This window comes from Vibrio sp. HS-50-1, from assembly GCF_024747315.1.
GTDB classification, from domain to species: Bacteria; Pseudomonadota; Gammaproteobacteria; order Enterobacterales; family Vibrionaceae; genus Vibrio; species Vibrio diabolicus.
The window spans coordinates 807,400-864,098 of record NZ_JAMPZF010000048.1 but is presented as its reverse complement, the minus strand read 5'-3'; the positions used below and the strand labels follow the sequence as shown (position 1 = coordinate 864,098).

The following is a 56,699-nucleotide window of genomic DNA, read 5'->3' as shown; positions in this document are numbered from 1 at the left end:
ATCGAATTCCACCATCACTTCACCGGAACCGTCGCTAAAGACAAACTTATCCGCGCGAACTTGACGTAATAAGTTACCTTCAACGACTACATCTTTTTCAGTAAACATATTGGAGTCGTTTAGCAAGGCGTCCAATTTTTCCACAGTGACAGGACCATTAAACTGCAAGTTTGATTGGTTTTTAGCGTGATCTTTCGCGAATGCGATAGAAGGAGCAATAACTAAGGCGGCGATTGTTGCGATAATTGTATTCTTTTTCATGTTACATCCTCATCGGTTTGTTTTGATGGGTTCATTAAAACAGAGCTTGTTTGAACCAATGATGATTTCAACATTCATATTCTATTCATTTGCTTGAGTAAGTGGGGACGATGACGTTATGATTGTTCATCTTCCTCAATTCCTTACAAATGTTCATGAAATCAGCGATCCCATCTTTAATGGTTCAAGGCACCACTTCGGATGCCGGAAAAAGTGTCCTTGTGGCAGGTTTATGCCGTGTATTAGCGAGAAAAGGGATAAACGTTGCCCCATTTAAGCCACAAAACATGGCACTAAATAGTGCGGTAACCAAAGATGGCGGTGAAATAGGTCGAGCTCAGGCAGTTCAGGCACAGGCGTGTAATATTGAGCCAACCGTGCACATGAATCCGGTTTTGATTAAACCCAATAGTGATACAGGTGCTCAGATCATTTTGCAGGGCAAGGCAATTTCCAATATGAATGCGGCTGGCTTTCATGATTACAAGAAAGTTGCGATGGATACGGTGTTAGATTCCTTCTCTCGTCTGACTCAAGAATTTGATTCGATCATGATCGAGGGTGCAGGGAGTCCTGCTGAAATCAATTTACGTGAAGGCGATATCGCGAACATGGGTTTTGCGGAGGCCGCTGATGTTCCGGTGATCATTGTTGCTGATATTGATCGTGGTGGTGTATTTGCGCATTTGTACGGAACACTCGCGTTACTTTCTGAATCTGAACAAGCGCGAGTAAAAGGATTTGTTATCAACCGTTTTCGAGGTGATATTCGTTTATTGCAATCGGGCCTCGACTGGCTAGAAGAAAAAACAGGCAAACCTGTACTCGGCGTGCTTCCTTTTCTTCATGGTTTGAATTTAGAAGCAGAAGACGCGCTCACCGCGCAGCAAGAGTTGCACTCTGAGGTAAAACTGAATGTCGTTGTGCCTGTTTTAACCCGGATTAGTAATCATACTGATTTTGATGTGTTGCGATTGAATCCCGACATCAATCTACGTTATGTAGGCAAAGGCGAGAAAATAGATAAAGCCGACCTTGTTATTTTGCCTGGGACCAAATCAGTTAGAGACGACTTAGAGTATCTAAGAAGCCAAGGGTGGGATAAAGATATCTTACGCCATATTCGTCTTGGTGGAAAAGTGATTGGTATCTGCGGTGGCTACCAGATGCTTGGAAACTTGATTGATGACCCAAATGGCGTCGAAGGCCAGCCGGGTCAAAGCGAAGGGCTTGGCTTACTAGACATCACCACGACGCTAACTAACAGCAAACAGCTTACAAATACACAAGCGCAGCTTTCTCTTAATGGCAAAACAGCCAATGTAAAGGGTTATGAAATCCACGTAGGACAAAGTGAAGTGCAGGGCGTTCAACCTCTTACATTGAGTTCCGGTGAAGCTGAGGGGGCTATCAGCGAGTGTGGCCAAATCATGGGAACCTACCTTCACGGGTTCTTTGATGAGGCAGATGTCTTAAGCCTGGTGTCAGAATGGGTAAACGGCACTCAAATCAAACAACAAGACTTTGAAGAGTTAAAGGAGCAAGGAATTAATCGTATTGCAGATGCGATAGAACAACATATGAACCTTGATTTTTTGTTTAAATAGCACATTAACTGATTGAACTTTCTACCCAAATAACCAGTTCTTTCGCTTGCCTTGTATTGGAGTTTCTCTATGAAAGCATGGAAAACGCATGCTTGCCTCGCGGCAATATTAAGCATTTCATTTTCAGCTAACGCAGCTACGAACCTCAAAGTGTATGCGGCGTCTTCGATGACGAATGCGATCGACGAAATCGCACAAAACTTTGAAGAAAAGTATGACGTTTCTATCACTCCCGTTTATGGTGGTTCTTCTTCTATCGCTCGACAAATTATCAACGGCGCACCAGCGGACATATTTATTTCTGCGAATACAAAATGGATGGATTATTTGGTCGATAAAGACGTTATTTCTCGTGACAATGTCACAAGCTTGGTGCGCAATAGCTTAGTGTTGATTGCGCCTCAGTCTTCAGAATTAACCTCATTTAACTTCTCTGATGCAACAGCTTGGGAAAAGGCATTGCATGGAAATCGCCTTGCGTTAGGCAATCCGACGTCAGTGCCTGCTGGTATGTACGCGAAAGAATCACTGACTACACTGGGTGTATGGAAAGAGATTCAAACTCAAATCGCACCAGCAAAGAATGTGCGCCTAGCTTTGGCGTTGGTTGAACGTGGGGAAGCACCTTTAGGCGTGGTCTACAAAACCGATGCGCAGTTAACCGACAAAGTCAAAATTGTTGGTGAATTCGCGAGTGATACGCATGCGGCTATTGTTTATCCGGCTGCGGTTGTGAATGATTCTACTGAGTCCGATCAGTTCTTCCAGTACCTAAAATCGGACGAAGCCGCACGCGTTTTTGCTCAATATGGCTTTCAGCAATAAACCGGCTTTCAATTATAGGAACGAAGCGTGACAGAACTGGAATACCAAGCCTTAATGTTAAGCCTCAAAGTGGGCGCGTACGCAGTACTTTGGCTCATTCCTCTCGGCGTTTTTCTTGCTTGGCTACTTTCTCGAAAAACGTTCTTCGGTAAATCGATTCTAGATAGCTTAATTCATTTACCACTGGTATTGCCGCCAGTGGTTATCGGCTATTTGTTGTTGGTTTCTCTTGGGCGGCAAGGATTTCTTGGCAAGTGGCTCTATGAACATGTAGGGCTAGTCTTTAGCTTTAATTGGAAAGGAGCAGTAGTCGCTTGTATTGTGGTGGCCTTGCCTTTGATGGTTCGGTCTGTGCGGTTAAGTTTAGAGAACGTCGACCCAAAACTGGAACATGCCGCTTCAACGTTAGGCGCTTCTCCTTTAAAAGTTTTTCTCACCATTACGTTACCACTGACCATTCCCGGAATTATTACTGGGACGATGCTGTCCTTTGCTCGTAGTCTTGGTGAATTCGGGGCGACGATCAGTTTCGTCTCTAACATTCCGGGAGAGACCCAAACGATTCCACTGGCAATGTACAACTTTATTGAAACGCCAGGCGCGGAAATGCAGGCGGCTCGCCTATGTATCATTTCTATCGCGTTAGCTTTGTCTACATTAATGATCTCTGAATGGTTAAATCGTAAAGCGGCAAGTCGATTGGGTGCGAAGTGATGACGATTAAAGTTCAATTTAAACAAATGCTTGGTGATACTGACTTCGATATTAAGCTTGAGTTACCGTGTAACGGAATTAGCGCTTTGTTTGGGCGATCTGGTGCGGGAAAAACCACGTTAATTAATATCATCAGCGGATTAGTTGCACCAAAGCAGGGACATGTTGCGATTGGTGATCACGTTTTGTTTGATAGTGAACAGGGGGTCAACTTACCAACACACAAGCGCGGTATTGGTTACGTGTTTCAGGATTCGCGTTTATTTCCTCACTATTCGGTTCAAGGCAACTTATTGTATGGCGTCAAAGAAAAAGATGACGAGTACTTTGATGCAGTCGCCGAACTCTTGTCTATCAAACCGTTACTAAAGCGCTTCCCGAACTCACTGTCTGGCGGTGAAAAGCAACGTGTTGCGATTGCGCGCGCATTACTATCTAAGCCCAACTTGCTTTTGATGGATGAACCACTTGCGTCGCTTGATATGCCGAGAAAACGTGAGGTGATGCCATTTCTGGAGGAATTATCGGAGAAGGTAAATATCCCTATTATCTATGTCACGCACAGTCTCCAAGAAATTTTAAGGCTTGCTCAGCACCTTGCAATTATTGACCAAGGTAAAATTACGAGTTCAGGTAAGCTTGAAGACGTGTGGGCTTCTCATGCGATGCGTCCATGGCAGTCTTTCTCGGATCAAAGCAGCTTATTTGAAGGCCGAATTGCTGAACATCATGAGCGTTATGCGCTGACTTGTGTCAGCCTTGCACCTAATGCATCACTATGGGTGCAAAAGATTGATGGTGAACCAGAGACGCCAATTCGCTTACAAGTGCGTGCCAACGACGTTTCTATTACGCTAGAGCAACCTAAGGCGACTTCTATTCGAAATATCCTGCCTGCGACTGTCGATTCAATCGAGGTGTTTAACGCGGCTGATGATAAACAGAGTATTAATGTATCGCTAAAGCTAGATGAGGGATGTTATTTGTGGGCAACGATAACACCTTGGGCGCTTGATGATCTCGACTTAAAGGCAGGTGATAGTGTATTCGCACAAATTAAAGGGGTCAGTGTCACGCAGAAAGACGTGGCATTAGCGCCGCATTAATCATTTAAAGCTACGCACGCTTAATGATCAAAAAAGGCCGCAAACGTGGCCTTTATTTTGTCGGAAAAACGTTATTTTGCGAACACTTCTTTGAATTCGCGTTTAAGAAGTGGGTCGCGACGTGCTTTCTTAAGTTGCTTAACCATGTCTTTCACGCAGTTGTGAAGCACATTATCAAGTAATTGAGCGCGGTATTCTTCTTTATCTTCATCTGTCATGTTTTCTGGCAGATTAAGAGTAGGGAATTCTTCCATCACGTTGATACCAGCAAATGCTTGGCCAACAGAAACTAGAGCATGAAATTGCTCGAAGTTATCTAGAATGTTCTGAGCACTTGCAGGCATTTCGTCCCAAGACTCACGCACTGCTTCTTCAGACACTTCATGGATAGAGGTAACCATTTCGAACATTTGCTCTGGAACTTCGTCAAACTCAATAACTTTACGTAGTTCAGGAGAAATGGTTGCTAGATCGATTTTTTTGCTTTCGCTGTTAGTTGCTTCTGACATGGTGTGTCTCTCATTACAAAAAGGCGGGAATATTAATACCAAATGCATCAAATAGCTATACCCATGTGTCCGCAAGATGACCAGAACACGTGAGTTTGTTGAACTAACGTTCGTTGGTCATGTTTTGGTAGGGCAATTCTCAGTGTAATCGTTATAGACAATTGATTCCGTGATATTTAAACAAAAATATAGCACTTAATTATGAGTCGAATGCAACAACTCTATGAGTATGGTATATGTTTAATAAAGACAAAATAAGAAATGGAACGCGTTATGCAACCGACAGGGACATCAATGCGAATCCTCCTGGTTGACGATGTTCAGCTAGATAGGATGCAGTTGGCTATTCGTCTTAAGCAACTTGGACATATTGTAAAAGCGGTGGGTAGTGGGCTAGAAGCACTAAACACCTACGAGAGTTTTGATCCTGAACTGGTATTACTCGATATATCGATGCCAGATATGAACGGTTTTGAAGTCTCTCTTCATATCAGAGAAACCTTTCCCGATTGGATCCCAATAATTTTCCTGAGTAGTCACGAAGAGCCAGAAATGATTGCAAAAGCCATAGAGGCCGGCGGTGATGATTATTTAATTAAACCTGTAGATAAACTCGTACTGAACTCTAAGCTTATCGCAATGCAGCGTATTGCTCATATGAGACGAGAGCTTAAACAAGCGACAGCTCAATTGGAGAAAGTGAACCAACTTTTGACCCAGCAAGCGAATGAAGATGGCTTAACCAAGCTCTATAACCGTCGTTATATCGATCATAAGTTAGAATCGATGGTTGCATGGCATGGCCGTCACAACATGCCAATGGCTTTGATTTTATTAGACGTCGATTTTTTCAAACCGTTTAATGATAATTACGGTCATATAGAAGGAGATCGTTGCTTGCAAGCCATTGCGAACCAACTTAAAGCAACATTTTGTCGCTCTGGTGAATACGTAGGGCGTTATGGCGGAGAAGAGTTTGTGGTGTTACTGGGTTGCACAGACGCCCAAACCGCAGAGAGAGAAGCAGAACGTATACAAGAGGCCATGTACTTTCTGGATTACCCACATGAGTATTCTAGTGTGTCCAGTAGGGTGACAGTGTCACAAGGTGTTTTTGTTTTTCAACCGACGGGAAAAGAGCAGCAGTCTGATTTGTATGCGACGGTGGATAGAGCGCTGTATACCTCAAAATCTTTAGGAAGAAATACACATACGGTGGTAAATGCAAGTTGAAACAAGCTATTATCAATAGTTATGCCTTAGCTACACTGTCACTTTTTTCATTATGTTCTAAGGCTAATTCGATTCAAGATCAGATACAAAAAGAGTATGAAAGGAACTTTGCTATTGGGATCGTTCTGTCAGATAGCGATGTCTTTACGGTAGGATTTCATGATTTTGATCCGAACGAATACTTCAACATAGATAACGAAGACATTGGTACTCAAGATTCGGTTGATCTCAGAAAGAAGATCGCTGTATCAACGCTACCATTTAGTTTTGATTTGTTTGAACAAGAGGGAATACAAACTCACTATCTATTAAATGGCCGAGTTTATGCCTTAAGTACAGAGCAAGATGTGTATGTAGACCAACAAGGACAGATTCCAGATAAAAGTAAAGAGTTAGTCATGGGCGGATATATTGAGTTTGCTGGAGAAAAACACCTCACTGATAAGCTAACGCTTAGTGGCGCAATCGGTTCACACTTAATGTACTATCAAAACGATTATAGTTATCGTGGTAATGCACTGAATGACCTAAAACCATTTCTAGAAGGTGTATACCTAAACACCAGTGCTTGGGCCGTTGTCGGAGAAGTCAACACAAAGCTCAAATACCTAGAGCATGAATCGTGGGGGAAATGGTACCTCTGGTCGGCTCCTCACTATTTTTATGGCACTGGCTGGGGTAAAGCAAATAATGGTGATATTGGCAATCCGGAAGGCTGGTATTGGGTCAATGGAATAAAGGTGTTTTATGATTTTACCCACATTGGAGATACTGTGCAGTCAGTGTATTCGAGCTTCAATCGAGTTGATATTGGTGGTGATACAAGAAAACCCATGAATACTGTGCACTACTACGAAGCCAGTGTTGGATGGTTAATGACACCACCATTTGACTCCGATTGGATAGATAATATCGGGATCGGATTAACGATCAATTATGGCAGTGCGTTAAAAGGAGGAAGCTTAGTCTTGTTCTTTAATCAAGATTAGTCAGCTAACTTTCGCTCTGGGGTATTAATGAAGCCTCACGCAATTGCGTCCAGCTTTTTTCGCTTTGTAAAGCGCTTCGTCCGCTAACTTAATCACGTCCTGAGGTGCTTGCCCATTTCTGCTGTCGGCCGCTCCGAAACTTGCGGTAACAAAGACCGACTTTCTCCTCGAACTGTCGTTACCACGCTTTTTTTGGCCTTGTTTATGGTTATCTGGGCGGGATTCTTCATCACGCAAAATCATCTCATACTCGGCGATGGATTTACGTGCTTCTTCTAAAAACTCTTTACACTCATCTGCGTACTTGCCTTTAAAGACGATGGTAAATTCTTCTCCGCCAAACCGGTATACTTTTGCGCCACCGGGAGTTTTAGTTAGACGCGAAGCGACCATTTTTAATACGTCATCACCCGTATCGTGACCGTAGGTATCGTTAAACTTTTTAAAGTGGTCAACATCAAGCATTGCGATCGTGAACTTTTTGCCCATGTGTTTTAAGTCAAGGTCGAGTGCGCGCCTACTCGGGATCCGCGTTAAGCTATCTGTGAAAGCCAATTGATGGCTGGCAGAGGCAGCATAAATAATGATAAGCAACCCCGTTAGCGTAAACATGGTGCTAGATATGTATTGCACATCAAAGAAAATGAACGTCGCGGACGCCAGCACCATTGCAGAGTAGGTCATCGCATGGATGATTTCATTCTTCTTTAAAACAAGAATTCCGAGGAAGCAGACAATACCCACACAATATAAAACTAGAATAAAAGGCAGTTTAGAAACCGTAGGTACGATAAATAAAATGCCGCTTGTCCATTGTTCAAACCCACCTTCAACGTAATACGCTAACGTAAGGTAAGACCAAAGAACGAACATCGTTAACATCAAGAGGTAAGTAAACATGGCTCTTGAGTCGAAACCGTCTTTACTAAACAAAAATACCGCAAGAAAAGAAACAGGAAGTAGCGTGGCTAAAATGGTCAACTCAAGTAAGGCTGTACCACTTTGAAGTGGAACTTGTAGCCTGTGCTGTATCACGAAATAGGCCAGTAACATCGCTAAGCACACCATTGACTCCCTACCTTGCTTAAATGAATAGCAAAGGAGCAGTGCACAGCCTAACAGTATGTACGGCAAATTTGCGGCAATACCCCAGTTTGACTGAGTCATCTGAATGATGTTGTTCATGCTCGAACTCACTAATCCCAGCAACATAAATGGGAAAAGGAATCGAAAGCCTGATGAAGTCATTGATGATGAGGACATCTATTACAAATTGCCTGAAAATAGTTGATTATATAATTGGTTAGGTTAAGCGTTTCATCAATATAGATATTAATCTGCTATCGATTTTCATGCTTCGAGAACTAGCAAGAATACGTCTATTTGCTCATTTTCCCAAGTATTTTGGGAGACATTACGACAAAAAGAGAGAGATTGATTAAATTAAGAGCAATCAATAAGTTGTTATAAACAAGTCGTTGCTATACTTGTTTTCATAGAACAAGGGAGATTTGCCAATGCAGATAAGTTCAGATGTGCATAACTACATGGAAACACTTGTTGGACAAGTGCTCAGTTTGCCTCAGTTTGTAGAGCAGTATGACAACGAGCAGCTCGCAGATATCGCGTGCCTTGCACTTATTCAGCTCAAACCCGTCTATATTCGTCATGATATTGATTTTTTATCTTCGCTTCCGGAACAAAAGCTCACCCAATTTAAGCAAAGTGCAGATATCGCGGTGAAAAACGCGGCAGAAATGGTGAAAGAAGACCAGCGTAAAAACCGAGATCATGATGTACCTGTAATTTTTACCCATACCAGTTATGATGAAGACAAAGAATTGGACTGGTATGAAAAACCAATCCTCAATGTCAATATTAAGTGATCAAGCTTAATCTATCGATGAGCTTACCCAAGGAGGAGCCGTGGGATTTTTTTCGCGTTTGTTTGGTGGTAGTGAAAAGACTGCTAAAGTAAAAACTGTGGAACCAGTTGAGTACAAAGGTTTCCTTATTTACCAAGAGAGCCTTTCAGAGGGTGGGCAATACCGCATTGCTGGTCGAATAGAAAAGCAATACGACGATGAAGTGAAAACGCATCGATTTATTCGTTCAGATTTGCTCGGCTCGGAACAAGATGCCAATGAACTTATGTTGAAGAAATCTCAAATGTTTATCGATCAAATGGGCGATAAAATCTTCGACTAACAATTCACCGCAACTTGATTCCAATCATCTTAAAAAGAGCCATTAGTGTATATGCTGATGGCTCTTTCTTTTTTAGAGCTTAAATGTTTGTTAAGTCAGCATTTAATATGATCTGGTTAGACCTCAGTCTAGTAAGTCATGGCGTTGTTATTTTTCGTGCTCAGAGCGACAATCATTCATTACTTAGCGTTATATGTAATGAAATTTAGTATTTAAATTACAAAACACTTGAAGTAATGAGACGCGTTCGATACAAACAGAATAATAACAGGGCTGTTAGTCAAGGTGTTATTGTGCAAATGGGTGGCCCCAAACACCATCTTTCGTTTGCAATTGTCTTGCGTGGTAAACAGATAGAAATAAAAAAGAGTTAGAGTAGAGCGACGCTCTGTTTTGGGACTAATTTATTGATATGTATACAAGGAGTATGCGTTTTGCAAATCGGTGTACCTAAAGAGATACTTGCGGGTGAATCGCGAGTAGCTGCATCGCCGAAGTCGGTTGAGCAGTTAATAAAGTTGGGATTCGATATCGCGATTGAATCCCAAGCGGGGGTGCTTGCGAGTTTCGATGATGCTGCTTATGAAGCTGCTGGTGCGAAAATCGTTTCTAGTGAAGAAGTTTGGGCATCTGGTCTTATTCTAAAAGTTAATGCGCCAATCGTAGATGAAGAACAAGGCATTGACGAAATCGCACTACTACAAGATGGTGCAACACTTGTTAGCTTTATTTGGCCTGCTCAAAACGCAGAGTTGATGGAACAACTTTCAAGTAAGAACATTAACGTTCTTGCCATGGATTCCGTTCCTCGTATCTCTCGTGCACAAGCCTTAGACGCGCTCTCTTCGATGGCTAACATCGCTGGGTATCGTGCGGTTGTTGAAGCAGCTCATGAGTTTGGTCGTTTCTTTACAGGTCAAATCACGGCTGCCGGTAAAGTACCACCAGCGAAAGTATTGGTCGCGGGTGCGGGTGTGGCTGGTTTGGCTGCGATCGGTGCTGCGGGTAGCCTAGGGGCTATTGTTCGTGCATTTGACGTTCGCCCAGAAGTAAAAGAACAAGTTGAGTCCATGGGAGCAGAGTTCCTGACCTTGGATTTCCAAGAAGACTCTGGTTCTGGTGACGGCTACGCAAAAGAAATGTCCGATGACTTCAACAGAAAAGCGGCAGAGTTATATGCAGAGCAAGCTAAAGATGTTGATATCATTATTACAACGGCACTAATCCCTGGCAAACCTGCTCCGAAGCTGATCACCAAGGAAATGGTCGACAGCATGAAAGCGGGCAGTGTCATTGTTGACTTGGCAGCTGCTAATGGCGGTAACTGTGAATACACAGTTAAAGACCAAGTTATCATGACAGATAATGGCGTAAAAATTGTTGGTTACACTGACATGGTCGGCCGTTTGCCAACGCAATCTTCTCAACTTTACGCGACAAACCTTGTTAACCTTCTAAAACTGCTGTGTAAAGAAAAAGACGGTAACATCAATATTGATTTCGAAGATGTTGTTATCCGTGGTGTCACCGTGGTTAAAGAAGGTGAAATTACATGGCCTGCGCCACCAATCCAGGTTTCAGCGCAGCCGCAAGTGAAACAAGAGCAACCTGCGAAACCAGAGCCTAAAGTAGAAGAACCTACCTCTCCAACGAAGAAAATTATTGGTGTAGCCGCGGCAGTAGGTGCTTTTGCTTGGATTGCATCGGTTGCGCCGGCAGCGTTCCTTTCTCACTTTACTGTATTTGTTTTAGCTTGTGTTGTCGGCTACTACGTGGTTTGGAATGTTACCCATGCACTTCATACTCCGCTTATGTCGGTAACGAATGCTATCTCCGGCATTATTGTGGTTGGTGCATTACTGCAAATTGGGCAAGGTAATGGGGTCGTTTCATTCCTATCCTTTATTGCTGTATTGATCGCCAGCATCAATATCTTCGGTGGTTTCACCGTCACCAAGCGTATGCTTGAAATGTTCCGCAAAGATAAATAGGAGTTACAATGTCTGCAGGATTAGTACAAGCAGCTTACATTGTTGCTGCATTATTTTTCATCATGAGTTTGGCGGGGCTTTCAAAGCAAGAGTCCGCTCGTAATGGTAACTACTATGGTATCGCAGGTATGACGATCGCGCTGATCGCGACGATCTTGAGCCCTGATGCTCAAGGCTTTGGGTGGATCATTATTGCGATGGCGATAGGTGGGGCGATCGGTATTTTCTATGCGAAGAAAGTAGAAATGACCGAAATGCCAGAACTGGTTGCGATACTGCACAGCTTTGTAGGTTTAGCTGCGGTTTTAGTTGGCTACAACAGTTACCTTGATGCGCCAGAAGCAGCAACTCATGCTGAACATGTTATCCACCTTGTAGAAGTATTCTTGGGTGTCTTCATTGGTGCCGTAACCTTCACGGGTTCAATTGTTGCATTTGGTAAGTTACGTGGTGTGATTTCTTCTTCGCCGCTTAACCTTCGCCACAAGCACAAAATGAACCTTGCAGCGGTTGTGATTTCTACGCTTCTTATGATCTACTTCGTAAAAGCAGATGGCAGCATGTTCGCTCTGATTGTGATGACACTGATTGCGTTCGCGTTCGGTTACCACTTAGTTGCTTCAATTGGTGGTGCTGATATGCCAGTTGTAGTTTCAATGCTGAACTCATATTCAGGTTGGGCAGCAGCAGCAGCAGGTTTCATGCTCGCAAATGACCTATTAATCGTAACAGGTGCGTTGGTTGGTTCTTCAGGTGCGATTCTTTCTTACATCATGTGTAAAGCCATGAACCGTTCGTTTATCAGTGTTATTGCTGGTGGCTTTGGTCAAGAGATTGTAATTTCAGGTGACGAAGAGCAGGGCGAACACCGCGAAACAACGGCAGAAGAAGTCGCTGAAATGCTGAAGAACTCAAAATCAGTAATCATCACCCCAGGGTATGGTATGGCTGTAGCGCAAGCGCAGTATCCAGTGCATGAAATTACTGACGTACTTCGTTCAAAAGGTATTGAGGTTCGCTTTGGTATTCACCCAGTAGCAGGTCGTCTTCCGGGACATATGAACGTGTTACTTGCTGAAGCGAAAGTACCGTATGATATCGTTCTTGAAATGGATGAAATCAATGATGACTTCGCTGAAACAGATACAGTACTGGTTATCGGCGCTAACGATACGGTAAACCCAGCAGCTCTGGAAGATCCGAACAGCCCGATTGCTGGTATGCCTGTACTGGAGGTTTGGAACGCGAAAAATGTAGTGGTATTCAAGCGTTCAATGAATACTGGTTACGCAGGTGTACAGAACCCACTGTTCTTCAAAGAAAATACATCAATGCTATTTGGTGATGCGAAGGAAAGCGTTGAGTCTATTTTTAAAGCACTCTAACCATTCTTGATTTAAAACTATACAGGGTCAGCAATCGCTGGCCCTTTTTTGTTCCGTTTCAATGTTATAGTAATGCAAATCCTTCTGTTAGCAGATGTCAATTGCTTGTAGATTGATGTATAGTTTTGGCTAATGTAACAAGTGACGGTAACAGTTTGATTAAAAAGTTTTTGCTCGGTTTTGCAACTGTATTGCCGCTTTTTTCGGCACCTGCATTTTCCGATTCACTACCAGAAAGAATAGATACGTTTACAGAGCTATTTAATTATGAAGTAGCTCTTAAATCGTATGATATTCGTATTCTGCAATCAAATTATCCTACCAAGTTACTTGCGCCAGATTCGCTTCTGCCGCAAACGTCTGACTATCCGTTAAAAGATATACAACAGCTTTACAGCTTAGCGAATACTTGTCGTGGTAAATTGCCACTAAGTCCTTTAATTACTGAGCCGTTAGTATTTACAAGAGCTATCTGTAAAGGGACGCAACTGACACCACGTTGGTTTTCGCGTAGTGGCCTCATTCACCCTGGTGGTGGGACTTATGCTGCACGCTATGTGGATAAGTATCCAGAACTCAAACCCAAGCTTGCTCAATACATGCATATTAAAGAGCGTGACAATGAGGAAGGGGATGAGTTGCTAGAAAGCTTGAAAAACATGGACGACGACGCCATTAATGCTTTGATTGCAGGCGCGAGCATGTTTATCGAAGGTAACGAACTTTGGTTACGACGTGGTGACCGTTACTTTGTTTTCGAGAAAGATATCTGGGAAGAAAACGTCGCTAATGCGGGTCTGTCGTACGCTCTAGCGTCTCAAAGCAAAAGTTGCTTTGTTAAACGAGGCAATATTTGTTGGGATGTAGAAGATCACTCACAAGTTTTGCGGATCAGTATGATCATACTGGTAATCGCAAATATTCTTCTAGTGATTGGTTGGGCTGTATACCGCTGGAATAGTAAGCGAGAAGAGCTCCGTAGTAGAATGCTTGTGTTGCAAATTTTAACGCATGAGCTCAGAACACCGATTGCATCTCTATCACTGACGGTTGAGGGCTTTCGCCGAGAATTCGAGCATCTACCTGAAAGCGTATATGACGAGTTCCGCAGATTGTGTGAAGATACACGTCGTTTGCGTCAATTGGCAGAAGCGAGTAAAGATTATTTGCAATCTGATAACCAAATGCTTGCAACAGATTGGGTTCCGTCTGTCGCAGACTGGTTAGAATTTAAGATCGAAGAAGAATTTGATAGTGCCGTGCTTTTCAACATCAATGAAGATGTGGCTGCTAAAGTTAATGTGTACTGGTTAGGAACTTGTATCGATAACTTGCTTCGTAATGCGCTTAAGTACGGTATTGCACCAGTTGAATTGGATGTTTCAACTAGTGAAGAAAAAATAGTATTCCAAGTCCGAGATGCTGGTGGCCTAACGGCTAAAGATTGGGCAAATTTGAAGAAACCGTTCGTCAGTAAGAGCGGGTTAGGACTTGGGTTAACAATCGTTGAATCTATGGTAGGCCGCATGGGCGGAAAAATGTCCCTGATGGGACCACCTACAACTTTTATATTGGAGATACCTTGTGAAACAGACACTGCTTCTCGTTGAGGACGATAAAAACTTGGCTGATGGCCTGTTAGTAAGCCTGGAACAAGCAGGATATGAGTGTTTACATGTGGAACGTATTGCAGACGTAGAACCACAATGGAAAAAAGCTGACTTGGTTATTCTCGATCGCCAACTCCCAGATGGTGACTCTGTACAATGTCTCCCAGAATGGAAACAGATTAAAGACGTACCAGTTATCTTGCTAACGGCACTTGTTACCGTAAAAGATAAAGTTGCAGGCCTTGATTCCGGCGCGAACGACTACTTAACGAAGCCTTTTGCTGAAGCGGAACTCTTTGCGAGAATCCGTGCACAGCTACGAGCACCGGATTCAGCAGAGCAAAGCAGCGCTGATAAAGTGATCACAAAAGACTTAGAAATTGATCGTTCAACTCGTGAAGTTACCTATAAAGATGAGCTAATTACGTTAACTCGTACAGAGTTTGATCTACTGCTATTTTTAGCGTCGAACTTAGGTCGCGTGTTTACTCGTGATGAGCTACTTGACCACGTTTGGGGTTACAATCACTTCCCAACGACACGTACTGTGGATACGCACGTATTGCAGCTTCGTCAAAAACTGCCAGGACTGGAAATTGAAACACTTCGCGGTGTTGGCTACAAGATGAAAGCATAAGTCATAATGAAAACACTACTCCCCGTAGTTCTCTCATTAGCGTTAGTGAAACCAGTCCATGCAATGGACTGGTTTCAAACCAACACGCCTTTAACGCAGGCACATCAACACTTACTTGAAGATGATCTTGCCGGTATGTTCAACTCTCTTGTTGAACTGTGGCAAACGGAACCAAGTAAAGATTTGACTCCTCATCTCAATGACCTTCTTGGTCAGTCACTATCTAAAAACTGTGGCAAGTCTCTCACTGGTGTAACGCTGCCTGAATGGATAAGTGGCGTGAACGTTATTCGTCAGACTATCCAAAGCCCTGGGCGAGATACATTTAGGTTAGTGATCAAGCTAAGAGCTACAACTGACATCGAAAATATTTCATTTAATCGATGGGTGGATGATTCTATATCCGCAGACAGTTCATTCAGTTATGAAGAACAGCCGAGCGGTACGGAATTAGCCAATGAGCGTAGTTATTCGAAACGCTATAACCTCACGGGTAAGCTTGAAGCAGGCTTGTATCACTTAACTATTGTTTCTAAAGATAAACAAGAGTATCGAACTTGGGTAATATTAGGAGATTCCAATTCTTCGCAATATGTTCGTTGGACATCTAAAGAGAATTGGAAAGTAGAAAAGAGCGCACTTCGTAATCCCCATTGTCCATTACCGCAACTTGAGGTTGGTTTATATGACTACATTGATGGTCAATACGAGCAAATGTGGAAAAAGACGTACGAGTCTAACTATCCCAATTCACTAGAGCTTGCGGGCGTCCCAAATGATAGATACGTGCTAGCAGTGAGTATCAACAGTCGTCGTTGGCAGGGCGATATAATTGTTGAGCAAGCTCAAACTATTAGCCGAACCTATGATCTTTCCCAAGAAGAATAGTTAAAGAAATACCATTTGTGCCGATAAAGTTTCAGGAAGAACCAAAATCACAAGTGTAGTATGAAAACCAAATATAAAATTCTAGCCACCTCTGTTGCCACCACACTTTTCGCAAACGTTGCTTCGGCTGCCACTTATGCGATAGAAGCTCGTAGCGATGCGATGGGTGGTGTTGGTACGGTATCAGCAACTTATCTGACTGCTCCTTTTTTCAACCCCGCACTTACTGCAATTTATCGCCGAAACGACGATGCAGGAATGATCGTGCCAAGTTTTGGTGGTAACTACGATGATCAATATGATCTTGTCGATGAAATCGAACGCATCAGCAAATTGACCGATGTCGATGAAATCAAAAAATCGATGAATGCCATAGATGGAAAAAAAACTGACTTTGATCTTGGTGGCGTTGTCGCTATAGGTATTCCTAATAAATTTTTATCTGCAACTGCTTACGGTAAGTTATACACTGAATCATTCGTACAACCAAAAGTAGATACGTCAGGTACTAATCCGTTAGACGATAGCTACGTACAAGGTGTTTCTATTGGTGTTGCTGAAGCAGGTGTATCACTTGCTAAATACACCAACTTTATGAATCAACACCTTTCATTTGGTGTTACGCCTAAACTTCAGCGTATTTATACGTACTCTTACGCCACGAGTTTTCAGAATTTCGATACCAAAGACTTACGTGAACATGAGACAGCGGAAACGATGTTTAACTTGGATGCGGGCGCGCTTTGGTTCTTTGGCCCATATCGTGTCGGTATTTCAGCAAAAAATTTGATCGGAAGAGACGTTAAAACAAAATCGTTCATGTATGGCAGTGATACGATTAAATCATACGAATACAGCATGCGTCCCGTATATACGGTCGGTGCAGGGATTGTTGCCGATTACTTTACTATGAGTGTCGACTACGATCTTAATGAAGAAAAACGTTTTTCATCCTTCGATGATAATACACAAATGATTCGAGCTGGTATTGAATTTGATATCTTGCGTCAAATGGCGTTGCGAGCGGGTTATATGAAAAACTTAGCTCGAAGTAGCGACGAAGGTACCATTACTGCGGGTATTGGACTGTCTCCACTTAAGTTGATCGAATTAGATATTGCTGCTCAGTACACGAACGAGAACGCAATGGGGGCATCAATTAATTTCCTTGCGACCTATTAATTGAATCGTTATAGTCTGCTCCTCAAAATGAGGAGCTTTTTTATGTTTGACGATTTACCCCCTCTATCTCACCAAGAGCAACAACAAGCTGTAGAGAAAATTCAAGAATTGATGGCGAAGGGCACAAGTACAGCAGAAGCCATCAAAATTGTTGCCGAACAGATTCGATCTGAGTACGCAGAAAAACAACAGCAACAAAACTAATTAATTCATATCAGGGCTTTGGCCCTGTTTTTTTGGTCTCATATAATCTTCAAATATCTTCACACCTTAACGTAGTTACGTCGTAACGTTATTTCTATACCTTTCAATTTATTCAACTTCCTCTATTCTGTACTAAGCAATTGGTAAAATTTTACTTGTTTAAGTTAACCTTGATGCGTTCTGGCTTGAACGAATATGGGTGAAATGCTATTTTTTAAATTAAAATTAATAAATTCAGTGGCTTGTGTTGGTTTTTTGTCTTGTGGTTATGTTTTGAACATCTTTTTGTGTAATTAAATTACAAGATGATGATTGGGTATGTTTTGAAGTAGAGGATTATGCTGTAAAGATAAAAAAGACACGTTGTAACAGAAAAATAAAATCTGAATATAGTTATATAGTTGACGTTATATAGACAGTAAGTGCTCGCAGACGTATGTCGGTTTTAGGTTGAACATAGGAGTGTTGGACTCTGTTTTAACTCTAAATCTTGTCTTTAATTCAGTGTTGTCTATGAAATAACTCTTAATCTTGATCGATGGATTACACGAAAAAATTACTTATTGCCAAGTGGTTTTACTAAACTAGGCGACGTTGTAATTAGGAATATAAAACAAGCTGCAATAGAAATTGACAGGGTTTAGAAGCGTAGTGACGGCGTAACGTGGGTTTGTTTGCGTTAGTTACATAGTTATGTACATCTTAAGGAGGGAGAACAAAATGGGCCACATATCAATAACCGGTTCCTAAGTCACTAGTTGACTTCACGAGCCTTCAAGGCTATTAGATAGCTGATCGCTCGGCTGTTTCCACATTCTTATATCAAACTCCAATATTTTCATGAAATATGAGTTTAGACATTGCATTCGCTCTTAGTGAACTAGACTTACTATAAGCACATGAAAACTAACTAGGAGAGAAAGAATGAGTTACAAGCACGTTTTAGTCGCTGTTGATTTATCTCAATCTAGCCAAGTCGTTATCGAAAAAGCAATAACTCAAGCAAAGAACTCGAACGCCAAACTTTCATTCGTTTATGTGGATGTTGATCGTGTGATCATGGAGCCGAAAGAAGAACAAAAGTTGCAAAAGGAGCTACAAGAACTCGCTGATAAATGCCTATATCCAGTACACGAGACGATGGCAGTTATCGGTGACCTTCATATCAAATTGTCGGGAATCGTAAAAAAAGAGGGAATAGACCTAGTTGTCTGCGGTCATCATCATAATTTATTGAGCCGTTTCTTTTCATCGGTACCAAGGGTAGCGAATGAGGTTGAAGCGGATTTATTGATTGTTTACTTGGATGAGTGACAGTAACGCAGGTTTGTGCCGCATCTTTTGTAATCCCGTTTTTCGCATATTAAAAAGCCGAACGTTTGCGTTCGGCTTTGCGTATGATTGACAACAAAATAACTAACCAGGAATGGCAGATGCCTCTTGGGATAAAATAGATGCAGACTCTGCGTTTGACTGTAAATCAAAATGCACGTTAACTTGCACACCTTCTCGCTCAAAAGTGACATCATCAAAATCGGTCATAGCAATTTTGAATCCATTTCTAGCAAAAAAGCCAGTCACCATAGTTCGCTGCTTAATTTCTAGTGCAGACGCGAGTAGCTTATCCATGGCATTCTCCTTGGTTATTGTGGGGATATGGGTAGAAGATACACGCAGAACGGTATGAAATCAATTTAATATAAAGCTGCTTTCGATTAAATTTTTAATGTAAGTCAATCTATCGTTTAACCCGCGTGATTTATTCCACGCAAAGCCTTGATAATGAAACGGTATAGCATCTCATGTTGTGATAACAAGCATAAAGTTGGGGATTTTCATAAATGCTTGCCGAGGCTCTTTGAAACAATACGTTACAAAGCTTCTCGCTAGACCTCATGAGTTATCAAAGGAAAATTATAAACCTGAAAAGCCATCCTAAAGTGATTCATTTTTCAATATTTTTGATAACTCAGACCTAATAAAAGTAGATATTTCAGCTAGCTTTCTTGGTAAAGGGTTTTGATAAGGGTAGGCGATATACATGGAGCGTTCTATATCAAAATTTTGTGAAATTTGGATATTTTTGTCTATATGGTTACCTTTTACAAGGTAATTTGGAATGACGCCAACCCCAACCCCCTCAGAGACAAAGTTTATTAAAATAGAGGTGTTATCAACTTCGATAACGTCAGTGTACTGCCTTTTAATCGATTCCTTATTCGAGTGATTCTTGTAGATTAATAGCGTGTTATTATTGGCATTGTTAAATGTAGATATTAAAACATCGTTATAATCACCGATTTTATGTGCAATCAGAGTGTCATCAATAATATTATTAAGCCTAATCGCTAAATCTACATTGCTTTCTAATAAATTCTCAACATTGTTACTTGATGATATTTCAAAGTTCACTGCTGGATATCGTTCTTGTAAGCCTTTAAGTACAGAACCAAAAATAGAAGAGGCTATAGAATTGGGCATTGTAATTTTAAACTTTCCATTAATGCATTCACTCAACGAGCTAGCTCTGTAATTTAACTCCTGCAAGCTCTCTAACGTTTTGATGGCAAGCTCTCTAATGCTTTCGCCATGATCAGTTAAAACGAGTTTTCTTGTTGTCCTGTGGACGAGTGTTACACCAAGTTGCTTTTCTAATGCCGCTAACTGCCTGCTGACTTGAGCTTTCGACTTTCTAAGTTCTTTTGATGCCTCTGTAAGAGAGAGGTGTTTACAAATGGCTGCAAAGCAGATCAGCTCATTGTTCATCAATTCCATGATTGTTACCTTTTTGCAACTCTGAGTCACGTTGTCTTTTAACGGGAGGGAAAGTATAACTTGCATCAACGGAGGGGGACAATGATATTTAAAAGCCGTCATGAAATAATGGCAGACTACTATCTTAATAAAACCATATTGGATATTAAGTTAAACAAATATCCTGAAGAAATTAACTCAATCGACTTAAATAACGAAACGGAAAATTTAAAAATAAAAATTCTCTCTCGTGAAATTACTAAGTTGGATTCAGATAATTTAATTGTCGATTGCGCATCATTGATAATGACTCATTCAAAATTGACAAAAGCAATAATAAATATCGAACTTGAAAATAATTCTTTAATTTATAAAGTTAAAAATGTGAGAATATTTAAATATGAAGACTGCAATACGAAATTCGAAAAGATCCGTTTATCAGAAAGGTACATTGTATAGAATAATAAATAATATTAGTGCTTTGTATACAAAATCATTAGTAAAATTATTTGGTGAAGAGTTGAGAATCCATCATTGCAAACATAAAATTAATGTAAGAACCACTAGCGAGTTGAGTGAACATATGAAGAAAGATCTAGGTATAGATTGAAAAGTAGAGAGTTTACGTTCCTATAAAGCTAATGTAATAATTACACTTTATGGGATGGACAATACGTGCCCATAAGTGAGAACATTGAATTTTCTCATCCTTTCGATAACTTAAAACATAAGTTATCGAAAGGATATAATGAGCAGTAAATTTGCAGACAAAGGCTTTAAGCAATCGTTAGGTTGCTTATCTGATATAACTTAAACACTAGCTCATACCCAGCAGAGTTAGTATCAGAACTTCAAGAACGCCAGCCAAAGATCTTGTTAACTCAGAAAGTTGGAGAGAAATAATGGAATATCCGATCCAGTTGTTCGGTTACTTGAATGAGCAAGATGCAGAACAAACGCGTATAGTGTCGAACGTAATCAAAGATACAGTGCAGGACCTTAATCGGCTACTGCAGTCTATAAAGCAAAAAGCCAAATACGGCGTCACCAAGCTATCATCACCAATGCTAATCTTCTAATTCACAAGTTCGTATTATGGGCGCTTGTGTTGAATACTGTTGTCACATACCAGAGACAAGCTCTACTCTTCGTAAATCCTCAATTGTGTGGCTTCTATGAGCATCACATCTACCTGTACCAGCTAGGGTTACAGACTTTCCTGCCATATGGGCAGCCAGTAGCATTGAATACATGGACTTTGCTTGTTCACTGTCCAGCTTTAAAACGAAAGACCAAACGGAATCCTGGCAGTCAGCTTTTGAGCCGCTATCATGCTGTTTACTGGTTTTAATATACACTTGATGAGAATATTGTTTATCGAACATGAGGCTTGTAATTTTAGTATCGATTATTTCGCCTGCATTGCTTGCGTGTGTTGTGAAAAGAAGCACAACCAAAATCATTTTTTTTAACACTGGGGTACCTAGTTGATTAATATTAAAGTTCATAATAAATGGCTTTTATCGTTGATTTAAAAGAGTTTATCTTTGATTCTTGATAAAAACAAGGCAATTGATTTCGGTGCCTTCTCTTCGTATTGTGGGCGCTTATGTTGAATGCGATTGCATATTCGTATCCTATCAAATGTCTCTCTTTTGAGGGACAATTCAATGAAGTATCACGAAATGACTAAAAACTATATTTTTCGTGAATTTGAATGTGGTTTAACAGTCGAAGAAGCTGCCAAACTTTGTTTAAAAAGTGTGAGGACGGTCAAACAGTGGGACAAGGGAAAAGCCATTCCGCCGGAGTGTAAAAGGCTGATGCGCATGAACAAGGGTAGAGAGCTGAGCATCTGCGATGGGTGGGAAAACTTCGTAATGAGGCATGACCGCTTAGAGTTGCCGACTGGTCAACGAGTGACGCCTCAGCAAGTATTGATTGGCGTAGCGTTATTAGAATTGGGGGCTTCAAATGATAGAGAAGTCGCTCACCGAATCCTGAAGTATGCGAGAGTGTTGAAGAATATGGTGTAATAAAAAAGGCTCCGAGTGGAGCCTGTATGATTTAGCAAAATATTTAATGCCAACAACCTTGTCCATTAAAATAAGACGGGTCACGAGGCAGTTTGCGCAGCGTGCTTTCATCTTGTAAGTAACGCTTCTCGAAGTTTGCTCGTTTAGCTCCCCAGGCGGGTAATTCTCTAAGTACACTAATTACTCCTTGAACCTCTGGAGTGTCAAAACCATATCCACGAGACAAAAGATCTTCTAAAACTGGATACAAATCCTTATAAATTCGGTTTGCATCAGCTTTTGAATCTAGTTGACCTTTCATCTTCATTAAAAGAGAACCTAGAGGGGATGCTTTTCCTAACTGTTCAAGAATTGCGTTCATGAGCTATTACCTTCGCTATGTATACATTAAGTATTAACTGAATAAAGAATACAAAATAGTAATCATCAGGGAGAGTCTGGTTACTATAAAGTATCATCGGACAAACATTTTCAACGATGGTCATGAGCACAAAACTGATGCCAATGTAGGTTCGAATTTTAGAGTCGATTACATCAGCGCCCATGAAAACTGAAAATAAAGTCACAATGACGGCATATGTAATCAATGTTGAAAAGAAAGAAATTACTTGTTCTAAGACACTAGCTACCATGCCATAAGCATTTAGAAACGCAGAACCGACAGTTAAAAATGCGAATAGTACGATCGCTTTCTTTTGATTATTAATATTAAGCACGACTTATACCTAATGTTGAAATGACGAATAATTATATTAAAAAGCTCGAGCATTTTTAATCTCAATGACCACAAATAGTTATTTTTCCTACAAAAAACATCACCCTAACTACACAACTACACTCGTTCATCTCATTTGATATTCACCAAGGTGCGCATGGGTGGGTGGAATTTTTCCTGATACTAATATGTAGAAAGATACCAAATGTATTGGAACAATATTGGACAATGAAACTTGGTGATTAATAACCAATTCTACGGCGTATTATGGGCGCTCATATTGAATGTGATTGCATATGCGTGTCATATAAAATGTCTCTCTTTTGAGGGACAATTCAATGAAGTATCACGAAATGACTAAAAACTATATTTTTCGTGAATTTGAATGTGGTTTAACCGTCGAAGAAGCTGCCAAACTTTGTTTGAAAACTGTGAGAACGGTCAAAGAATGGGATAAGGGGAAATCCATTCCGCCAGAGTGTAAACGCTTAATGAGGATGAATAAGGGTAGGGAATTGAGCTCTTGTGAAGATTGGGAAAACTTCGTAATGAGGCATGATCGATTAGAGCTTCCAACTGGCCAACTAGTTACTGCACAACAAGTGCTGCTTGGTGTGGCTCTGTTAGAGTTAGGTGCTTCAAATGATATTAAGATTGCTCACCAACTATTGAAGTATGCAAGAGCATTAAAGAAAATAGTTTAATTGAAGGCTCCGGTTGGAGCCTTAATGGAAACTAAGCCGGATTATCTAAGTATGGTTTGTCTTGCTTAACATATGGCTTAAACTCAGCATGTGTTAAGAATGTCTTATCTAACTCTTCTTTAGCTCTTGGACCAGTATGTTCTCTTAGATACGCTCGGTTCTTAATAGACTTAGACTTTCCTACCAATTCAAGATGACGATCTAGCTCATAATCTTCTGAAAAATTTACATATTCTGAATCTTTCATAATAAATCCTATAAATATAATGCAGTGCAACATTGCACCTATTTGGATATGTGGATAAAAATATACATTTCAAGGTGTTCATTATGACCATTAGCGCAAATCAGTTAGTTAACTCACAAAAATGTCCAGCTTTGAGTCAGGGTTCCAACGGAACGTCTCTAGGATTTGATCATAAACTAATCATCAAAGCTGTGAGGTCGAGTACGATCTAATACACCTTATTTTTCTATTCCACTTCTAATGATTCTGGCCAAATAAAGTAAGGACCAAAACGCTTACTGTACTTGAACTCACCACCTAACGATTTTCCTTCTTCGGTTAAAGAATGTTTTCCATCATCGAAAGATAAGTAGCCCTTGCTTACACACATCTGAAGGAAATCATCTGTTTTAATCTTGAGCTTCTTGGCTAGTTTGGATGAAGTAAGCTTGGCTTGTTCTGGTTCTTCACTTTTAGCAGGGTCATTGACAGATGATGTAATCTTCTCTAACGAAATACGAACTTCATCGCTAATACGAATAATGCGTTGCGCTTCCTCATAAGAATCTTTGTAGACATCGGGGTCTTGGTCACGATCAATGAAGATGCCCATTTCGTTATTGTTTACTTGGCTGAACTCATAAAGGTTTAAACTTGTAATGATACAAGCACTTTCGTTCATGTAGCACTTTGCATGGAGATTTTTGCAAAAACTCGTACGTACAAAGGAGAGACCTTTAAGCCAGTTGATCTCATCAGGTTGTAGTTCGCTTTTGCCATAGACAATTCTGATGTCGATTTTTAATCGGTCTTTATCTTCTAAAAGCTCTCGAATTCGATCATTAAGCTTAAGAAAAGGGCTGATAAGGATCAGTCTTTCCGATGCGTTCTTGATAAGCTCTTCGAGATAGTAGTTTGTAGCACTTGTATTTAAAAACTTAGCCATTTCATATCCTTAACATATAAAACCTAGCACACATAGGCTAAGACTAAGGAAATATTGGATCAAGTAGCAAAGATTAAAAAAGCGTGGTCAAATACCACGCGTGCCAAATCCATGTTAAACGCTTTGTTATGTTCTTGGCTCCAACAATGTACTTGATACTCGCTCTTCATAAGCCGTCAGTTCTTCATCAGATACCCCTTTAGCATCCGGTAAAGCAGCTTTTGCCAATGCTTCAAAATAGTTGGACTTTATTGTGTCTAAGTGTTTTTGGGCATTTTCGACTGGACGTGAATGGTATGATTTGGGAGGCATTGCACCATAAACCGCATCCGCTATTAACTGAGGCAGTTTATTGGTAGCACAAATAACACAAACACCTATTTCTCCTTGTGCACCTATCCAGGAGCCTGTAACTTTTCTCTCTCCGCAGATGAAACACTTTCCCTTCGAATCAATTACTACCATGTTTGACCTCATTTTCCTTTTTCGATAAGAACATAACTCCCCTTAAACAGTTTGTTATGTGAATTCACACATCGTGGAACAGTTTAAAATCAATTAGCAGACGGTGTTGAGCAAAGAACCTAAAGTAATCATCTTCAATGTCCTGCTTCCCCAAAAAGGCTATTAAAGCTCTCTTTGACGTACCACGCACGGTTTCAACTACAGCCTTATAACGATTGATAAATTTGGTTTTACTTTGCTTTGGCCAATCTGACATATCGATTTCAACGTAGTATGGCCGTACGTTTTTCTTATCAACCCACTTACCCCGGGAAAGCTCGATCCTCAAAATATCATTAACAACTTCTGCTAATTTCCACGATAATGTAGAGTAGTAAACTTTAGTTTCCTCACCCTGCAAACGGAAACGTTGCTTTCCTAAGGTGTTTTCAATTCGTTGAAAAACTGTAGCATATGTATCTGCATTAACTCCTTCAAAAAACAGCTCCCTATCTCTGTCATGGGGGAAGTCGAAGTACTCATTAACGATACTTTTGAACGAACTCGTCTCATAGTTTGATTTGCGATTGTTGTCTGGAAACTCATTGGAGTTCCTTGTCCCAAGCCTTGCTTTTCTAATTCCGGGTTTACTGGAAGTACCAGATGCTTCTGAGGCACTTTCTTTCCTTAACTTAAAGCGGTTGGGGTATATCAATGGAAAACCCTCTTCAGAAGCTAACCTAGAGCGCAGTCCTTTTTTCCTTATTTTTGATGCGCTTTCAGTTTCACACCATGATTTATGGTTCCGATCAGGAAACGTTTTAAAGTAAGGCTTTCGTAAGTTGAAGTCTTTTATGTATGAGCAAGGAACCAGTGGTACCTCGCACTCATCACAGCAAAAATCTGTTTTCTCAACATTTTCCATAAAATATAGATCTTCAGCCGTGACAACTTCACCGGATTTTAGTATTCGTGCTTCATCCATTTTTACCTCCTTTCACATAACGCTTGTATACGGCTATTCGCCTCCTATTATCCGCACATTGTGCAGTTTCCTTTCGATATGCTCAATAGGTAAACTTCATAGTTTCAATGAGATAAATCTATTGCATAGGTGTTTGATTACTTATTTGAGCCTAATCACGATTTCATCGAACAGTTGAAGCATGGTGGAATTTACCCCCGTAATACCCCCGTAATACAGATTCGGGGGTTTGCTCCGCTTTTAGGTCCCTCCCGCAAAGCGGGCCCCTCCCAAAATGCTCGCAATACCGCGCACGTAATAAAAAAGGGCTCGTATAGAGCCCCATGATTAAGTTCGGTGTGGAAGTGCCAAGGTTTGGTGTCCTACATGTTCCGCTTCCTCGGTCTACGCAGACTGCGCTAGCTTCGACGCTGTGGCGAGCGGTCTAGATATGGACAGGCATGTTTTGCTGCAATATGTCTGATGGCTTTTCTCTTTGGCCGCACGTGAAGATCCTCTCTGTTTCTTCCCAAGTCACTCGATATACACAGTCGCTCAACACTTCGAACTGATACCCAATCTTTACCAAGTCCAGATGATCGAAACTGAATAGCTTGTCGCGGCCATCGTACACATCGATGTATATCTTGTAGAACGTCAGGTCACGGTCGAGTTCGGCAGCATACTTCAGCCGTTTGGCGTAGGCGATTTGCTTTGCGTATCCGGTGATGTAGAAGTCGTAATCTTCCAAAGGCCCGAACCCTGATGCTTTCTTTTTCTTCTTCGTTTTGGTTTCTGCCGTATCTACCGTTGGCGTTCCGTCAGGCAGCTGCGCTTGTACTGGTTGCGGTGGTTTAACAGGGTCGGGCGGTTGCTCTGGCTCCGGCCACCAAGCCCAAATATTGAAAACCAATCCAAGCGATAGCAGCACCACCGTTCCGACGACAGGCCAACGCTTCCAGAACGGGCGAATGTCTTTTGCTTCGGCTTCCTGCACTTGCTTGTTGGATTGCGAATGACTCTTATAGAACGGGAAGTATTCTGACTTATAAAATCGGGTAGAGGTGTTCACCACTTCACCGGCACAACCATCTTGCACTTTCTTGGTGTAAGAACTGGTTGAGCCCATGGCCGTGTTCTTTGTGCATCGGTAGGTCACTTCAATCATGTCCTTAATGTCTCGATGCACTTTGCGGATGTTCTGTGTAAGCAAGATGATATCGACACCGTAGTGACGGTGTATTGAGTACCATTCTAGAATCGGCGCGGCCAAGCCTCGACTTGGCAAGCTCATGTGCGCCTCATCGACAACATAAAGTGGCCCTTGTCCTTTTTCATTGCGCCATTCGTCCGAGTAGTCTTCAATCTGACTGAACGGGCGCGAGGTTGAACCGAAATCCGTTAAACGGCCATCCACGATTTTGATGAGTTCTCGAACGTCTTCACCAAACACCTTAACGAACCAATCAATGTTTAAGGTGATATTGGTGATGACTTTGCGGCCATCCTTAATGGCCGGAATAATGTGATAGGCAACCGCCTCATAGGTTTTACCGCCACCTGGTCTTCCTACTATGGCGTATATCATGAGCCTAACCTCGTAAACGGAATCAATTGCAGCATCAAGCGCACCGTAATAGCGGCCAGAATGATGGACAGGCATTGAGGCACACCGACCGCCGCCATAACCCAAGCCACCGTGGGCGGAATACTGGTCATGTACTGGCTCATATCGACCGGAGCGAATAGGGAGAACACACCAGAGAGCAACAGATTCACCATTGCCATGATTTGCTCAACCGCCCAAAAGAACAGGTCTTTGAGCATGTTGACCAGCGAGATTAAGAGCTGATAGAGGAACACCAACAGCTTGTTAAATAAATCGACTAACCAATCCATATTAACCTCCAAAAATAATACGACGCGCCGCAAACACTGACGTCATGATGAGCACCGCACAAATAAAACCGAACACCCAATCAAAGCTGATTTGCTCCTCAAAACTGAAGTCACCGAAGAACGGCACAGGGAGCACGAAAGAAGGGCGCTTGGCACTGGATAAGTCGAGGTCACCAAACGAGTTCACAAAGTTGTCGATGGTGTTGTGTTTAAGATCATCTAACTGACCGGACACCAAACCACCTAAACCATCGGGATAGCCCGACTCATAAAAGCCAGTACAACTTTGGGACTCGATACACGTACCACCCGTACCTGCGTCAGACGTATCTGTGTTTGCGATACCGTCTAAGGTGTCAGAAATACCGGAAATTTCATCCGCGATACCATCCATTGCCCCTGCAATTTTCTCTACATCGTCACCCACACCATTAATGGCATTGGTGTTCTTGTTCATGGCCGTGGTGATGTCAGCGTTCGCTTGTTGGATAAGGGCCTTAGTGTTTTCGTAAATCTTGTTGTCGTTGATTTGCTGCTTTTGAATGGCTTGCGTGTTGGTGACCATCGACGCATTCAGCGCAATGATTTGGTTTTGAACGTCAGCACTGGCTTGATTGATGTCGATGTTCATGTCATTCAGGACTTTGTTGACGTCCTTATTCATCCCAGTAATGGCTTTCAGAACTGCGTGTCTGTCGATTCATCGGTGTCAGGCTCTTCCACGTCTGGCTCACTGTCGGTATCCGGTGGATTCACCGTATTGGTTGAGTCGTCAGGTAATACGCTAGGGTCTTCGATGTCACCTGTCGGGTCGTCAGGATCATGAATTGGGTCGTCAGGAATAATAGGGGTGTCAGGAATAATAGGGGTGTCAGGGCCATCTTTACCCCAGAAGAGTGTGCCGCCTTCACACTGATTGCCTTTGAACTGGAACGTTCCCTGACAGATTGTGTTTTGTGTCCATTCGCCAGAATCAACGCCCGTACACAGCGTGGTATCACTAGGAATGCGTTCTAGTTCGCAACGGGTTGCGCCAAAATCGCCATAGCATGCCCCAGTAACTTGTTCACCGTAGACGTACGCCAGCCATTGAAGCAGCTTGGTTTCATCAATGGATTTTTTGAACTGGCAAGCGTCCATACAGGTGCCGTCAGGGTTTTCACCATACTCACAGGCAGGAACGATAGGTTCGCAGGTGACACTGTCACCATATTCTATCATTTCATAGTCAGCTGGACACTTAGCAGTATCATGACGGAACCATACAGTTTGAATTTTCGGGAAAGAAGAGCTGTCGGTATTACACATTATACGTAAGCCGAACTCATCGCTATCCATGTAACATGACTTAGTGGAGAAGTCTTTGTATCGAACAAACTTGTTTTCATAACAAGAGACATAAGAATAAGGATTAACTCTCATCCCCCTAGACAGCTTACAGTCGGGATAAGCGATAACATCTCTCACAGCGTAAGTAGGTTGAGCTGCGCTTGCATGCCATGACAGGAACAAGCACGAAAACAGAAGTAAAAAGAGTGATTTATTCACGTTTTCACCATTAAAAAAGGGGACCGAAGCCCCCTTATCCTCTAAAGTTTTGGCTGGCCACGTATCCGGCAATGCCACCCAAAAGCACAAAGACGATGAGTTGGACATCGTGGAGAACGGCCAACATAAACTTAAGCCTTGTTCACAGCACGCTTAGCAAGAGTGATGGATTTGTAAGCCATAGTAATGCCGACAATCACCAGACCTGCCGCGCCGATTTTGGTTGCCACACCAGATAAGTCGATAGCGGAAAACGGGTCAGAAGCACCACCTTCCGCCGCCATAGCAGGGACAGAAAGCACCGCAACAGTGACGGTTGCCACCGCTTGTTTACCGAACTTTTTAAGCGCGTTTAGACGTTTCATAACAGATTCCTCAAAGTAGTTTTATTAAACGTATTGCCATCTTGATGGCGTAAGTTGAGAGATATCCGCCAACGAACACCAAGGTTAAACCCAAGCTGAACGCTTGAGATATCTCTCCTGGAGTCAGCTGTGTGTAGCTCATTAACGTGTCATATTCTTGAGCCGTGACCATGACATAACCACGGCATGAAGCCGCTTCAATGTCAGGAACGACAGCGAGAAAACCGTCCGCGTTAGGTAAAGCACACACAGGCATAACGAAATTCCTTATTTAGCCTTTAATGAGGCTTCAAAATGTTTCTTGATGTCGTCATCCACAGGGATGAGTTCTGTCACAATGGCACCTGCCAATGGGTCTTCTGGGTTAATCTCCAAGCGCAATTGGTATTCACGGCGAGGAACGAGAGCGCCAGTGCGCTCAAGAAGCAGGGCATATTCATGGTCAATCATCAAAGGTTGATCCCATTGAGGATTCACATCACCGGATTCACCGATAGTGCGGCGTTTGAATTTCTCCGAGTTGATTTCACGTAGAGGTCGTGACACGTTCAGTTGAGCACTATCACCACGTGCTGAGTTCCAAGTGATATCCATGCCAAGTACAAAAACGGATTTAGCCATTTGTTAAGTCTCCAATATGTGAGTCACCAACTTGCCGTAGGTATCGGGGAAGGTGAATTTAGTTCCATCACGGACAAGGGAACCGACTACGGTTTCAATGTCGCCCTCATGGAATTCGATTAAAGAGTTCAGAATTTTCCCGTACTGGCGGCGCATCCAGTGCGCAGAGGCCAGCAGGTCTAACGCCGCGCGTTTCGTCGGGACAGGTTTGGTATTGAATTTCTTTGCAGTAGAAATTGACGCAGCAAAATCATTGAGCGCGGCATACGCGCCAGCTGGATTCAGCAACACATCAACATTCCATTTTTTAAGCTCAACTTCAGAGCGGTACCAAACAAGGCCAGTATTTGCGAGTTTCTGCTCAAGTGCCTTGTTGTAGATACGCCAGTAAATGCGCGAGGTACGCGAACCAATCGAGTATTGCTCTTTGGTGTAAATCGGTTTGCCGTCTTTGCCGATACTGGCAATGGTCATGTCTTCATGAAGCACAGGGCCACGACCACGTTCAGCGGTTCTGAAACAGTCGTCACGCCACGCCTTATAAGCGTATTCGCAATCAAAAATTCCGTCGTAATCGTCATAGGCCAAGTCAACACGCGCCAGAGTTTGCACACCAAGTACATTAGTCAGCCAGTCATGCAGCGACCACGTAGGACGACGGGCAAATACATGCTTGCATCCCGTTCCGTTGATTTGGAAATGCACCGTGTCATTGTTACCGCCGATACCAACGAAGCCGCAAAAGTCCTCACCATCTGGCGAAGTCAGTTTCATGGATTCGGTGTAGAACTGAAAACCCAAGCCGCGAGGCGCAGACAACGACAAACCAAGCACTTGATTGGTGAAGATGCGCAAACAATCTTCCAAGTAGTTGCGATAGCAGATATCAAACGCTTTGTTGTACGCTTCAATTTCTTCAGACGTCTTAGCGACGGTCGGATTAAACACAGGTGGAGCAGGGAACTTAGGTGCACGGCAGTGACGCTGTAACAGTCCTGATTTGGCAAAGCCTTTGTATTCTTCATGCTTGTGCAATCGACGAACGGCGTCATGACAATGGCGTAAGTCTTTCACGGCAAACGTAAAACACAGGTAATCAATATGAACGCTTTGCTCATCGAAACTTTTAAGGATGTTAGTTGCAGTAGTCATCAAACACCCCCAAATTGATACGTTGTTCAACGGTCGTGTTGGTGATGGACACCAACTCATAAGAAGTGAACTGAGAGGAAGCCCAAGACTCAAGATGAGACATGGATTTAAGCAAATCCCATTCGTCGCAACCTTTGACCAACACAGAAACCGTGTAGTCAGGCAGCAAGTCGTAATAGATGATTTGAGCTTCGTTCATGATTACTGAGCCTCAGCGATTTTTGAAAGAAGAGCGCGCTTTGGTGCGTTTTTGATGTAAACGCGAAGATCATCAAATTCGTTTTGTGTCAGCTTGCCGTCGCTCATGAACTCGTTAAGCATTGGAGTAGCGGATGGATTTTCTTCAATCCAACGTTGAACTTGAGCGTAAGAGCTAGCAGGAACGTCAAAATTCGCGCGTCCATAGAAAACAAACGCAATAGCTATAAGCCCAGCTAACATACTGAAAGGCAGGATTGGAAAATGTACACAAACAAGCTCATTGACGCTTATAAAGAGCAGATGAACTACGTGCAATACAAACAAATCGCGCCAGACTTAGGCATAAGTCCTCAAATGCTTACTGATGTGCGTAAAGGAAGAACGTATTTAAAAGAAAATCAGATACTTATGCTTGCCGAAGCTATCGGTGAAGACAAAGAAAAGGCTCTGATTGGCTTAGCGATGGATAAAGCAAAAACGCACGAAGCGCAGACACTATGGCAGAACATAGGAAAAAAGTTTAACGGACTTGGATTATCAAGCATTTCAATGGCTTGTGCTGGATTGGCCTTAGTGATTGCAAGTCCACAGGAATCCCTATATCAGTGCGCATTATGTATATTATGTTAAATTGGGAGTGTTCGTACGCCAAATGTTGCCAATGAGCACTCCTATTCCCCTGTGGATTTGAAATTTAAGGTCTCCATCATAACCATTAAACATAATGGCTATTTACCATAAAATAGCTAATATCGATCTATCAATCTGCGATTGCTTGTTCTGCAATTAGCGTATTACTTACTAAAATAAAAAATGGCGTCTATTTTTAGACGCCATTCTGAGTTTTCCTTAATGTAAATTAGCCACCGGCTAATTTGACTGTCATGCCTTTCTTTTCAAGATGCGCTTTGATCTTGTCTCTAGCATCACCTTGAATTTCGATATTGCCATCTTTTACCGAGCCACCACAGCCGCAGACTTTTTTGAGTTCTGCAGCTAATAATTTTAAAGGTGCATCATCCAAGTCTAAACCTGTAACGATGCATACACCTTTACCTTTACGTCCTTTCGTTTGGCGCTGAATTCGTACAATACCGTCGCCTTTGGGGCGAGATGTTTTTTCTTCTTCCGGCTTAATTCGACCGGTTTCTGTTGAATATACCAGAGTCATTCTATTGTTTCTTTTGTTGTTGAGCTTGCATCGCTTTTTGCTTTGCAACTAAATAAGCTTCGATATGACGTTGAATAGCAGTTTTACTACCCTTAATCAGTTTACCATTAAACATACAGTACCAAGAGTTGGGCTGACCTGTATCATTTTGAATAGTATAACCGTTAAAGACTTCTGATTTTGCACCACCAACTTGCTGCGCTCTTTGTCCAAGGGCGGCAAACTCTTTGGGATCAATAATTGATGCGGTGTCGCACCACCAATCAATGCTTTTCTTTACCGCCGTCAAACTGCCTTGTAAGACGTGGTTCTTGATTTTAACCTTCCAAATACTGCCATCTGGTCCGCCTGACTGCAGGTTAAAACCTCTATAGTTTGAAATCGCCATACCACTGAGTCATCTGTTTAATGCGTTGATATAATCATAATTGCTACTGAGCAATATTCAAATACGGCTTGAATAAACCTTGCTCTAGAAAACAATTTCTATCATAAAACGCGCCTCGATAACGTTAATCACTTTGCACTGTTTATACAATCTTCCAAGAACTCATGGAATTTGTGCCCGTTATTTTGAAGCATTTTAGGAAACATCGAGATAGGAGTCATACCTGGGAATGTGTTTACTTCGTTTAAGTAAATCTCATCATCTTCCGTTAAGAAAAAGTCGATACGAGACAAATGGCGAAGATTCATTTGCTTAAATACCCTCTCAGATGCGTGCTGAATTGCATCTAATTGCGCTTGGGTTAGATTCTTCGCTTCAACTTCGGTGAGCGAGTGACTTGAACTGCTGTACTTTTCATCGTACGAGTAAAAAGCACCGTCAGGTGCAATAACCTCGCCTGGTTTGGTTATGTGCAGCTGGCCATTCATCTCATATGCAGCAACTTCAAGCTCTCGTGGTTTTACTGATTTTTCAACCAACACTTGGTCAGAAAACCCAAACGCATCATTTACTGCATTGGAAAGTTTATCTTTTTCTGTGACACTGTAACACCCAACAGATGACCCTTGACGAGCGGCTTTGACAAAGACTTTTCCCCATTTTTCAAACGCTTTATGAGCTTGAGCATGAGCTTCTTTATCGTTGCGCGTTAAGAATAAGTATGGCGTATTGGGAATGCCGATAGCGTCGTACCAAAGCTTAGATGTGATTTTATTGAAGCTATTGCTACTTGCTTCTGGCCCGCAACCCAGGTAAGGAATGCCTGCGATTTCAAACAGAGATTGAATATCACCTGTCTCGCCTGGAAAACCATGTATACAAGGCACAATGAAATCGATGGTTTGATTAGATTCACTTGAGCACAACTGCTTGGTATTGAGATCCAAGTAAACCAACTCACCTTGGTTGGTCATCCAACCTTCGTTTTTAATTTCTACGCGTGTAACGTGAACGTCTTCAATAAGATTTAATTGTTGTTCGACAAAGTTTGCAGACAATAATGAAATCTCGTGCTCAGAAGAGCCGCCGCCGCATAGTAGAAGAATATTTTTAATCATGAATCAATCTTTCCGTGACCTACAAAAGATACTATTTATTATGATAAACCTTTGAAGTGTGACGTACAGTAATTTTAGTGTGAGGAATTTTGTTCGAGTAGGATTTGAACAAATAAATAAGGGAGCTATTCGCTCCCTTATTTGATGTGTTAGTTTAATTTGTTAAGCGTTGGGTAAGCTGAGTTTTTAATGGCGTCAATGCTTTTAACAAATGGTCTTAGCTGCTGAAATTGAGCAGGCAAAGTCGAAATCGCTTGCTTGGCTTCCGCGCTTGTTGCGTAGTCTCCGTATAAAACTGAGAACCACTTAGTACCGTTGACGACTTTGTAGTTTTCCCAAATTGGCTGACCGTTCTGTGGCAGCTTATTTGCAAACTGATCGACTTTCGCTTGGCTACCCACAGCCGCGACTTGAATGGTATAGCCGAATCGTTGAATACCTGCTTGCTTTTTACTCGGTGGTACGATCTTAACTGGCTTCGCCTGCTCTTTTGGCGTTAGCTTGACTACTTTCTTCTCTTCAGGCTTTGCCGTCATTTTCACAACAGTTGGTTGTACGTCTTTTTCTACTACAGCGTTTTCAGACGCCATAATTGGCTTAGAGATACGATCTGATTTGTAGTCCTCTCGATAACTTTCAGAAGTTACGTCTGTGATGTAAGTTTCAGATGCACAAGCAGAAAGCAGGACTGACAAGCCGATGATTGCGATTTTTTTCATGAAGTAACAAATGCTCTGGATAAATATTACGATAAATCATGCCGATAGCAGGGCCGTTTATCAAGCATCAAATACAATAATCTGTGATTTTGATGTGATGAATAACACAAACTCCATAAGCATCGCCCACATTTTATGCAATGTCTGGTCTGAAGGCGTTTTATCAATAAATTATTCGTTTATGATTGATATGAAACCGATAGGCAAACGTTACTTGCAAACGGCTAGGAGTCAGCATGAATAAACTACATAAACTCTTTAAACCCAACTCTGTGGCCGTTATTGGGGCATCTCAAAAAGCATTGCGAGCAGGGCATGTCGTTATGCGTAACCTTCTACAAAGTGGATTTGGGGGCGCGATTATGCCAGTAACGCCGCGATATAAAGCGGTATCCGGAGTTATAGCCTACCCTGATGTGGCTTCCCTACCCTATACGCCAGATATTGCGATTTTATGTACGAACGTTTCACGCAACGAGCAACTGCTTAAAGAGTTAGATGAGAGAGGCACACCGTTTGCGATTGTTATCTCTGATGACGCTCAGCCTTTAAATATTTCATCATTGAATATTCGAGTTTTAGGACCGAACAGCTTAGGTATTATCTTGCCTTGGCACAAATTTAACTGCACGTTTTCTCCTGTTGCGGCTAAGCCCGGAAAAATTGCGTTCATCTCACAATCTGCGGCGGTTTGTACCACAGTGTTAGACTGGGCAAATGATAAGAATATTGGCTTTTCTTCGTTCATTTCGATTGGACGCGGACAGGATATCGATTTTGCAGATTTGCTTGATTACTTAAGTATGGATGGGAATACGGAAGCTATTCTGCTTTATGTGGATAATATCCAGGATGCCCGACGATTTATGTCTGCTGCTCGAGCGGCTTCACGGAACCGCCGTATATTGGTATTAAAAGCGGGCCGCTCTAAAGAGATGAATACTTTCGAACAGCAAGATGGTGATACGCTTGATGTAATTTACGATTCTGCCATCCGTCGAACTGGTATGTTACGAGTCAGCAATACGCATGAGCTATTCGCTGCGGTAGAAACACTCACGCATTCTGTGCCACTTCGTGGAGAGCGTTTAGCGATCGTCACCAATGGCGGCGGCCCTGCTGTTATGTCCGTTGATACTTTGATTGAACGTGGTGGCCAACTCGCAACACTTGATGACGCTTCCATTGAGCAATTACAAGCAGTACTTCCATCCAACTGGCGTGCTCGAAATCCGATTGATCTGTCTGGTGACGCAACCCAAAAACGCTATATTGATACCATTAACGCACTGATGAATAACGACTGTGCAGATGCGATATTGATTATGCATAGTCCTTCTGCTGTTTCTGATCCTCTTGAAACTGCTCAAGCCGTTATTAATGCAATCAAATCTCACCCTCGGCATAAGCATTTTAATATCTTGACCAACTGGTCAGGAGAACAAACGTCGAGAGAAGCGCGACTGGCATTTACTCAAGCAGGTATTCCAACCTATAGAACACCTGAAAGTGCGGTTGTAGCATACATGCACTTGGTCGAATACAGACGAAACCAGAAACAACTAATGGAAACGCCAACGACGGCAGAGCCATTGCACTCTGGAAGTGTGAGTTCTGCAAAAGAATGGGTAAATGAACGACTACTGGATAAAAATACAGTTACCTTGGATACGCATCAAACCAGCCCATTATTTAAGCTGTTCGGGTTTAATGTTCTGCCAACATGGATTGCATCTGACGACATTGAAGCCGTGCATATGGCAGAAAATATCGGATACCCTGTTGCGGTTAAGTTGCGATCTCCAGACATTCCTCATAAATCGGATGTACACGGTGTCGCCCTGAATTTAAGAAACAGTCGAGAAGTTTCCAACGCAGCGCTATCCATTCTAGATACCGTAAAGCTAAGTTACCCTTCTGCCAATGTACACGGTCTGTTGGTACAAGGTATGGCAAAGCTCGGCAGCGCTGAAGAGCTACGGATTAGTATTGCAGTAGATAAGGTCTTTGGACCTGTGATCTTGCTTGGTCAAGGCGGCTCGGAGTGGAATATCGCCCAAGATGCCGTCGCTGCACTTCCTCCTTTGAACATGACGCTTGCACGCTACCTTGTCGTTGTTGCTTTAAAGTCTGGAAAGATTCGCCTGCAGAAACACAAAGATGCGCTCGATATCAGTGAGTTGTCGAAATTCTTAGTTCGTATCTCCCAAATGGCGGTTGAGTTGCCAGAAATACAAAGACTGGATATCCATCCAGTATTGGTGTCGGGAAGCGATTTAACTATCCTCGATGCGGACATGACACTGTGTAAATACGAGGGAGATGCGCAAAAACGTCTGGCGATTCGTCCTTTCCCGGCAGAATTTGTCGAAACTGTAACGCTTCGAGATGGCCAACCTATCCTGCTTCGCCCTATCCTGCCTGAAGATGAGCCGCTGCATGCTCAATTCATTAATAGCGTATCGAAAGAAGATCTGTATAAGCGTTTCTTTTCTGAGGTTGGTGAGTTCAACCATGAGGCTTTGGCAAACTTCACTCAAATCGACTATGACCGCGAAATGGCGTTTGTTGCGGTAGCGTTTAATACCGACGGACCGTCTATCATAGGCGTAGCCCGCGCATTGATTACACCAGATAATAGTGATGCTGAGTTTGCTATTTTGGTTCGTTCAGATTTGAAAGGAAAAGGCTTAGGTAAAGTGCTGATGCAGAAAATTATCAGCTATTGCAAGATTAAAGGCACAAAGCAAATGTCTGGAATGACCATGCCTACAAACAGAGGGATGTTGATGTTAGCTCAAAACCTGGGATTTGAAGTCGATGTTCAGTTTGCCGATGGTACGGCAGATATGGTGCTTCCTTTAAATTGAAAAATAAAGCATTAGCGATAACTTTACTTCTTAGATTCGATAAGCAATGGGAACCTAAGAAGTAAAAGTTACGTTGTTACTTTAGTTTCCAATTCTTTTTCAAGTATTGAATACACCAGGATTTCGCCTCACCCATGGTATTTCGGCGCCATGCTAAGATAATATCCATCGGTTGCTCTTCTGTACCTTCGATTCGCTTCAATACGCCACTATCAATCAAAGGTTGTGCAATTTGGCTTGGTAACGTACCAATGCCTAAACCTGCAGTGAGCGCATCTACTTTTGCCGTAAAGTTGGTGACGGTCAAGCGAGGCTGTTTTTGAATGATATTAATTGAGAGCGCGGGTTGTTCGCGTGCAGTGTCTGCAATGGCAATGATTCGGTACTTTTCTCGCGCCGCCTCATCAAACTTACCACTACGCTTGTGAACATAGTGATCAGCTGCCGCTACCCAAAACATGCTCATTTTACCAATTTTTTCTGATTTGACTTCTTGAGGAAGTGTATCCAGTGATGGGCAAATCAGTAAATCCGCTCTACCTGTATTCAGCGATTCCCAGCTACCAGCCAAGATCTCTTCTTGCAGTCTGACTCGTGTTGAGCTTACTTCAGCCAATGCATCAACCATAGGGAAGAAATTGGATATAGGAATAATGCCATCAAAGGCAATGGTAATATCCAGTTCCCAGCCATTCGCCAATAACGTTGCATCGTTCACTAACTTTTCACTGGCTTGTAAAATGGCTCTTCCTCTTTCAAGAATAAGCTTACCTGCTTCAGTAAAATGGGCTTTGTGACCAGAGCGATCGAAGATAATAATGTCTAAATCTTGCTCGAGTTTCTGGATTTGATAGCTCAGCGATGAAGGGGCTCTGTCTAACTCATTCGCAGCAGCAGCAAAACTCCCTCTTCGATCAATAGCATCTAGAATATGGAGTGCTTCTAATGTAATTGGACTCTGCACATGGCCTCTCTTAATGTGATATCTATCACATTCGTTGTATTTGGATGAACTTATCAAGAACTAACGACAAATAATATAACATATTGATAACTAAAGACTAGGAATGCTCATAGCCAAAGAAGAAGATTCAATACAAACCAATAAATGACAATGGTAATGATAGTAATTATTATTTAGATCCATTAATATCCCGTTTGTTGTTACCTATTATGGATCTAAGGTATTGAAGCCAATGTATAACAAAACAATTTTGTCAGCCTCGATTTTAGTTGCCCTTTCCCAGACTGCTTATGCGGAAGAAGTTTCTAAGTTTGAAGAAGTCGTTGTGTCGGCAACCCGTACTAACCAAACCATGGATACGGTTGCTGCGTCTGTTGCCGTTATTTCTGAGAAAGAAATCGAAGAAAACATGGTAAAGGACTTGAATGATCTATTCGAGTATACGCCAGGAGTTACTGTTAATGGCACTCAACGCCAAGGCGTTCAAAGTATTAACATTCGCGGGACGGAAGGTAAACGAGTTAAAATCTTAGTAGACGGTGCATCTCAACCAGGTGTATTCAGCGGTGGACCATATTCGTTTATCAATTCTAGTGCCGTTACTGTTGACCCTGATATGCTAAAGAGTGTCGAAATTGTTAAAGGTGCAGCTTCTAGTCTACATGGTAGTGATGCAATTGGGGGTGTTGTCGCATTCGAAACAAAAGATCCGAAGGATTTCCTCAAAGATGGTAAAGACTTTGGTGGTCAAGCAAAACTTTCTTATTCATCGGAAGATAACTCTTTTAGTGAGCACGTAGCTTTAGCAAAGCGTTTCGGTAATACAGAAGCACTTGTTGCCTTTACACGACGTGATGGTGCAGAGCTACAAAATTTCTCTAAGACACCTTACGATAACTATTCTGTGGACAACCAAGATTATTACAAAAACGATCTATTGGTAAAACTTCAATCTCAATTGAATGACGCTCATCGCTTGGAGTTCTTGGGAGAAGTTATTTACAACGAGACTGACTCAGAGATCGCACATAAAAGTTACAAAAATTTCAACGCTGAAGACACAACCAAGCAAAATCGCATTGGGCTCAAGCACATTTGGTTTGCAGATGCAGCTATCTCGGATACGATCACGTCCAAGCTTACATGGATTGGTAAAGAAGAAAACGGCGTGTCTAATCGCTTTATCGAAGCCAGCCCAGGTTATCCACCTTACGTACCGCCTAGTGGTGACAACCAACAGAAAAAAGATTACGAATATACTGAAGACAAATTTGAATTCGAAACTCAGTTAGATAAAGAGATTCAAAATCACTATATTGTTTACGGAATATCGTATAAACATAGTGACATCAGTAATACCAATCGCGAGTTGAATTCCGATCCCGGCACGCCAGATACCGTTTACGTTTACACTCCGGATGCAAAAGAAGAAAGCTTTGGTTTATTCTTGCAAGATGAAATTTCACTTCTTAATGACAAGCTAATTCTGACTCCAGGTGTGCGTTACGATTACTTCTCTACTAATCCTTCCAATACCTCTGAAGAGTCATTCGAGAAGTTTAGCGACTCTGCATTAACTGGTCGTTTAGGAGCAACTTACTCTATATCGCAACCTGGCACGATCTTCGCGCAAGTGAGCCAAGGGTTTCGAGCGCCATCGTTCGACGAGCTTTATTACACCTACGATAATCCGTCTCATGGCTATATTAACCGCCCTAACCCAAATTTAGGCTCTGAAAAGAGTGTATCTTATGAGCTTGGTTACCGTCATAACACTGTAGCGTCGGTAACTGAAGTGGCGTTCTACTACAGCGATTACAGTGACTTTATTGAGCAAACTTCATCAAATAATGGTGGTTTAACTGAATTCACAAATATCAATATTAATGAAGCAAATATTAAAGGGGTTGAGCTCTCTAACCGTCTTGATTGGCATGCTATTGCCGGTCTTCCATCAGGCGTGACAACTCGTTTTGTTGCAGCATACACAGAAGGTGAAGATGGTGATGGTAACCCATTGAACAGCGTCAACCCATGGAATGCAGTGGCAGCGGTAAATTACGATTCACCAAATGCACTTTGGGGGACAAGCCTAAAAGTAAACTACACGGCTAAGAAATCGAACAGTGATATCAACTCTGATGGTGATAAAGGCGGAATCAAAGACCAAGTTGCTTTGCCGTCTGCGACAGTCGTTGACTTAACGGCGTACTACAAACCAATGAAAGATATAACCATTCATGCTGGTGTTATGAATCTGACGAATGAAGAATACCATCTTTGGAACGATGTTCGCGGTAAGACTGAGTTAAGTCGAGATAAAACGCAAGCTGAGCGTAATTACAACATTAGTGTTAAATACGAGTTCTAAACCTTAAAAACACAAAAGCCAGCGTAATGCTGGCTTTTTTTATGGCTTTCATTTCAAAAATGTAAAGAAAAGTATGAAAAATGAAAGTTTACTGTTTTGCCATCTCTTTTTTCACCATTACTGCTGCTGCAATGATAAAAGTGATGATCAGACCGAGTTCCATGAACTACCCCAATAGCTATGAGAAAATTTATAACCCAAATTAAGAGTCGGACATAGTTTAACAGCTCTATATAGACTTGCTACCTTTTAACCAGTAATTTACGATTTTTTCCGATTTGGATCAAAAAAGACGCAATTAGGCGTCTTTTTGTTATTATTGTGTAAATCAAAATTAGACGTCTGGGTAACCTTGAGGGTTGTTAGATTGCCAACGCCATGTATCACCAGTCATTTCTTCTAGAGTGCGAGACGCTTTCCAACCTAACTCATTCATTGCTTTTGATGGATCAGCCCAACACTCCGCAATATCGCCTGGACGACGTTCAACAAGTTGGTATGGAACATCTTTACCACTTGCGGCTTCAAATGCTTTCACCATTTCAAGCACACTGTAGCCATTGCCAGTGCCAAGGTTATAGACATGAAGGCCAGCTTTGTTGCCTACTTTTTCCAAAGCAGCGACGTGACCATCGGATAAGTCCATCACATGAATGTAGTCACGCACGCCGGTGCCATCTTTCGTTGGGTAGTCGCTACCGAATACAGAGAGGAACGCTCGTCGGCCCACTGCAACTTGAGAAACAAACGGCATTAGGTTATTTGGAATACCTTGAGGATCTTCACCTAACTCACCTGTTGGATGTGAACCTACAGGGTTAAAGTAACGAAGAAGTGTGATGCTCCAATCTGGATTCGCCTTTTGGAAGTCTGTTAAACACTCTTCCACCATTAATTTACTGCGTCCGTAAGGGTTAGTTGCGCTAGTTGGAAAGTCTTCTGTGATTGGAACAGAAGCAGGATCGCCATAGACAGTTGCTGAGGAGCTAAATACCAACGATTTAACTCCAGCTTCGCGCATTGCATCAACCAATACCAAAGTGCCATTCACATTGTTGTCATAATACTCTAGAGGTTTTGCTACGGACTCACCGACGGCCTTTAAACCTGCAAAATGGATAACCGCTTCTATATCGTGCGATTTTAGAACCTCTACCATTGTCGATTTATCTCTGATATCGGCTTGAATGAAGGTTGGCTTTACGCCACATACCTTTTCAATGCGATCTAAGACCGTAGACTTACTGTTGTACAGGTTATCTAGAATCACTGGCGTCATACCAGCTTCGATCATTTGAATACATGTATGGCTACCAATATAGCCCATACCACCCGTAACAAGTACTTTCATTTTATCATTCCTTCTGACGCGAATGGGTTTAGTTTAAAGCTTTGACGTTACGATTTAAACTGTCTCCTGCAATTCGCATCCCATTAATATTGCTTGGCCTTTTCCGGCTTTTTTTGCTTGGTACATTGCAGTATCTGCACTTTTTAACACTCGAGTGGCATCTCGCTCATTAACACCGACCAATTTTACGCCGATGCTAACGCCAACCTTGAGCGAGTTACCTTTGTACTCGATTGGTGTGCATACGCTTTCGAGCAGTTGTTCTGCAATTCGGGTGACGACTTTTTGGTTGGCAGGATTAACCAACATGACAAATTCATCACCCGAAAGTCTTGCGATTAAATCACTATGTCGAGTCGCAGATGTTAGACGCTCGGCTACTTTTTTCAGAACTTCATCACCTGCGTCATGGCCATAGGTATCATTAACCTCTTTAAAACCATCGAGATCGAGGTAAAGCACCGCAAATTCGTCACGTAAGTATCCCGACCGTTGTACTAATTCTTCCAACTCTAAATGGAACTTGGAGCGATTCGCTAACCCCGTTAGTGCATCGTGATGAGCTAAGTACTCAAGTCGTTCCATCTCTTTTGCACCAGAAAGATCGGTAAGAACAATGACTAGGTCGTAGAACCCATTGTCTTCACACTTAACGATACGATTAACCCTTGCAAACATCGGCACAAACTGGCCAAGATGGTTCTGTTCAATAACTTCCCCTTGCCATACCCCGTAGTTTTCTATCGATTCAATGATGCTAGGCATCATTTCCTGCAACTTGCGCCACTTAAGTGTTTGGATAAATGACTTCCCAATAAGCTGCTCCATCTCTAGCCCAACTAACTTAGTGACCGCAGGGTTAGCCATTGTGATAACACCTCGATGATTAAGAACGATGAGGCCATCTTGGCTGCTCTCAAAAACACGCCCCGCAACACGCTGCCTGCTCATGGCCTCTTCAATTTCGGTGATATCTTGAATCGAAAACAATAAGTGTCCATGTGTGGACAAACGACGACTGGTTAAACTCAACTGCTGTTCGTTGTCTGCATTTTTGAGGTGAATGTCATCGCATTCTAACCCCCTACTTAGGATTTGGCTCAGCTCATTCGGCGTTTTCGTTTTAATTAGATCACGGATATTGGCATGCTCAAGTTCCTCTGACTTTTTTTGAAATATCTGCCGAGTCGCAGTATTACAGTAAATAACACGCCCGAAGTTGTCGGTAATAACTAATGCGTGTTGAACAGATTCAATGACTTCTTCTGAAAACGCCCGCTTTTGTTCTAACATTTCTAATGAATGTTGCCGCTGTTTCTCGCGTGTTGTTAACTTGTTCATCATTTGATTGAAGGAATGTGCGAGTTCTCCAATTTCATCCTTGGAGTAATAGCGAACTTGAGTATCCGTATTTTGTCCGTGTGTCACACTCTCTATCGTATGACTCAGTTCTATAACAGGTTTGAGAACAAGCCTATCGATACTTATGTAAAAGATAGTGCCACCAGCGAACAGCAACAGAAGAAGTACAGCACCATCTCGAAGTAAAGATTGTTGGGCTTCTATGATTGGACGATGGGAAAGCGTAACCCTCATACTGCCAATGACACGACCATCGTGAATAATTGGCTCTAGAACATAAAGAAATTTGGCTGATAAGGCATAACCTAGCGCGTGTAACTTGCTTCTTTCAGTTTGATTAGGTACGGGAGCTGATACCCCACTTCCTTCAAGAACAACGAAAGGCTGATCATCTTGGTCGTAAAGTTTAACCCGCGTAACATTCGGCTGGTTTAAAAAGTTGATGAGAGTAGTTTGAGCTTTTTGCTTGTTCTTTGTCGTTAGCGCATCTTTAATTGAGAAAGAAACATTGTTAATCAACTTTCTCGTTTGTTCGACCAACTCATGCTTAGACGATTGGTATGCAGTATACGAGGTATAACCTTTTGAGATAACAAAGATAGCCGTTATAAAAACCAAAATTGGCCAAATAAGCTTTGCTCGTAATGACATATGTATTCCTGTCGCAGACAACCACTAAAAATGACAGAAGCGTTGTTATGCAATCTATTACCCATTAAGGGCGACAAGATTAACACGATGCCAATGCAAAATAACCTTAAATTCTCAAAAATTGGATGGAAAAGGAACGAAATACCTTAAAATTCGGATCAACTCAAATAACGGCAACATCTTTATGGACTAAAGTGATCTTTTTCGTCAGCCATCAGATCATAAACCTCGCTTTCATGATAGAAGAATGAAGTGAGTCACTGAACCTAGATGCATTTTCCTGCATCGTGAACCCATTGCTTGTGTAGAAATAAAACGTATGACATTGAATAAACAGCAACTTACATTGAACTGTGACATGGGTGAGAGCTTTGGCTCTTGGATTATGGGGGCAGACGAAGATGTTATGCCTCATGTTGATATGGCAAACATCGCGTGCGGTTTTCATGCTTCCGATCCTAATGTCATGCACGACACTATCACTCTCGCCAACGACAACGATGTTGATATTGGAGCACACCCGGGCTATGCCGACCTCCAAGGCTTCGGCAGGCGCAGTATAAACATGACGGGTGATGAAATTACTAACATGGTTATATACCAAGTAGGCGCTTTACAGGCACTTTGTCGGGCTCAATACACAGATATCAGCTATATAAAGCCTCATGGCGCGTTATACAACGACATGATGAAAAGTGATGCGATATTTAAATCAGTCGTAAAGGCGGCAGCTTTATTCAAAGTGCCGTTAATGATTCTAGCGTCACAGGAAAACGAAAAATACTTAGAAATCGCAGATGATTACGACGTTCCCTTGCTGTTTGAAGCATTTGCAGACCGCTTGTATCAAGATGACGGATTACTTACACCTAGGACACAGCCTGATGCCGTGTTAAAGAATGAGCATGCGATACTTGAGCAAGTCCGTACGTTAGCAGATTCTGGGCGTGTCAAAACCGCTTCTGGCGGCTACATTTTACTGGAAGCCGATACGATTTGTGTTCATGGTGACAATGAAGAGTCGATCGCTCTGATCCAAAAGATCCGTCAAAGCCTATACGCGGGAGGAAATTAATGCATAAAGAGAAATTTAGTATCTCTTTGATCTCTGAGTGCAGTATTTTCATTAAGTTTGACGAGAATATCTCTGAAAATGCGGTCGGAAAACTTGCTCGAAACATCAAAGACACTTTAGCGTCAATCATTATGAACGTAGTCCCATCCTATCAAACCATCCTGATTGATTACTTGCCTTTTCGAATCAATGAAAAAGATTTAGTGCATAAACTGCATCAAATGATCCGTCAGTTTGATACTCAATCGCTCAGCCTTGTTCAACCTAACCACATCACTATTCCCGTATACTACTCCGAAGAAACCGCGCTAGATTTGTCCCGCTTTCAAGATCGTGGACTATCATTAGACGCGCTCATTTCTTTACATACTCAGGCCGAGTATGCGGTTTCAGCGATTGGTTTTGCTCCAGGTTTTGCATTCCTCTCCGATGTCGATACTCAATTACATATGCCAAGGTTAGCTACACCAAGAACGCGAGTACCAGCCGGAAGCGTGGGAATCGCAGACTCTAAAACGGCCGTCTATCCATCAGATAGTCCTGGCGGATGGAACATTATCGGTAGAAGCCCGCTTCCCCTTTTCTCTGATACGCCACCTTTTATACCGTTTGAAGTAGGTGACAAGGTCACGTTTAGTGCCATTTCCAAACAAAAGTTTATCGAGTTAGGAGGTGTTCTATGAGTTACGCTGGATTGCTGGTGGAAAAGTCAGGGCCACTTTCTTTGATTCAAGACTTTGGTCGTTTTGGCTTAGCGCATATTGGCGTGACTCAAGGTGGCCCCGTAGATGATTACGCCTACAGTTGGGCAAACCATTTACTTGGGAACGTAGTCAATTGTGCTGCGATTGAAATTACTTTGGGTAACGCTTGCTTTGTCGCACTACATAACTGCCATCTTGCAATATGTGGTGGTGATTTGAATGCAAAAGTAGATGGTGAGCCTATCTCAAATTGGTCTGACTTTATATTAAAGAAGGGGCAGAAGCTGCAGTTCGGAGTCGCAAAAAATGGACTTCGATCCTATCTTGCGGTTAAAGGTGGGTTCGATATTGCTCAGCACTTAGGAAGTGCCTCTACAGTCACGAGAGAATTTCTTGGTGGTTATGACTCAAATGGTGGCGCTTTAAAAGCAGGCGATATTCTTCCCTTTTTTCCTCATAACTTACCGAAACACAAACCAAGGCTGATGACATTTCGCTTTAAGCCGGATTACAACTTACCTATCAAGCTGAGAGTGATTGAAGGCTATCAAAATGAGGACTTTGATGAAGACGCTCGCCAAGCCTTTTATAGCAACGCATTCACCATATCCCCTGATTCAAATCGTATGGGCTATCGTCTTGAAGGAAACAAAATCAAACCGCCTTACGAAGGCGTACTGTCGGAAGGAATTGCGCTAGGATCGATTCAAGTTCCTAACGATGGTAATCCCATTGTGTTGCTCAACGACCATCAAACCATCGGTGGCTATCCTAAGTTTGGCTGTGTAGCACGTATTGACCTGCCAAGGTTGGCACAGGCGAAACCCGGGCAAAAAGTGAATTTTGTGAAAGGAGATAGACAAGGCTTGCAAGAAGTATGGTGCCAATGGGCTCAGTTTTTTGGATATTAGTACAACCTCTGAGCCCATACGTAACGGTTATGCAGGCATCCCATAACGCTCTGCTAACGCTTGCGGATAGTCTCGCTCTTGCGTGAGTTTAATCGCGTACTGCTCAATTTCTTGTTCAGACCAATGCACAGCGACAGGATGTTGGGATTCCACGTTTTGGTTAGGTTCGATATCAAACCAGAACTGAAGCATTTTTTGCGCTGCGAGTAGTGTTGATGACGCTTTTACCACTTCTATCCGCGCGTAATGGTTGTCTTCAAAGGTCACATCGGCTGCCCTGAGTACCGGATCCGTTCCAGGAATTTGCTGGGCACCAAACAGGGCTTTTCCCCCTTTGATAGCAGAGTGATAGTCGGGAATGAACTGCGCCATGTGTTTGATAGCATTATTGGTTCGTTCTGCTAAGACTTCTTCTCGCCAACCGTTACGTATCTTTGAGAGTAAAGGAACTGGCAGTTCGGGCTGAGCTGAGGACGGCGTACTCTCAACTAAGCCATCTTCAAATAGCGTAATGCCTTTCGTCATGCCGTGAAGCTGAAAATAACCATCACCATAGGGGGTCAGTTGAGCCATTCCTTTATCAGTTCCACGCGGTCCATGGAAAATAACTTCTGGCCAAAGTTGTTGGCAGTCTGCCCACTTGGTTACATAAGCGGCTTTAAACTCAACTAACCTATCACGCTTGGCACCGATGGTATTGTCAATGGATCCTGTTTCAAAACCACATGCATTGACCAAGTAGTCACATGTCATAAGATAATCAATGCCATCTCGTTCGTAACCAAGTTGCCAGTGATTACCCATCCAGTCCGCTTGTTTGAGCGTTGCTTGTGTGCATACTGAGGCGTTTGGCAGAGCGTTCAACGTTAAGTTGGCAATTGCGGCAAGGCGAAAAACACTCCAGCCATATTCCTGAACCGCCACTACTGGGTACTTTAGCGCTTCTAGATCAGCATGTTGAGCAAAAGGAATACACCACTCATCAAAGGTTGCAGGGTGACTTGGTTGAGTACGTTGTGCGAGTGCTTCTAGATCCTCTTTTGAATACAATTTGTAGTATTCGCTTGGCTCACCAAGCACTTTGTTGCTTTGATCTTTATCAACGAGCTTTTGATACGCATTTTTCACCACCTCTAGTCGAGGAATCAGTGCGGATGGATCTCCACCATCAGAATAAGGGACTGCAATGATCGTCGGGCGAATATTCAGTGAAAGCGGATATAGGCGAACAGTATCAATGGATTGTGCTAACAAATCTAAACATTGTTGCTCAGAAATCTCTCGATATAAGTTGCCACCTGCATGTAAATGGCAAATGGGCGGACCATTTACCAGTGATACGCCCCTCTCTATTACGGAAACTTTAAAACCCAGCTCCGCAAAATGAATTGCTGCTGTTGCACCTGCAACACCGCCACCAACAACAGCGATGTGCTTATCTTTGTAATTTGGAAACTCAGACTTCATTGCTTCACTAAAAATTTTATAAGGAAAATTCTTTACTAACGGTGGATTCTACTCGTGTTTGGGCTTGATTAAAATCACAAAAAGTTCATGGGTTTGCGAAATATTCAACTGCGCCTTTATGGTGCGTTAAAGTAGAAAAAAATTGCAAAAAAAGTACTTGACGACATGGTTAGGAAGACACTTTTTTGTGCCTATGTGAATAACAATCTCACTGTAAGACCCATGGCGCAAAGCCTGCAGAAACACCCCACTTTTTACCCCATTTAGTTATCCCAAAAGTTATCCACTGTTTTTGTGGATAACTAAAATAAAAGTGTCATGGAGTGTTCCACATTTAATAACATTTGCAGTGATTAAGTGTTTACTGGCGTTAACAATCTTTTCAACAAACTCATTACGACAAGTGCCAACGTAACAAATGTTGCCAGTGGTAAAGCTATCCACAATTCGGGGTGAATTTGTGCGTTCAGATCGAAGCCATATGTCATTACCGCGGCCACACAAACTTCCGCAGCGAATACGGCAACACCGCTAGCTATCAACGCCATAATGCCGTATTCGGCCCACAGAGTCGTATTGATCCGTTTTTTACTTGAACCTAATGTGCGATACAAGCGGATCTCCTGCTGACGTTGGGATAAGCTTAATCTCAATAGCGTAAAGATAAGTAGCAACCCCGCAACCACGCCTAAAAGAGCAAGAATAGTGATTGCCGATACGATTTGTTGAATCAAGTCCTGGATTTTTTCGCCCATGGTACGAATATCTAAAACAGATACCGTTGGGTGAGATCGAGACATAGACGTTAATAGTGCTTCGTTCCCTTCATCAATTCTATAACTGATGAGGTAAGAACCCGGTAGATTAGCCATAACGTCGGATGAGAAAATAAAGTAAAAGTTAGGCTTCATATCACGCCATTCAACATAACGAATGGTATCTACTACCGCATCGTAGTTCTGGCTATTAATAACAAAGCGCAGTTTGTCACCAAGTTCGATGCCCAAGTCATTTGCTACATCGGCTTCTACGGAGACACTCCCTTTATTTGTCCATTCACCCGCAAGCACATCATTATACACTGGCAGGCTGTTTCCCCACGTAAGGTTCAATTCACGACGTATTGCGTCAGAGCCTTCTCCTTCGTATTCAATCTCTTTGACGTTTTGACCATTAATCTCTGTCAATCGACCACGAATAATTGGATAAGCTTGTGACCGTGTAACCCCATTTTTATCTAAGGTTTCTAGGTAGCTATCGAGTTCGTAATCACCAATATTTAATGCGAAGACATTTGGCGCGTCTGCAGGTAAGGTTCTCTCCCAATCCGCGAGAATATCGCTGCGCACAAGCCAGATAATAGATAGCAGCATCAAAGACAACGCCAAAGCACCAAACTGCAGGCCACTGGTTACTGGCGTGCGGTTGATACGACTCAACGCAAGCTTCATGGCAGGTTGTGTTGAAATACGCGCAAACAATTTTGTGAGTGCGACGCTCACTGCAGCAAGCACAACAAACAGTACTGCAATACCAATAAGAACAATCCAAACTAAGGTATTATCAGCATAAAGCAAAAGTAATGGAACAACGGGGACTAGAACGAGCAACATTCGCTTCCAAGAACGTTGTGCTTTACCCTGCTGTAGCACTTCTAAGGCTGGAGTTTTAATCAAACCCAACAATGGTATGCCAAGGGCAGGAACGGTGATCAGGACCGCTGAGATAAACGACACTAGATATGGAGTGACGCCGTAACTAGGTAGAGGCTCGGGTAATAAGTCTTTGAGTGGAATGCGCAACAAGTACTCCAGCCCACTTCCCAACAATAACCCAACGACACTGGCGCTAATGAGCAGGATTGTGACTTGAATAAACAGCCATTTTTCAATCCATCGTCGACTTGCGCCAAGGCTTTTTAGCATCGCAATGGTTTGTGTTCGACTATTCACATAGTTTTGGCAAGTAAGAACCAATGTTGTCGCTGCCATAATGATGACAATCGCAACAGTTAGAGACAAATACTGCGTTGTTCGTTCAAAAACCTCATTGCTACGACTGGCAGTATCTTGCGTGCGCCAGCGATCGCTCGGAGAAAGCTGCGTATCATCTTGTAAGCTCTTTAGTGTTTTATCATCGGCTTGTAGAAACAGACGGTATTGAACTCGACTCCCGACTTGAATCGCTCCCGTTTTCTCAACGTCTTTTTGATGAATGTATGCAGAAGGCATTTGTTGAAATGGGTTAAAGCTTAATCCAGGTTCCATCAGCACTGCACCTGAAACCGTAAAATCGGCATCGCCTATAGTGACGCTGTCACCCGACTTGACGTCTAGTTGAGCCATAATCCGCTCATCAAGCCAGAGTTGGTTCTCTTTAACGCGACCGGATGGGTTGTTGTCTAGTACCAGTTCTCCCATTAAAGGGTAATTGTCGTCTACTGCCCTTACGGAAATCAACTGCATACCATTGTCGCTAAATGCCATCGTGGCAAATCGTGTCATCGTCGAACGTTCTAGGTTTTCAGTCGAGGATAACAACGTGTCAGGTATAGGATTAGCAGACACAAACACCGCATCCGCTGTCAATGCATCCTTCCCCTGTTTGACGATCACCTGCTCCATTCGCTCCGCTAATGCAGAAAGCGCAAAGATGCTCGCAATCACAAGAATAAGAGCAACGCTAATAGGCCAAAGGTTCCCCTGTCTTATTTCGCCGAAACTCCAATGTATTAGGCTTTTGTTTGACGAGTGTTTTATTGCACTGCTTCTTTCTGTCGATGTTGCTTCGCTTGATGATACTGCAGACATTACACCTCCTCCTTAAGCTCACCCGCTTCCATACGATAAATACGGTCACATCGACTTGCTAGGTGACCATCGTGTGTAACTAATATCAGCGTTGTTCCATGCTGCTCATTAAGATCGAATAGCAGCTCAATCACTTTGTCTGCGGTTTGATGGTCAAGATTGCCGGTAGGCTCGTCTGCGAACAACAGTTCAGGCTGTGTCATAAAGGCACGTGCTAGCGCGACACGTTGTTGTTCACCACCAGATAACTGACTTGGAAGATGATCGACACGTTTTTCCAATCCAACAGCGGTTAATAATTCGGCTGCTCTTGCTTCATCTTCGGCTTCACCACGTAAAAGACAAGGAAGCGTAACATTGCGTAATGCACTCAAGCTCGGGATTAATAAGAAACTTTGGAAAACAAAACCCAGAGAGTCAGCGCGAATTTTTGCGCGAGCTTCATCGTCAAGTTTTGATAACTCATGACCTAACAAGGTAATTTCACCTGATGTTGGTGTATCAAGGCCAGCTAACAACGTCATCAACGTTGACTTACCCGCACCGGAAGTACCGACGATGGCGATTTTTTCTCCTTTCCTGATGTCAACATTTACATCTTTGAGGATTGTTAATTGCTCTTGATTAGTAGAGACTTGTTTAGAAACCAAATTGGCTTGAACAATAGGTGCATTAAGTACAGGTGTTTGCATGATTCGTATACTTTCCTTAGTTCTATTTTTTTGTTTTTCCGCTACTGCACATGCGAGCGAAAAGCTACTTGTCTTAGGTGATAGCCTGAGCGCGGGCTATCAGATGCCGATCGAAAAGAGTTGGCCTAGCTTACTCCCTGATGCGTTGTCAGAACATGGTCAAGATGTAACAGTTATTAATGCCAGCATTTCTGGCGATACCACAGGCAACGGCTTAGCTCGATTACCGCAGCTGCTAACCCAGCACAGCCCTGATATGGTGCTCATTGAGTTAGGTGCCAACGATGGCCTGAGGGGTTTCCCTCCTAAACTTATTACGTCGAATCTCTCAAAAATGATTACCATGATAAAAGATTCAGGTGCGGACGTTGTCATGATGCAAATTCGAGTGCCACCTAATTATGGTAAGCGCTATAGCGATATGTTTTACGATATCTACCCTAAGCTTGCACAACATCAACAAGTTACCTTGATGCCATTCTTCTTGGAGCATGTGGTCATCAAACCCGAGTGGATGATGGATGATGGCCTTCACCCAAAGCCTGATGCACAGCCTTGGATTGCTGACTTTGTTGCTCAAGAATTAATTAAACATCTCTAATTTTAATGGTCTAGCTCAATAAGTTTTACTTAACTTTACGTTAATCTATTTTCAATTCCACTCATCGAGGATAGATAACAACATGCGAATAGACCCTTTAATTCAAGGTGTTGTTGCTCGCTCTGCTCACCCATACGGGTGTCATGCATCCATTAAAGAGCAAATTGAATACGTAAAACACGCCCCGCAGATCAAAAGCGGTCCAAAACGGGTTTTGATTATTGGTGCTTCCTCTGGTTTCGGGTTAGCGGCTCGTATTGCCCTCACCTTCGGAGGTGCTAAAGCTGATACCATTGGTGTCTCCTTCGAGCGCGGGCCTTCAGATAAAGGCGTTGGAAGTGCGGGTTGGTATAACAACATTTTTTTTAAACAAGAAGCAAATCACGCGGGGCGTACCGCCATCAATATTGTTGGTGACGCATTCACTGACTCTGTCCGCAATCAGGTGATTGAAGCCATTGAAACGTACTTTGAAGGTGAAGTTGATTTAGTCATCTATAGCTTAGCGACGGGTGTTCGACCTAAACCAGAGTCTGATGAGTTTTGGCGCAGTGTCATTAAGCCTATTGGTGAGTCTGTCACTGGCGCTTCAATTATGCTGGAGAACGATCAGTGGGTTGAAACCACTTTAACTCCCGCAACAGAGGAAGAGGCCGAAGCCACTATCAAAGTGATGGGCGGTGAAGACTGGGAAAGCTGGATTGATACACTGATTAATAACGACTCGATTGCACAAGGCTGCAAAACCATCGCGTTTTCTTACATGGGACCAGACGTTACGCACCCTATCTATCTCGATGGTACGTTAGGTCGAGCGAAAATCGATTTACACCAAACAAGTCACTCGTTGAATCTAAAACTTGCCAACTTTGACGGCGGTGCTTACGCAACAGTGTGTAAGGCGTTGGTGACGAAAGCCAGTGTGTTCATTCCTGCGCTAAGTCCCTACCTTTTAGCACTGTATCGAGTGATGAAGGAAAAAGGTACTCACGAACGTTGTATTGAACAAATGCAGCGACTGTTTACCACTAAATTGTACGATCAAGATAAAGTGCCTGTTGACGGCGAACGCTTAATCCGGATAGACGACTTAGAGCTTGACCCGCAAGTACAACAAGAAGTCCATGCTCTTTTAGAACAAATGAACGCCAATAACTTTAAAGAGATTGGTGATTACCAAGGCTTTAAAGATGAATTTATGAAGCTAAATGGCTTTAACTTTGAAGACGTCGACTATTCGCAAGACATTTCTATTGAGTCGCTAAAATCGCTTAAACCTTAATGCTTGTTATCTGTTTCAAGTATGAGATATGTGATAACTATTCCTAGTCCTGAACACTTTTCAGGACTTTTTTTTGTTTCAAGCCCCAGCCACCCTATACTTAATTAAAAACCGAGAACAAGATAGAGCAGTCTACATTTTAAATTCACAGGAAGTGAAACCACGTAAAGGATGACCTATATGGGGAGATTGCAAACATTAGATTATGAAATCCCTGAGTCTATGCAAAAAAGCTGGCAGGAAATCGTCAACTTACTGGCTCAAATAACGCACGTACCCACCACATTAATCATGCGTATCCATCCAGATCGTATTGAAGTCAACACATCCAGTGAAACTCAAGGTAACCCCTATCGTACTGGCGATGCTGAACTACTCGGGAACGGTTTGTATTGTGAGCATGTCATTGAGCATAAGAGCGAACTCATGGTTCCTAGTGCGCTCGAGGATGAAGAATGGTGCAATAACCCTGACATCAAACTAGGCATGATATCTTATTGTGGTTTACCGTTATTCTGGCCAAACGGAGAGACGTTTGGAACCATCTGCATGCTTGATTCCAAGAAGAATGAATACAGCGACACTTACCGCCAATTGCTCGGAACTTTCAAAGACTCAATCGAAGCGCAGCTCTCCGTCGTGTATCAGCAACACAAACTCCAGCGTCTTAATAATGAACTCAAAAATCGAGTTGAGAACCGTACTACTGACCTAGCGCAGTTGAGTTACTCCCTAACAAAAGAGATTGATCGTCGTAAGGCTGCAGAAAAACAAGTGAGCTACCAAAAAACACACGATCAGGGAACCGGATTCTTAAACCGCGCAGCACTGGAAAGTGTTGTCGGAGAGACACTCGGAACGTTGGATCATAGTCAGCAATCACTGCTCGTGATAAACATTGGCTTTAGTAATGCTCGCAGTATCCAAACCCGTTATGGCTTTGAGGCCTTTGACGAGATATTAAAAGAATTTCGGTATCGCCTTGGTAAACGAGAATCGAGTTATTTTGTTACCGGGAGGCCGAGCTCGAATGACCTTGTATTACTCATTTGGGGCAACGATATTGATATGAAATTGCGTAAGCTACTGGATGATATCACCAATATTGGCTTGGGAAGCTTTTATATAAAAGACACAGAGGTTCACCTCAACTCTTATATTGGTGTTGTACAAGCCCACCAAACCAGCAATGCCAAACAACTTCTTCAAAATGCATGCTATGCCATGCTGCTGTGTAAAGAGTCTGGCGAAGCGTATAGTTATTTTTGTGAAAGTCATTCGAATGAGCTAAACAACCACAATCAATTGGAAAGCTACTTATTGCAAGCGGTAAGAAATGACGACCTGATGCTGTACTTTCAGCCCAAAGTTCATCCCCATACTCACAAATGGATTGGCGCAGAAGCATTGCTGCGCTGGAGACACCCAATACTGGGCGACGTCTCTAACGAAGCATTAATACATATGGCCGAACAAAACGGGCTTATTTTTGAAGTTGGCTCTTTTGTTCTTCGTACCGCGATAGACAAAGCGAAACAGTGGTCGGAGTTAATTGATAATTTCAAAATTGCCGTTAACGTCTCTCCAATTCAATTACAAAACGTGAACTTTGCAGAGCAAGTGCAACACCTACTCGAATCCTTCCATTTACCAGCACATTTTCTTGAACTCGAGGTGACCGAGAGCGCTTTAATTGCCGACGAAATCGTAGCACGCACAACGCTAAACAAATTGCACGAACTAGGTGTGACATTGTCACTTGATGACTTTGGTACAGGGTACGCCTCTTTCAGCTATTTGAAGAAATACCCATTTGATGCCATCAAGATTGATAAGAGCTTTGTCCAGCAAATGGAAAAGTCGGACGATGATCGTGCGATCATTTGCTCTATCATACACATAGCTAAAAAACTGGACCTCCAAGTGGTTATTGAGGGCATTGAATCCCCCCAACAAGAGCAGTTTCTTATTGGTGAGGGTTGTGATATTGGGCAAGGCTTTCTCTATGGTAAACCGATGCCTTGTAATGAATTTGAGCAAAGTTTGTTTAATCAGCGTCTTTCAGGCGGACAATACGCCTACTCTTCCTAAGCATTCTCTTTACTAAGGTGGCGGTGGTTTCTATAATCGCCGCCCGCTTCTATTAAAAGGCCAATATCTTCATGGATCAGTTGACTGCCACGCTTAAGAAAATTGAAAAGCAGAACTACCGCGCTTATCAGCAAATCAAAGGTCAATACGACTTCACTGATTTCACTTTGTTCATCG

The 56,699-nt window shown here is 42.5% G+C and carries 62 protein-coding genes (2 of these 62 only partly in view); 30 read left to right on the top strand and 32 right to left on the bottom strand.

The genetic code is table 11. The features are described 5' to 3' along the window. A protein-coding gene (locus NDJ01_RS23095; protein WP_005394506.1) for a YgiW/YdeI family stress tolerance OB fold protein crosses the window boundary here: on the bottom strand, window positions 1-261 show its 5' portion. It extends 114 nt beyond the left edge of the window; the window shows 261 of its 375 coding nt (coding positions 1-261); the start codon lies at window positions 259-261; the stop codon falls past the left edge of the window. A 155-nt stretch (window positions 262-416) separates the two neighbouring features. Here NDJ01_RS23095 and NDJ01_RS23090 point away from each other — a divergent pair, with 155 nt between their 5' ends. The 4 genes from NDJ01_RS23090 to modC all read left to right on the top strand — a co-directional run bounded on the left by NDJ01_RS23090 (window position 417) and on the right by modC (window position 4,513). Continuing rightward, complete coding sequence (locus tag NDJ01_RS23090; protein WP_258488311.1) at window positions 417-1,868, top strand: cobyric acid synthase; 1,452 nt, start codon at window positions 417-419, stop codon at window positions 1,866-1,868. Between the two features lie 69 nt (window positions 1,869-1,937). After that, a complete protein-coding gene (gene modA, locus NDJ01_RS23085) occupies window positions 1,938-2,693 on the top strand; it encodes a molybdate ABC transporter substrate-binding protein (RefSeq protein WP_046875452.1) in 756 nt (251 codons plus the stop codon). A 27-nt stretch (window positions 2,694-2,720) separates the two neighbouring features. After that, a complete protein-coding gene (modB, locus tag NDJ01_RS23080; RefSeq protein WP_046875453.1) occupies window positions 2,721-3,407 on the top strand; it encodes a molybdate ABC transporter permease subunit in 687 nt (228 codons plus the stop codon). Beyond that, window positions 3,407-4,513 carry a molybdenum ABC transporter ATP-binding protein ModC gene (gene modC, locus NDJ01_RS23075; protein WP_258587431.1) on the top strand — a complete coding sequence of 369 codons (1,107 nt, stop codon included), beginning with the start codon at window positions 3,407-3,409 and terminating at the stop codon, window positions 4,511-4,513. The genes modB and modC overlap by 1 nt, the downstream gene beginning before the upstream one ends. A 71-nt stretch (window positions 4,514-4,584) precedes the next feature. Here modC and NDJ01_RS23070 read toward each other — a convergent pair whose 3' ends face one another. Beyond that, a complete protein-coding gene (locus NDJ01_RS23070; RefSeq protein ID WP_005394495.1) occupies window positions 4,585-5,022 on the bottom strand; it encodes a DUF3069 domain-containing protein in 438 nt (145 codons plus the stop codon). A gap of 273 nt (window positions 5,023-5,295) precedes the next feature. Between NDJ01_RS23070 and NDJ01_RS23065 the strand changes: the two genes are divergently transcribed. Together NDJ01_RS23065 and NDJ01_RS23060 are read left to right on the top strand one after the other, a co-directional pair. Then, complete coding sequence (locus NDJ01_RS23065; RefSeq protein WP_074190148.1) at window positions 5,296-6,255, top strand: diguanylate cyclase; 960 nt, start codon at window positions 5,296-5,298, stop codon at window positions 6,253-6,255. Then, a complete protein-coding gene (locus NDJ01_RS23060; RefSeq protein WP_258587430.1) occupies window positions 6,252-7,244 on the top strand; it encodes a Solitary outer membrane autotransporter beta-barrel domain in 993 nt (330 codons plus the stop codon). The genes NDJ01_RS23065 and NDJ01_RS23060 overlap by 4 nt, the downstream gene beginning before the upstream one ends. 24 nt (window positions 7,245-7,268) lie before the next feature. On the opposite strand, the gene NDJ01_RS23055 is transcribed toward NDJ01_RS23060, so the two are convergent. Next, window positions 7,269-8,507: a GGDEF domain-containing protein gene (locus tag NDJ01_RS23055; protein WP_109170287.1), complete on the bottom strand. Its 1,239-nt coding sequence runs from the start codon at window positions 8,505-8,507 to the stop codon at window positions 7,269-7,271. Between the two features lie 254 nt (window positions 8,508-8,761). Here NDJ01_RS23055 and NDJ01_RS23050 point away from each other — a divergent pair, with 254 nt between their 5' ends. The 10 genes from NDJ01_RS23050 (at window position 8,762) to NDJ01_RS23005 (ending at window position 18,663) form a co-directional block, all read left to right on the top strand. Further along, on the top strand, window positions 8,762-9,130 hold the full coding sequence (locus NDJ01_RS23050) for a late competence development ComFB family protein (protein WP_065646021.1): 369 nt from the start codon (window positions 8,762-8,764) through the stop codon (window positions 9,128-9,130). Between the two features lie 40 nt (window positions 9,131-9,170). Continuing rightward, window positions 9,171-9,452, top strand: a complete 282-nt coding sequence (locus NDJ01_RS23045) for an HlyU family transcriptional regulator (protein ID WP_258488314.1) — start codon at window positions 9,171-9,173, stop codon at window positions 9,450-9,452. 434 nt (window positions 9,453-9,886) lie between these two features. Beyond that, entirely contained in the window at window positions 9,887-11,443 is a 1,557-nt protein-coding gene (locus tag NDJ01_RS23040) for a Re/Si-specific NAD(P)(+) transhydrogenase subunit alpha (RefSeq protein ID WP_047009188.1), read from the top strand. Window positions 11,444-11,451: 8 nt separating this feature from the next. Then, on the top strand, window positions 11,452-12,828 hold the full coding sequence (pntB, locus tag NDJ01_RS23035; protein WP_145472940.1) for a Re/Si-specific NAD(P)(+) transhydrogenase subunit beta: 1,377 nt from the start codon (window positions 11,452-11,454) through the stop codon (window positions 12,826-12,828). 155 nt (window positions 12,829-12,983) lie between these two features. Beyond that, window positions 12,984-14,438 carry a sensor histidine kinase VxrA gene (gene vxrA / locus NDJ01_RS23030; protein WP_005394482.1) on the top strand — a complete coding sequence of 485 codons (1,455 nt, stop codon included), beginning with the start codon at window positions 12,984-12,986 and terminating at the stop codon, window positions 14,436-14,438. Beyond that, complete coding sequence (vxrB, locus tag NDJ01_RS23025) at window positions 14,413-15,075, top strand: response regulator transcription factor VxrB (RefSeq protein ID WP_005394480.1); 663 nt, start codon at window positions 14,413-14,415, stop codon at window positions 15,073-15,075. Before vxrA ends, vxrB begins: the two co-directional genes overlap by 26 nt. A 6-nt stretch (window positions 15,076-15,081) precedes the next feature. After that, entirely contained in the window at window positions 15,082-15,963 is an 882-nt protein-coding gene (locus tag NDJ01_RS23020) for a DUF2861 family protein (protein ID WP_005394478.1), read from the top strand. 60 nt (window positions 15,964-16,023) lie between these two features. Further along, complete coding sequence (locus NDJ01_RS23015) at window positions 16,024-17,145, top strand: conjugal transfer protein TraF (RefSeq protein WP_012842270.1); 1,122 nt, start codon at window positions 16,024-16,026, stop codon at window positions 17,143-17,145. A gap of 42 nt (window positions 17,146-17,187) precedes the next feature. Continuing rightward, window positions 17,188-17,349 (top strand): YoaH family protein, encoded by a 162-nt coding sequence (locus tag NDJ01_RS23010; protein WP_005394474.1) that lies wholly within the window; start codon window positions 17,188-17,190, stop codon window positions 17,347-17,349. 924 nt (window positions 17,350-18,273) lie between these two features. Then, complete coding sequence (locus NDJ01_RS23005) at window positions 18,274-18,663, top strand: universal stress protein (protein ID WP_012842271.1); 390 nt, start codon at window positions 18,274-18,276, stop codon at window positions 18,661-18,663. Window positions 18,664-18,765: 102 nt separating this feature from the next. Here the strand turns inward: NDJ01_RS23005 and NDJ01_RS23000 are convergent, their stop codons facing one another. Continuing rightward, on the bottom strand, window positions 18,766-18,978 hold the full coding sequence (locus tag NDJ01_RS23000; RefSeq protein ID WP_012842272.1) for a hypothetical protein: 213 nt from the start codon (window positions 18,976-18,978) through the stop codon (window positions 18,766-18,768). A gap of 306 nt (window positions 18,979-19,284) precedes the next feature. Then, window positions 19,285-20,124: a LysR family transcriptional regulator gene (locus NDJ01_RS22995; protein ID WP_258587429.1), complete on the bottom strand. Its 840-nt coding sequence runs from the start codon at window positions 20,122-20,124 to the stop codon at window positions 19,285-19,287. An 81-nt stretch (window positions 20,125-20,205) separates the two neighbouring features. On the opposite strand from NDJ01_RS22995, the gene NDJ01_RS22990 reads away from it, so the two are divergent. Continuing rightward, window positions 20,206-20,562: a hypothetical protein gene (locus NDJ01_RS22990; RefSeq protein WP_258587428.1), complete on the top strand. Its 357-nt coding sequence runs from the start codon at window positions 20,206-20,208 to the stop codon at window positions 20,560-20,562. Between the two features lie 443 nt (window positions 20,563-21,005). Continuing rightward, on the top strand, window positions 21,006-21,182 hold the full coding sequence (locus NDJ01_RS22985; protein ID WP_258587427.1) for a hypothetical protein: 177 nt from the start codon (window positions 21,006-21,008) through the stop codon (window positions 21,180-21,182). A 42-nt stretch (window positions 21,183-21,224) separates the two neighbouring features. On the opposite strand, the gene NDJ01_RS22980 is transcribed toward NDJ01_RS22985, so the two are convergent. After that, entirely contained in the window at window positions 21,225-21,611 is a 387-nt protein-coding gene (locus NDJ01_RS22980; RefSeq protein WP_258587426.1) for a hypothetical protein, read from the bottom strand. A 162-nt stretch (window positions 21,612-21,773) separates the two neighbouring features. Here NDJ01_RS22980 and NDJ01_RS22975 point away from each other — a divergent pair, with 162 nt between their 5' ends. After that, window positions 21,774-22,139 carry a regulator gene (locus NDJ01_RS22975; protein ID WP_258587425.1) on the top strand — a complete coding sequence of 122 codons (366 nt, stop codon included), beginning with the start codon at window positions 21,774-21,776 and terminating at the stop codon, window positions 22,137-22,139. A gap of 43 nt (window positions 22,140-22,182) precedes the next feature. Here NDJ01_RS22975 and NDJ01_RS22970 read toward each other — a convergent pair whose 3' ends face one another. Together NDJ01_RS22970 and NDJ01_RS22965 are read right to left on the bottom strand one after the other, a co-directional pair. Then, window positions 22,183-22,500 carry a hypothetical protein gene (locus tag NDJ01_RS22970; RefSeq protein WP_237285099.1) on the bottom strand — a complete coding sequence of 106 codons (318 nt, stop codon included), beginning with the start codon at window positions 22,498-22,500 and terminating at the stop codon, window positions 22,183-22,185. Beyond that, window positions 22,484-22,855 (bottom strand): hypothetical protein, encoded by a 372-nt coding sequence (locus NDJ01_RS22965; protein ID WP_237285098.1) that lies wholly within the window; start codon window positions 22,853-22,855, stop codon window positions 22,484-22,486. The genes NDJ01_RS22970 and NDJ01_RS22965 overlap by 17 nt, the downstream gene beginning before the upstream one ends. A 337-nt stretch (window positions 22,856-23,192) precedes the next feature. Between NDJ01_RS22965 and NDJ01_RS22960 the strand changes: the two genes are divergently transcribed. Continuing rightward, a complete protein-coding gene (locus tag NDJ01_RS22960) occupies window positions 23,193-23,558 on the top strand; it encodes a regulator (protein WP_258587424.1) in 366 nt (121 codons plus the stop codon). Between the two features lie 31 nt (window positions 23,559-23,589). Here the strand turns inward: NDJ01_RS22960 and NDJ01_RS22955 are convergent, their stop codons facing one another. The 14 genes from NDJ01_RS22955 to NDJ01_RS22890 form a co-directional block, all read right to left on the bottom strand. Beyond that, window positions 23,590-23,805 (bottom strand): hypothetical protein, encoded by a 216-nt coding sequence (locus tag NDJ01_RS22955; protein ID WP_258587423.1) that lies wholly within the window; start codon window positions 23,803-23,805, stop codon window positions 23,590-23,592. Between the two features lie 226 nt (window positions 23,806-24,031). Continuing rightward, window positions 24,032-24,730: a phospholipase D family protein gene (locus NDJ01_RS22950; RefSeq protein ID WP_083110768.1), complete on the bottom strand. Its 699-nt coding sequence runs from the start codon at window positions 24,728-24,730 to the stop codon at window positions 24,032-24,034. Window positions 24,731-24,856: 126 nt separating this feature from the next. Continuing rightward, complete coding sequence (locus NDJ01_RS22945; RefSeq protein ID WP_237285096.1) at window positions 24,857-25,195, bottom strand: hypothetical protein; 339 nt, start codon at window positions 25,193-25,195, stop codon at window positions 24,857-24,859. A 64-nt stretch (window positions 25,196-25,259) separates the two neighbouring features. Continuing rightward, window positions 25,260-26,159: a hypothetical protein gene (locus NDJ01_RS22940; RefSeq protein WP_258587422.1), complete on the bottom strand. Its 900-nt coding sequence runs from the start codon at window positions 26,157-26,159 to the stop codon at window positions 25,260-25,262. A gap of 424 nt (window positions 26,160-26,583) precedes the next feature. Beyond that, a complete protein-coding gene (locus NDJ01_RS22935) occupies window positions 26,584-27,726 on the bottom strand; it encodes a zonular occludens toxin domain-containing protein (RefSeq protein WP_258587421.1) in 1,143 nt (380 codons plus the stop codon). Further along, window positions 27,723-28,037, bottom strand: a complete 315-nt coding sequence (locus NDJ01_RS22930) for a DUF2523 family protein (protein WP_017822026.1) — start codon at window positions 28,035-28,037, stop codon at window positions 27,723-27,725. The genes NDJ01_RS22935 and NDJ01_RS22930 overlap by 4 nt, the downstream gene beginning before the upstream one ends. A 1-nt stretch (window position 28,038) precedes the next feature. Then, on the bottom strand, window positions 28,039-28,701 hold the full coding sequence (locus NDJ01_RS22925) for a hypothetical protein (protein WP_258587420.1): 663 nt from the start codon (window positions 28,699-28,701) through the stop codon (window positions 28,039-28,041). Window positions 28,702-28,715: 14 nt separating this feature from the next. Then, window positions 28,716-29,459 (bottom strand): hypothetical protein, encoded by a 744-nt coding sequence (locus tag NDJ01_RS22920; protein WP_258587419.1) that lies wholly within the window; start codon window positions 29,457-29,459, stop codon window positions 28,716-28,718. Window positions 29,460-29,716: 257 nt separating this feature from the next. Further along, window positions 29,717-29,950, bottom strand: a complete 234-nt coding sequence (locus NDJ01_RS22915) for a phage coat protein (protein WP_258587418.1) — start codon at window positions 29,948-29,950, stop codon at window positions 29,717-29,719. Between the two features lie 10 nt (window positions 29,951-29,960). Then, the gene (locus tag NDJ01_RS22910; protein WP_258587417.1) at window positions 29,961-30,206 is read right to left on the bottom strand and encodes a single-stranded DNA-binding protein; all 246 of its coding nucleotides are present in this window, start codon (window positions 30,204-30,206) and stop codon (window positions 29,961-29,963) included. A gap of 11 nt (window positions 30,207-30,217) precedes the next feature. Beyond that, a complete protein-coding gene (locus tag NDJ01_RS22905; RefSeq protein ID WP_025510703.1) occupies window positions 30,218-30,571 on the bottom strand; it encodes a DUF1293 family protein in 354 nt (117 codons plus the stop codon). 3 nt (window positions 30,572-30,574) lie between these two features. Then, window positions 30,575-31,723: a replication initiation factor domain-containing protein gene (locus tag NDJ01_RS22900; RefSeq protein WP_070363890.1), complete on the bottom strand. Its 1,149-nt coding sequence runs from the start codon at window positions 31,721-31,723 to the stop codon at window positions 30,575-30,577. Then, a complete protein-coding gene (locus NDJ01_RS22895; RefSeq protein WP_005477640.1) occupies window positions 31,707-31,922 on the bottom strand; it encodes a hypothetical protein in 216 nt (71 codons plus the stop codon). Before NDJ01_RS22895 ends, NDJ01_RS22900 begins: the two co-directional genes overlap by 17 nt. 2 nt (window positions 31,923-31,924) lie before the next feature. Beyond that, complete coding sequence (locus NDJ01_RS22890; protein ID WP_258587416.1) at window positions 31,925-32,164, bottom strand: hypothetical protein; 240 nt, start codon at window positions 32,162-32,164, stop codon at window positions 31,925-31,927. A 21-nt stretch (window positions 32,165-32,185) separates the two neighbouring features. Between NDJ01_RS22890 and NDJ01_RS22885 the strand changes: the two genes are divergently transcribed. Further along, window positions 32,186-32,554 (top strand): DUF3693 domain-containing protein, encoded by a 369-nt coding sequence (locus NDJ01_RS22885; RefSeq protein WP_213907033.1) that lies wholly within the window; start codon window positions 32,186-32,188, stop codon window positions 32,552-32,554. Between the two features lie 229 nt (window positions 32,555-32,783). On the opposite strand, the gene yciH is transcribed toward NDJ01_RS22885, so the two are convergent. From yciH to NDJ01_RS22865, 4 genes are all read right to left on the bottom strand, one after another. Continuing rightward, window positions 32,784-33,095, bottom strand: a complete 312-nt coding sequence (gene yciH, locus NDJ01_RS22880) for a stress response translation initiation inhibitor YciH (protein ID WP_012842285.1) — start codon at window positions 33,093-33,095, stop codon at window positions 32,784-32,786. 1 nt (window position 33,096) lies between these two features. Continuing rightward, complete coding sequence (locus NDJ01_RS22875; protein WP_005395460.1) at window positions 33,097-33,483, bottom strand: DUF3319 domain-containing protein; 387 nt, start codon at window positions 33,481-33,483, stop codon at window positions 33,097-33,099. A 128-nt stretch (window positions 33,484-33,611) separates the two neighbouring features. Beyond that, entirely contained in the window at window positions 33,612-34,601 is a 990-nt protein-coding gene (locus tag NDJ01_RS22870) for a D-alanine--D-alanine ligase (protein WP_258587415.1), read from the bottom strand. Window positions 34,602-34,750: 149 nt separating this feature from the next. Continuing rightward, a complete protein-coding gene (locus tag NDJ01_RS22865; RefSeq protein WP_005390018.1) occupies window positions 34,751-35,320 on the bottom strand; it encodes an SPOR domain-containing protein in 570 nt (189 codons plus the stop codon). A gap of 236 nt (window positions 35,321-35,556) precedes the next feature. On the opposite strand from NDJ01_RS22865, the gene NDJ01_RS22860 reads away from it, so the two are divergent. Further along, a complete protein-coding gene (locus NDJ01_RS22860; RefSeq protein ID WP_258587414.1) occupies window positions 35,557-38,190 on the top strand; it encodes a bifunctional acetate--CoA ligase family protein/GNAT family N-acetyltransferase in 2,634 nt (877 codons plus the stop codon). Window positions 38,191-38,266: 76 nt separating this feature from the next. Here the strand turns inward: NDJ01_RS22860 and NDJ01_RS22855 are convergent, their stop codons facing one another. Then, a complete protein-coding gene (locus tag NDJ01_RS22855) occupies window positions 38,267-39,154 on the bottom strand; it encodes a LysR family transcriptional regulator (RefSeq protein ID WP_005395465.1) in 888 nt (295 codons plus the stop codon). 232 nt (window positions 39,155-39,386) lie between these two features. Between NDJ01_RS22855 and NDJ01_RS22850 the strand changes: the two genes are divergently transcribed. Further along, window positions 39,387-41,525 carry a TonB-dependent hemoglobin/transferrin/lactoferrin family receptor gene (locus NDJ01_RS22850; protein WP_065646250.1) on the top strand — a complete coding sequence of 713 codons (2,139 nt, stop codon included), beginning with the start codon at window positions 39,387-39,389 and terminating at the stop codon, window positions 41,523-41,525. Window positions 41,526-41,859: 334 nt separating this feature from the next. On the opposite strand, the gene galE is transcribed toward NDJ01_RS22850, so the two are convergent. Both galE and NDJ01_RS22840 read right to left on the bottom strand, forming a co-directional pair. Beyond that, window positions 41,860-42,876: a UDP-glucose 4-epimerase GalE gene (gene galE, locus NDJ01_RS22845; protein WP_258587413.1), complete on the bottom strand. Its 1,017-nt coding sequence runs from the start codon at window positions 42,874-42,876 to the stop codon at window positions 41,860-41,862. A gap of 54 nt (window positions 42,877-42,930) precedes the next feature. After that, complete coding sequence (locus NDJ01_RS22840; protein WP_258587412.1) at window positions 42,931-44,889, bottom strand: diguanylate cyclase domain-containing protein; 1,959 nt, start codon at window positions 44,887-44,889, stop codon at window positions 42,931-42,933. 319 nt (window positions 44,890-45,208) lie between these two features. Between NDJ01_RS22840 and NDJ01_RS22835 the strand changes: the two genes are divergently transcribed. The 3 genes from NDJ01_RS22835 to NDJ01_RS22825 are packed head-to-tail and all read left to right on the top strand — an operon-like array spanning window position 45,209 to window position 47,579. Further along, a complete protein-coding gene (locus tag NDJ01_RS22835) occupies window positions 45,209-45,964 on the top strand; it encodes a 5-oxoprolinase subunit PxpA (RefSeq protein ID WP_258587411.1) in 756 nt (251 codons plus the stop codon). Next, window positions 45,964-46,647 carry an allophanate hydrolase subunit 1 gene (locus NDJ01_RS22830; RefSeq protein WP_258587410.1) on the top strand — a complete coding sequence of 228 codons (684 nt, stop codon included), beginning with the start codon at window positions 45,964-45,966 and terminating at the stop codon, window positions 46,645-46,647. Before NDJ01_RS22835 ends, NDJ01_RS22830 begins: the two co-directional genes overlap by 1 nt. Next, the gene (locus tag NDJ01_RS22825) at window positions 46,644-47,579 is read left to right on the top strand and encodes a biotin-dependent carboxyltransferase family protein (RefSeq protein ID WP_114323730.1); all 936 of its coding nucleotides are present in this window, start codon (window positions 46,644-46,646) and stop codon (window positions 47,577-47,579) included. Before NDJ01_RS22830 ends, NDJ01_RS22825 begins: the two co-directional genes overlap by 4 nt. 27 nt (window positions 47,580-47,606) lie before the next feature. On the opposite strand, the gene NDJ01_RS22820 is transcribed toward NDJ01_RS22825, so the two are convergent. From NDJ01_RS22820 to NDJ01_RS22810, 3 genes are all read right to left on the bottom strand, one after another. Beyond that, window positions 47,607-49,046, bottom strand: a complete 1,440-nt coding sequence (locus NDJ01_RS22820; protein WP_258587409.1) for an FAD-dependent oxidoreductase — start codon at window positions 49,044-49,046, stop codon at window positions 47,607-47,609. Between the two features lie 353 nt (window positions 49,047-49,399). After that, window positions 49,400-51,856, bottom strand: a complete 2,457-nt coding sequence (locus NDJ01_RS22815) for an ABC transporter permease (protein WP_258587408.1) — start codon at window positions 51,854-51,856, stop codon at window positions 49,400-49,402. Further along, window positions 51,856-52,548, bottom strand: a complete 693-nt coding sequence (locus NDJ01_RS22810) for an ABC transporter ATP-binding protein (protein WP_005395482.1) — start codon at window positions 52,546-52,548, stop codon at window positions 51,856-51,858. Before NDJ01_RS22810 ends, NDJ01_RS22815 begins: the two co-directional genes overlap by 1 nt. Between NDJ01_RS22810 and tesA the strand changes: the two genes are divergently transcribed. From tesA to NDJ01_RS22790, 4 genes are all read left to right on the top strand, one after another. Next, entirely contained in the window at window positions 52,547-53,149 is a 603-nt protein-coding gene (gene tesA, locus NDJ01_RS22805; protein ID WP_005395483.1) for a multifunctional acyl-CoA thioesterase I/protease I/lysophospholipase L1, read from the top strand. The genes NDJ01_RS22810 and tesA overlap by 2 nt on opposite strands. Window positions 53,150-53,231: 82 nt before the next feature. Continuing rightward, window positions 53,232-54,431 (top strand): enoyl-ACP reductase FabV, encoded by a 1,200-nt coding sequence (fabV, locus tag NDJ01_RS22800; RefSeq protein WP_258587407.1) that lies wholly within the window; start codon window positions 53,232-53,234, stop codon window positions 54,429-54,431. Between the two features lie 180 nt (window positions 54,432-54,611). Continuing rightward, a complete protein-coding gene (locus NDJ01_RS22795; RefSeq protein WP_152814681.1) occupies window positions 54,612-56,522 on the top strand; it encodes an EAL domain-containing protein in 1,911 nt (636 codons plus the stop codon). A 71-nt stretch (window positions 56,523-56,593) separates the two neighbouring features. Continuing rightward, on the top strand, window positions 56,594-56,699 hold the beginning of the coding sequence (locus NDJ01_RS22790; protein ID WP_167427493.1) for an ABC-ATPase domain-containing protein. The gene runs 1,550 nt beyond the window's last position; the window shows 106 of its 1,656 coding nt (coding positions 1-106); the start codon lies at window positions 56,594-56,596; its stop codon lies off the right edge, out of view.

Bases quoted from the DNA above. Each gene is read 5' to 3' on its own strand.
- NDJ01_RS22910 (WP_258587417.1), bottom strand. From the start codon at position 30,206: ATGCCTGTGTGTGCTTTACCTAACGCGGACGGTTTTCTCGCTGTCGTT.
- NDJ01_RS22830 (WP_258587410.1), top strand. From the start codon at position 45,964: ATGCATAAAGAGAAATTTAGTATCTCTTTGATCTCTGAGTGCAGTATT.
- NDJ01_RS22900 (WP_070363890.1), bottom strand. From the start codon at position 31,723: ATGACTACTGCAACTAACATCCTTAAAAGTTTCGATGAGCAAAGCGTT.
- NDJ01_RS22865 (WP_005390018.1), bottom strand. From the start codon at position 35,320: ATGAAAAAAATCGCAATCATCGGCTTGTCAGTCCTGCTTTCTGCTTGT.
- NDJ01_RS22850 (WP_065646250.1), top strand. From the start codon at position 39,387: ATGTATAACAAAACAATTTTGTCAGCCTCGATTTTAGTTGCCCTTTCC.
- NDJ01_RS22885 (WP_213907033.1), top strand. From the start codon at position 32,186: ATGTACACAAACAAGCTCATTGACGCTTATAAAGAGCAGATGAACTAC.
- NDJ01_RS22950 (WP_083110768.1), bottom strand. From the start codon at position 24,730: ATGGCTAAGTTTTTAAATACAAGTGCTACAAACTACTATCTCGAAGAG.
- NDJ01_RS22905 (WP_025510703.1), bottom strand. From the start codon at position 30,571: ATGGCTAAATCCGTTTTTGTACTTGGCATGGATATCACTTGGAACTCA.
- pntB (WP_145472940.1), top strand. From the start codon at position 11,452: ATGTCTGCAGGATTAGTACAAGCAGCTTACATTGTTGCTGCATTATTT.
- modA (WP_046875452.1), top strand. From the start codon at position 1,938: ATGAAAGCATGGAAAACGCATGCTTGCCTCGCGGCAATATTAAGCATT.
- NDJ01_RS22875 (WP_005395460.1), bottom strand. From the start codon at position 33,483: ATGGCGATTTCAAACTATAGAGGTTTTAACCTGCAGTCAGGCGGACCA.
- NDJ01_RS23020 (WP_005394478.1), top strand. From the start codon at position 15,082: ATGAAAACACTACTCCCCGTAGTTCTCTCATTAGCGTTAGTGAAACCA.
- NDJ01_RS22835 (WP_258587411.1), top strand. From the start codon at position 45,209: ATGACATTGAATAAACAGCAACTTACATTGAACTGTGACATGGGTGAG.
- modC (WP_258587431.1), top strand. From the start codon at position 3,407: ATGACGATTAAAGTTCAATTTAAACAAATGCTTGGTGATACTGACTTC.
- NDJ01_RS23070 (WP_005394495.1), bottom strand. From the start codon at position 5,022: ATGTCAGAAGCAACTAACAGCGAAAGCAAAAAAATCGATCTAGCAACC.
- NDJ01_RS22895 (WP_005477640.1), bottom strand. From the start codon at position 31,922: ATGAACGAAGCTCAAATCATCTATTACGACTTGCTGCCTGACTACACG.
- NDJ01_RS22870 (WP_258587415.1), bottom strand. From the start codon at position 34,601: ATGATTAAAAATATTCTTCTACTATGCGGCGGCGGCTCTTCTGAGCAC.
- NDJ01_RS22990 (WP_258587428.1), top strand. From the start codon at position 20,206: ATGATATTTAAAAGCCGTCATGAAATAATGGCAGACTACTATCTTAAT.
- NDJ01_RS22980 (WP_258587426.1), bottom strand. From the start codon at position 21,611: ATGAACTTTAATATTAATCAACTAGGTACCCCAGTGTTAAAAAAAATG.
- tesA (WP_005395483.1), top strand. From the start codon at position 52,547: ATGATTCGTATACTTTCCTTAGTTCTATTTTTTTGTTTTTCCGCTACT.
- NDJ01_RS22890 (WP_258587416.1), bottom strand. From the start codon at position 32,164: ATGTTAGCTGGGCTTATAGCTATTGCGTTTGTTTTCTATGGACGCGCG.
- NDJ01_RS22945 (WP_237285096.1), bottom strand. From the start codon at position 25,195: ATGGTAGTAATTGATTCGAAGGGAAAGTGTTTCATCTGCGGAGAGAGA.
- fabV (WP_258587407.1), top strand. From the start codon at position 53,232: ATGCGAATAGACCCTTTAATTCAAGGTGTTGTTGCTCGCTCTGCTCAC.
- NDJ01_RS22955 (WP_258587423.1), bottom strand. From the start codon at position 23,805: ATGAAAGATTCAGAATATGTAAATTTTTCAGAAGATTATGAGCTAGAT.
- NDJ01_RS23090 (WP_258488311.1), top strand. From the start codon at position 417: ATGAAATCAGCGATCCCATCTTTAATGGTTCAAGGCACCACTTCGGAT.
- NDJ01_RS22810 (WP_005395482.1), bottom strand. From the start codon at position 52,548: ATGCAAACACCTGTACTTAATGCACCTATTGTTCAAGCCAATTTGGTT.
- NDJ01_RS23010 (WP_005394474.1), top strand. From the start codon at position 17,188: ATGTTTGACGATTTACCCCCTCTATCTCACCAAGAGCAACAACAAGCT.
- NDJ01_RS23050 (WP_065646021.1), top strand. From the start codon at position 8,762: ATGCAGATAAGTTCAGATGTGCATAACTACATGGAAACACTTGTTGGA.
- NDJ01_RS22985 (WP_258587427.1), top strand. From the start codon at position 21,006: ATGGAATATCCGATCCAGTTGTTCGGTTACTTGAATGAGCAAGATGCA.
- NDJ01_RS22815 (WP_258587408.1), bottom strand. From the start codon at position 51,856: ATGTCTGCAGTATCATCAAGCGAAGCAACATCGACAGAAAGAAGCAGT.
- NDJ01_RS22995 (WP_258587429.1), bottom strand. From the start codon at position 20,124: ATGGAATTGATGAACAATGAGCTGATCTGCTTTGCAGCCATTTGTAAA.
- NDJ01_RS22970 (WP_237285099.1), bottom strand. From the start codon at position 22,500: ATGAACGCAATTCTTGAACAGTTAGGAAAAGCATCCCCTCTAGGTTCT.
- NDJ01_RS22935 (WP_258587421.1), bottom strand. From the start codon at position 27,726: ATGATATACGCCATAGTAGGAAGACCAGGTGGCGGTAAAACCTATGAG.
- NDJ01_RS22925 (WP_258587420.1), bottom strand. From the start codon at position 28,701: ATGAATAAGGACGTCAACAAAGTCCTGAATGACATGAACATCGACATC.
- NDJ01_RS22915 (WP_258587418.1), bottom strand. From the start codon at position 29,950: ATGAAACGTCTAAACGCGCTTAAAAAGTTCGGTAAACAAGCGGTGGCA.
- NDJ01_RS22795 (WP_152814681.1), top strand. From the start codon at position 54,612: ATGGGGAGATTGCAAACATTAGATTATGAAATCCCTGAGTCTATGCAA.
- NDJ01_RS23065 (WP_074190148.1), top strand. From the start codon at position 5,296: ATGCAACCGACAGGGACATCAATGCGAATCCTCCTGGTTGACGATGTT.
- NDJ01_RS23015 (WP_012842270.1), top strand. From the start codon at position 16,024: ATGAAAACCAAATATAAAATTCTAGCCACCTCTGTTGCCACCACACTT.
- NDJ01_RS23055 (WP_109170287.1), bottom strand. From the start codon at position 8,507: ATGTCCTCATCATCAATGACTTCATCAGGCTTTCGATTCCTTTTCCCA.
- NDJ01_RS22820 (WP_258587409.1), bottom strand. From the start codon at position 49,046: ATGAAGTCTGAGTTTCCAAATTACAAAGATAAGCACATCGCTGTTGTT.
- NDJ01_RS22930 (WP_017822026.1), bottom strand. From the start codon at position 28,037: ATGGATTGGTTAGTCGATTTATTTAACAAGCTGTTGGTGTTCCTCTAT.
- NDJ01_RS23005 (WP_012842271.1), top strand. From the start codon at position 18,274: ATGAGTTACAAGCACGTTTTAGTCGCTGTTGATTTATCTCAATCTAGC.
- NDJ01_RS22860 (WP_258587414.1), top strand. From the start codon at position 35,557: ATGAATAAACTACATAAACTCTTTAAACCCAACTCTGTGGCCGTTATT.
- NDJ01_RS22840 (WP_258587412.1), bottom strand. From the start codon at position 44,889: ATGTCATTACGAGCAAAGCTTATTTGGCCAATTTTGGTTTTTATAACG.
- NDJ01_RS22960 (WP_258587424.1), top strand. From the start codon at position 23,193: ATGAAGTATCACGAAATGACTAAAAACTATATTTTTCGTGAATTTGAA.
- yciH (WP_012842285.1), bottom strand. From the start codon at position 33,095: ATGACTCTGGTATATTCAACAGAAACCGGTCGAATTAAGCCGGAAGAA.
- NDJ01_RS22975 (WP_258587425.1), top strand. From the start codon at position 21,774: ATGAAGTATCACGAAATGACTAAAAACTATATTTTTCGTGAATTTGAA.
- NDJ01_RS22940 (WP_258587422.1), bottom strand. From the start codon at position 26,159: ATGGATGAAGCACGAATACTAAAATCCGGTGAAGTTGTCACGGCTGAA.
- NDJ01_RS22825 (WP_114323730.1), top strand. From the start codon at position 46,644: ATGAGTTACGCTGGATTGCTGGTGGAAAAGTCAGGGCCACTTTCTTTG.
- NDJ01_RS23000 (WP_012842272.1), bottom strand. From the start codon at position 18,978: ATGGATAAGCTACTCGCGTCTGCACTAGAAATTAAGCAGCGAACTATG.
- NDJ01_RS22920 (WP_258587419.1), bottom strand. From the start codon at position 29,459: ATGAGAGTTAATCCTTATTCTTATGTCTCTTGTTATGAAAACAAGTTT.
- galE (WP_258587413.1), bottom strand. From the start codon at position 42,876: ATGAAAGTACTTGTTACGGGTGGTATGGGCTATATTGGTAGCCATACA.